General features: G+C 46.5%; 62 protein-coding genes, 1 tRNA gene, 2 pseudogenes and 1 riboswitch (1 of these 66 cut by a window edge). Of the genes and pseudogenes, 22 read left to right on the top strand and 43 right to left on the bottom strand.

Going from position 1 to position 56,260, the window contains the following annotated elements; all coding sequences use genetic code 11:
- Together DWX00_RS15040 and DWX00_RS15035 are read right to left on the bottom strand one after the other, a co-directional pair.
- A protein-coding gene (locus DWX00_RS15040; RefSeq protein WP_243001914.1) for a GNAT family N-acetyltransferase crosses the window boundary here: on the bottom strand, positions 1-4 show its beginning. It extends 371 nt beyond the left edge of the window; only the first 4 of its 375 coding nucleotides appear in the window; its start codon is at positions 2-4; its stop codon lies off the left edge, out of view.
- A 165-nt stretch (positions 5-169) separates the two neighbouring features.
- A complete protein-coding gene (locus tag DWX00_RS15035; RefSeq protein WP_117761367.1) occupies positions 170-1,120 on the bottom strand; it encodes a 3'-5' exonuclease in 951 nt (316 codons plus the stop codon).
- A 283-nt stretch (positions 1,121-1,403) separates the two neighbouring features.
- On the opposite strand from DWX00_RS15035, the gene DWX00_RS15030 reads away from it, so the two are divergent.
- Positions 1,404-3,461, top strand: coding sequence for an ATP-binding protein (locus tag DWX00_RS15030; protein WP_117802706.1), 2,058 nt, complete (start codon positions 1,404-1,406; stop codon positions 3,459-3,461).
- Between the two features lie 211 nt (positions 3,462-3,672).
- On the opposite strand, the gene DWX00_RS15025 is transcribed toward DWX00_RS15030, so the two are convergent.
- The 18 genes from DWX00_RS15025 to DWX00_RS14950 form a co-directional block, all read right to left on the bottom strand.
- Positions 3,673-4,848 carry a glycoside hydrolase family 130 protein gene (locus DWX00_RS15025; RefSeq protein WP_118595641.1) on the bottom strand — a complete coding sequence of 392 codons (1,176 nt, stop codon included), beginning with the start codon at positions 4,846-4,848 and terminating at the stop codon, positions 3,673-3,675.
- Positions 4,838-6,016 carry an AGE family epimerase/isomerase gene (locus DWX00_RS15020; protein ID WP_055221154.1) on the bottom strand — a complete coding sequence of 393 codons (1,179 nt, stop codon included), beginning with the start codon at positions 6,014-6,016 and terminating at the stop codon, positions 4,838-4,840. The genes DWX00_RS15025 and DWX00_RS15020 overlap by 11 nt, the downstream gene beginning before the upstream one ends.
- A gap of 18 nt (positions 6,017-6,034) precedes the next feature.
- Positions 6,035-7,057 carry a glycoside hydrolase family 130 protein gene (locus tag DWX00_RS15015; protein ID WP_117510535.1) on the bottom strand — a complete coding sequence of 341 codons (1,023 nt, stop codon included), beginning with the start codon at positions 7,055-7,057 and terminating at the stop codon, positions 6,035-6,037.
- Between the two features lie 305 nt (positions 7,058-7,362).
- Positions 7,363-8,364 (bottom strand): substrate-binding domain-containing protein, encoded by a 1,002-nt coding sequence (locus tag DWX00_RS15010; RefSeq protein WP_055266843.1) that lies wholly within the window; start codon positions 8,362-8,364, stop codon positions 7,363-7,365.
- Between the two features lie 12 nt (positions 8,365-8,376).
- Positions 8,377-10,566: an alpha-galactosidase gene (locus tag DWX00_RS15005; protein ID WP_117761369.1), complete on the bottom strand. Its 2,190-nt coding sequence runs from the start codon at positions 10,564-10,566 to the stop codon at positions 8,377-8,379.
- A gap of 107 nt (positions 10,567-10,673) precedes the next feature.
- Positions 10,674-12,392, bottom strand: a complete 1,719-nt coding sequence (locus DWX00_RS15000) for a phospho-sugar mutase (RefSeq protein WP_055225852.1) — start codon at positions 12,390-12,392, stop codon at positions 10,674-10,676.
- Positions 12,393-12,559: 167 nt separating this feature from the next.
- Complete coding sequence (locus DWX00_RS14995) at positions 12,560-12,910, bottom strand: hypothetical protein (RefSeq protein ID WP_118595640.1); 351 nt, start codon at positions 12,908-12,910, stop codon at positions 12,560-12,562.
- Positions 12,907-14,166, bottom strand: coding sequence for an AfsR/SARP family transcriptional regulator (locus DWX00_RS14990; protein WP_055266837.1), 1,260 nt, complete (start codon positions 14,164-14,166; stop codon positions 12,907-12,909). Before DWX00_RS14990 ends, DWX00_RS14995 begins: the two co-directional genes overlap by 4 nt.
- A gap of 255 nt (positions 14,167-14,421) precedes the next feature.
- The gene (locus tag DWX00_RS14985) at positions 14,422-15,060 is read right to left on the bottom strand and encodes a metal-dependent hydrolase (RefSeq protein WP_022461817.1); all 639 of its coding nucleotides are present in this window, start codon (positions 15,058-15,060) and stop codon (positions 14,422-14,424) included.
- 260 nt (positions 15,061-15,320) lie between these two features.
- Positions 15,321-16,937: an amidohydrolase gene (locus tag DWX00_RS14980; protein WP_118595639.1), complete on the bottom strand. Its 1,617-nt coding sequence runs from the start codon at positions 16,935-16,937 to the stop codon at positions 15,321-15,323.
- A gap of 117 nt (positions 16,938-17,054) precedes the next feature.
- Positions 17,055-18,533, bottom strand: coding sequence for an alanine/glycine:cation symporter family protein (locus tag DWX00_RS14975; RefSeq protein ID WP_055221222.1), 1,479 nt, complete (start codon positions 18,531-18,533; stop codon positions 17,055-17,057).
- Positions 18,534-18,574: 41 nt separating this feature from the next.
- Entirely contained in the window at positions 18,575-18,718 is a 144-nt protein-coding gene (locus tag DWX00_RS19745) for a hypothetical protein (RefSeq protein WP_156327517.1), read from the bottom strand.
- Positions 18,718-18,892, bottom strand: a riboswitch (Lysine riboswitch). Its footprint overlaps the gene before it by 1 nt.
- A 104-nt stretch (positions 18,893-18,996) precedes the next feature.
- Complete coding sequence (locus DWX00_RS19740; RefSeq protein ID WP_156327518.1) at positions 18,997-19,143, bottom strand: hypothetical protein; 147 nt, start codon at positions 19,141-19,143, stop codon at positions 18,997-18,999.
- 43 nt (positions 19,144-19,186) lie between these two features.
- Positions 19,187-19,597 carry a peptide deformylase gene (locus tag DWX00_RS14970; protein ID WP_022461821.1) on the bottom strand — a complete coding sequence of 137 codons (411 nt, stop codon included), beginning with the start codon at positions 19,595-19,597 and terminating at the stop codon, positions 19,187-19,189.
- Positions 19,598-19,638: 41 nt separating this feature from the next.
- A complete protein-coding gene (locus DWX00_RS19910) occupies positions 19,639-20,055 on the bottom strand; it encodes a hypothetical protein (protein ID WP_070100856.1) in 417 nt (138 codons plus the stop codon).
- 72 nt (positions 20,056-20,127) lie between these two features.
- Positions 20,128-20,733 (bottom strand): class I SAM-dependent methyltransferase, encoded by a 606-nt coding sequence (locus DWX00_RS14960; protein ID WP_118595638.1) that lies wholly within the window; start codon positions 20,731-20,733, stop codon positions 20,128-20,130.
- Complete coding sequence (locus DWX00_RS14955; protein ID WP_118595637.1) at positions 20,720-21,271, bottom strand: hypothetical protein; 552 nt, start codon at positions 21,269-21,271, stop codon at positions 20,720-20,722. The genes DWX00_RS14960 and DWX00_RS14955 overlap by 14 nt, the downstream gene beginning before the upstream one ends.
- Complete coding sequence (locus DWX00_RS14950; RefSeq protein ID WP_055225861.1) at positions 21,268-21,837, bottom strand: GNAT family N-acetyltransferase; 570 nt, start codon at positions 21,835-21,837, stop codon at positions 21,268-21,270. Before DWX00_RS14950 ends, DWX00_RS14955 begins: the two co-directional genes overlap by 4 nt.
- Positions 21,838-22,032: 195 nt before the next feature.
- Between DWX00_RS14950 and DWX00_RS14945 the strand changes: the two genes are divergently transcribed.
- A complete protein-coding gene (locus tag DWX00_RS14945; RefSeq protein WP_118595636.1) occupies positions 22,033-22,869 on the top strand; it encodes an AIM24 family protein in 837 nt (278 codons plus the stop codon).
- Positions 22,870-23,033: 164 nt separating this feature from the next.
- A complete protein-coding gene (locus DWX00_RS14940) occupies positions 23,034-24,359 on the top strand; it encodes an MATE family efflux transporter (protein WP_243038027.1) in 1,326 nt (441 codons plus the stop codon).
- 64 nt (positions 24,360-24,423) lie between these two features.
- Here the strand turns inward: DWX00_RS14940 and DWX00_RS14935 are convergent, their stop codons facing one another.
- The 4 genes from DWX00_RS14935 to DWX00_RS14920 all read right to left on the bottom strand — a co-directional run bounded on the left by DWX00_RS14935 (position 24,424) and on the right by DWX00_RS14920 (position 28,048).
- Positions 24,424-25,098: an FUSC family protein gene (locus DWX00_RS14935; RefSeq protein WP_118595634.1), complete on the bottom strand. Its 675-nt coding sequence runs from the start codon at positions 25,096-25,098 to the stop codon at positions 24,424-24,426.
- A 25-nt stretch (positions 25,099-25,123) separates the two neighbouring features.
- The gene (ttdB, locus tag DWX00_RS14930) at positions 25,124-25,756 is read right to left on the bottom strand and encodes a L(+)-tartrate dehydratase subunit beta (RefSeq protein ID WP_022461435.1); all 633 of its coding nucleotides are present in this window, start codon (positions 25,754-25,756) and stop codon (positions 25,124-25,126) included.
- A 15-nt stretch (positions 25,757-25,771) separates the two neighbouring features.
- The gene (gene ttdA / locus DWX00_RS14925) at positions 25,772-26,677 is read right to left on the bottom strand and encodes a L(+)-tartrate dehydratase subunit alpha (protein ID WP_022461434.1); all 906 of its coding nucleotides are present in this window, start codon (positions 26,675-26,677) and stop codon (positions 25,772-25,774) included.
- A 105-nt stretch (positions 26,678-26,782) separates the two neighbouring features.
- Positions 26,783-28,048, bottom strand: a complete 1,266-nt coding sequence (locus DWX00_RS14920) for an SLC13 family permease (RefSeq protein WP_118595659.1) — start codon at positions 28,046-28,048, stop codon at positions 26,783-26,785.
- A gap of 283 nt (positions 28,049-28,331) precedes the next feature.
- Between DWX00_RS14920 and DWX00_RS14915 the strand changes: the two genes are divergently transcribed.
- Positions 28,332-29,246: a LysR family transcriptional regulator gene (locus DWX00_RS14915; RefSeq protein ID WP_117761374.1), complete on the top strand. Its 915-nt coding sequence runs from the start codon at positions 28,332-28,334 to the stop codon at positions 29,244-29,246.
- Between the two features lie 31 nt (positions 29,247-29,277).
- On the opposite strand, the gene DWX00_RS14910 is transcribed toward DWX00_RS14915, so the two are convergent.
- The 5 genes from DWX00_RS14910 to DWX00_RS14890 all read right to left on the bottom strand — a co-directional run bounded on the left by DWX00_RS14910 (position 29,278) and on the right by DWX00_RS14890 (position 32,359).
- Complete coding sequence (locus DWX00_RS14910) at positions 29,278-29,826, bottom strand: histidine phosphatase family protein (protein WP_022461431.1); 549 nt, start codon at positions 29,824-29,826, stop codon at positions 29,278-29,280.
- Between the two features lie 154 nt (positions 29,827-29,980).
- Positions 29,981-30,961 carry a DUF3878 family protein gene (locus tag DWX00_RS14905; protein ID WP_117761375.1) on the bottom strand — a complete coding sequence of 327 codons (981 nt, stop codon included), beginning with the start codon at positions 30,959-30,961 and terminating at the stop codon, positions 29,981-29,983.
- A gap of 183 nt (positions 30,962-31,144) precedes the next feature.
- Positions 31,145-31,399: a response regulator gene (locus tag DWX00_RS14900; RefSeq protein WP_243038028.1), complete on the bottom strand. Its 255-nt coding sequence runs from the start codon at positions 31,397-31,399 to the stop codon at positions 31,145-31,147.
- A 20-nt stretch (positions 31,400-31,419) separates the two neighbouring features.
- Positions 31,420-31,860 (bottom strand): hypothetical protein, encoded by a 441-nt coding sequence (locus DWX00_RS14895; RefSeq protein ID WP_147398267.1) that lies wholly within the window; start codon positions 31,858-31,860, stop codon positions 31,420-31,422.
- Positions 31,814-32,359: a transporter substrate-binding domain-containing protein gene (locus tag DWX00_RS14890; RefSeq protein WP_226906356.1), complete on the bottom strand. Its 546-nt coding sequence runs from the start codon at positions 32,357-32,359 to the stop codon at positions 31,814-31,816. Before DWX00_RS14890 ends, DWX00_RS14895 begins: the two co-directional genes overlap by 47 nt.
- Positions 32,360-32,784: 425 nt before the next feature.
- Here DWX00_RS14890 and DWX00_RS14885 point away from each other — a divergent pair.
- From DWX00_RS14885 to DWX00_RS14810, 15 genes and pseudogenes are all read left to right on the top strand, one after another.
- A tRNA-Arg gene (locus DWX00_RS14885) sits at positions 32,785-32,858 on the top strand.
- 326 nt (positions 32,859-33,184) lie between these two features.
- Positions 33,185-34,150, top strand: a complete 966-nt coding sequence (locus DWX00_RS14875) for a ParB/RepB/Spo0J family partition protein (protein ID WP_117762203.1) — start codon at positions 33,185-33,187, stop codon at positions 34,148-34,150.
- Positions 34,151-34,164: 14 nt separating this feature from the next.
- Positions 34,165-34,950: a ParA family protein gene (locus tag DWX00_RS14870; RefSeq protein ID WP_055160152.1), complete on the top strand. Its 786-nt coding sequence runs from the start codon at positions 34,165-34,167 to the stop codon at positions 34,948-34,950.
- The gene (locus DWX00_RS14865; RefSeq protein ID WP_015514764.1) at positions 34,940-35,851 is read left to right on the top strand and encodes a ParB/RepB/Spo0J family partition protein; all 912 of its coding nucleotides are present in this window, start codon (positions 34,940-34,942) and stop codon (positions 35,849-35,851) included. Before DWX00_RS14870 ends, DWX00_RS14865 begins: the two co-directional genes overlap by 11 nt.
- Before the next feature lie 78 nt (positions 35,852-35,929).
- The gene (locus tag DWX00_RS14860; RefSeq protein WP_117762204.1) at positions 35,930-36,928 is read left to right on the top strand and encodes a DUF6017 domain-containing protein; all 999 of its coding nucleotides are present in this window, start codon (positions 35,930-35,932) and stop codon (positions 36,926-36,928) included.
- Between the two features lie 9 nt (positions 36,929-36,937).
- Positions 36,938-37,234: a hypothetical protein gene (locus tag DWX00_RS14855; protein WP_008708038.1), complete on the top strand. Its 297-nt coding sequence runs from the start codon at positions 36,938-36,940 to the stop codon at positions 37,232-37,234.
- 7 nt (positions 37,235-37,241) lie between these two features.
- The gene (locus tag DWX00_RS14850; protein WP_117762205.1) at positions 37,242-37,646 is read left to right on the top strand and encodes a hypothetical protein; all 405 of its coding nucleotides are present in this window, start codon (positions 37,242-37,244) and stop codon (positions 37,644-37,646) included.
- Between the two features lie 30 nt (positions 37,647-37,676).
- Positions 37,677-38,006, top strand: coding sequence for a DUF6070 family protein (locus DWX00_RS14845; RefSeq protein WP_106492073.1), 330 nt, complete (start codon positions 37,677-37,679; stop codon positions 38,004-38,006).
- Positions 37,996-39,456 carry a YcxB family protein gene (locus tag DWX00_RS14840; RefSeq protein WP_055182928.1) on the top strand — a complete coding sequence of 487 codons (1,461 nt, stop codon included), beginning with the start codon at positions 37,996-37,998 and terminating at the stop codon, positions 39,454-39,456. Before DWX00_RS14845 ends, DWX00_RS14840 begins: the two co-directional genes overlap by 11 nt.
- Before the next feature lie 196 nt (positions 39,457-39,652).
- Positions 39,653-39,760: pseudogene (locus DWX00_RS14835) on the top strand (TnpV protein); the annotation flags it as partial.
- Positions 39,761-39,936: 176 nt separating this feature from the next.
- Positions 39,937-40,611, top strand: coding sequence for a response regulator transcription factor (locus DWX00_RS14830; protein WP_025580965.1), 675 nt, complete (start codon positions 39,937-39,939; stop codon positions 40,609-40,611).
- Entirely contained in the window at positions 40,599-41,780 is a 1,182-nt protein-coding gene (locus DWX00_RS14825; protein WP_025580964.1) for a HAMP domain-containing sensor histidine kinase, read from the top strand. Before DWX00_RS14830 ends, DWX00_RS14825 begins: the two co-directional genes overlap by 13 nt.
- Positions 41,781-41,863: 83 nt before the next feature.
- Positions 41,864-42,928, top strand: a complete 1,065-nt coding sequence (locus DWX00_RS14820; protein WP_015521695.1) for an ABC transporter permease — start codon at positions 41,864-41,866, stop codon at positions 42,926-42,928.
- Entirely contained in the window at positions 42,929-43,588 is a 660-nt protein-coding gene (locus DWX00_RS14815) for a hypothetical protein (protein WP_015521696.1), read from the top strand.
- Positions 43,589-43,592: 4 nt separating this feature from the next.
- The gene (locus DWX00_RS14810; RefSeq protein ID WP_015521697.1) at positions 43,593-44,468 is read left to right on the top strand and encodes an ABC transporter ATP-binding protein; all 876 of its coding nucleotides are present in this window, start codon (positions 43,593-43,595) and stop codon (positions 44,466-44,468) included.
- Positions 44,469-44,541: 73 nt separating this feature from the next.
- Here the strand turns inward: DWX00_RS14810 and DWX00_RS20740 are convergent.
- Positions 44,542-44,598 (bottom strand): annotated as a pseudogene (locus tag DWX00_RS20740) (hypothetical protein); the annotation flags it as partial.
- Entirely contained in the window at positions 44,595-44,834 is a 240-nt protein-coding gene (locus DWX00_RS20735; protein ID WP_333491578.1) for a penicillin-binding transpeptidase domain-containing protein, read from the bottom strand. The gene DWX00_RS20735 and the pseudogene DWX00_RS20740, both read right to left, overlap by 4 nt.
- 99 nt (positions 44,835-44,933) lie before the next feature.
- Between DWX00_RS20735 and DWX00_RS20220 the strand changes: the two genes are divergently transcribed.
- Positions 44,934-45,023: a DUF6219 family protein gene (locus tag DWX00_RS20220; RefSeq protein ID WP_243038026.1), complete on the top strand. Its 90-nt coding sequence runs from the start codon at positions 44,934-44,936 to the stop codon at positions 45,021-45,023.
- 55 nt (positions 45,024-45,078) lie between these two features.
- On the opposite strand, the gene DWX00_RS14800 is transcribed toward DWX00_RS20220, so the two are convergent.
- From DWX00_RS14800 to DWX00_RS14740, 12 genes are all read right to left on the bottom strand, one after another.
- Positions 45,079-46,686, bottom strand: a complete 1,608-nt coding sequence (locus DWX00_RS14800) for a recombinase family protein (RefSeq protein WP_097800099.1) — start codon at positions 46,684-46,686, stop codon at positions 45,079-45,081.
- A 134-nt stretch (positions 46,687-46,820) separates the two neighbouring features.
- Positions 46,821-47,012 carry a transposon-encoded TnpW family protein gene (locus DWX00_RS14795; protein WP_005946147.1) on the bottom strand — a complete coding sequence of 64 codons (192 nt, stop codon included), beginning with the start codon at positions 47,010-47,012 and terminating at the stop codon, positions 46,821-46,823.
- A 12-nt stretch (positions 47,013-47,024) separates the two neighbouring features.
- The gene (locus tag DWX00_RS14790) at positions 47,025-47,864 is read right to left on the bottom strand and encodes an ATP-binding protein (protein WP_008402238.1); all 840 of its coding nucleotides are present in this window, start codon (positions 47,862-47,864) and stop codon (positions 47,025-47,027) included.
- A complete protein-coding gene (locus tag DWX00_RS14785) occupies positions 47,861-48,601 on the bottom strand; it encodes a phage replisome organizer N-terminal domain-containing protein (RefSeq protein WP_044945867.1) in 741 nt (246 codons plus the stop codon). Before DWX00_RS14785 ends, DWX00_RS14790 begins: the two co-directional genes overlap by 4 nt.
- Complete coding sequence (locus DWX00_RS14780) at positions 48,591-48,785, bottom strand: hypothetical protein (protein WP_006573562.1); 195 nt, start codon at positions 48,783-48,785, stop codon at positions 48,591-48,593. Before DWX00_RS14780 ends, DWX00_RS14785 begins: the two co-directional genes overlap by 11 nt.
- A 174-nt stretch (positions 48,786-48,959) precedes the next feature.
- Positions 48,960-50,579, bottom strand: a complete 1,620-nt coding sequence (locus DWX00_RS14775) for a relaxase/mobilization nuclease domain-containing protein (protein WP_044945864.1) — start codon at positions 50,577-50,579, stop codon at positions 48,960-48,962.
- Positions 50,551-50,949 (bottom strand): plasmid mobilization protein, encoded by a 399-nt coding sequence (locus DWX00_RS14770; RefSeq protein ID WP_040647222.1) that lies wholly within the window; start codon positions 50,947-50,949, stop codon positions 50,551-50,553. The genes DWX00_RS14775 and DWX00_RS14770 overlap by 29 nt, the downstream gene beginning before the upstream one ends.
- A 439-nt stretch (positions 50,950-51,388) precedes the next feature.
- The gene (locus DWX00_RS14760; protein ID WP_015527903.1) at positions 51,389-51,799 is read right to left on the bottom strand and encodes a hypothetical protein; all 411 of its coding nucleotides are present in this window, start codon (positions 51,797-51,799) and stop codon (positions 51,389-51,391) included.
- Positions 51,800-51,856: 57 nt separating this feature from the next.
- Complete coding sequence (locus DWX00_RS14755) at positions 51,857-52,054, bottom strand: helix-turn-helix domain-containing protein (protein WP_005921293.1); 198 nt, start codon at positions 52,052-52,054, stop codon at positions 51,857-51,859.
- Positions 52,032-52,490, bottom strand: a complete 459-nt coding sequence (locus DWX00_RS14750; RefSeq protein ID WP_023921375.1) for an RNA polymerase sigma factor — start codon at positions 52,488-52,490, stop codon at positions 52,032-52,034. The genes DWX00_RS14755 and DWX00_RS14750 overlap by 23 nt, the downstream gene beginning before the upstream one ends.
- 158 nt (positions 52,491-52,648) lie before the next feature.
- Positions 52,649-53,353: a zf-HC2 domain-containing protein gene (locus DWX00_RS14745; protein ID WP_015527904.1), complete on the bottom strand. Its 705-nt coding sequence runs from the start codon at positions 53,351-53,353 to the stop codon at positions 52,649-52,651.
- Positions 53,346-53,831: an RNA polymerase sigma factor gene (locus tag DWX00_RS14740; protein ID WP_008818014.1), complete on the bottom strand. Its 486-nt coding sequence runs from the start codon at positions 53,829-53,831 to the stop codon at positions 53,346-53,348. Before DWX00_RS14740 ends, DWX00_RS14745 begins: the two co-directional genes overlap by 8 nt.
- Positions 53,832-54,093: 262 nt before the next feature.
- On the opposite strand from DWX00_RS14740, the gene DWX00_RS20215 reads away from it, so the two are divergent.
- Together DWX00_RS20215 and DWX00_RS14730 are read left to right on the top strand one after the other, a co-directional pair.
- On the top strand, positions 54,094-54,276 hold the full coding sequence (locus tag DWX00_RS20215) for a DUF6219 family protein (RefSeq protein ID WP_118595631.1): 183 nt from the start codon (positions 54,094-54,096) through the stop codon (positions 54,274-54,276).
- A 210-nt stretch (positions 54,277-54,486) separates the two neighbouring features.
- On the top strand, positions 54,487-55,728 hold the full coding sequence (locus DWX00_RS14730) for an IS256 family transposase (RefSeq protein ID WP_118595630.1): 1,242 nt from the start codon (positions 54,487-54,489) through the stop codon (positions 55,726-55,728).
- The last annotated feature ends 532 nt before the right edge of the window (positions 55,729-56,260 follow it).

Genomic DNA, 56,260 nt, shown 5'->3' with positions numbered 1-56,260 from the left:
TCATCTCCGGCTCTGCCCCCATTTCTTTTCTATAACAGAAAACTACCGACAAACCTGCTTTTATCGATAGTTTCTTCAATTTTTATTATAACCGATCCCGCTCTGTTTTCCAATTAAAAAGGCAGAAGAAATGAAACCTTTTATCCCGTTTCCATTTCCTCTGCCTTTCTTACATTTCTTTCCTCTTCTGATTCCTCTTCTTCCGCAGGTTCTCTTTCTTCTGCCGGATTTCCCCCGCCTCCTGTTCGCTGCTGATTCGGATGGTTTTCACGACGAAGAGTTTTCCTTCATCCGAATGTTTCATGCGGGCTTTGCCTTTCAAATATCCGTGCTCCGGGCACCAGGCTACGCAGTAGTAGTTTTTCCCGCCGGCCGAAAACCAGCGTAAGCGTTTTCTTGCCGTTTTCCCGCAGATGCAGCAGTGCGTGCTGCAGACCTCGCGGTCGTGCATGGCTTCTTCTTTTGTGTCGAATTCGCGGGAGATGAATTTCGTGTAGCCATTATAGACGGCGTGGATCTCCTCTTTTTTCGATTTCGGGTTCTGATATACGTCGATCGAGTCGTACGCCAGCACAACATCCATATCGATGCGCGCAAAAATGTCGGCCGTATATTTTGCATCCGAAAGCGCCTGATGAAAATGCTCGTCCTTCGGGAGATGGAGGAAGTCGGCGGCGTACTCGAGCGCCCGGCGGCTCTTCATCGTTTCGTACTGGATCGCGAACAGTTTCTGTACATCGTAAAAATGAATCGGCCCGCGGATCAGCGACAGGAGGTTATAAAATTTCATGTTCCGCTGGAGCTCCGTCAGGTCTCCCGGTCCCCAGGTGCCGAACATGCACGCACCGCCGGAGAATGCAAAAAATTCCTGCACGGCCTGCGCAAATGGGATTCCGTTCTGCAGATCCTCTTCTGTCAGTCCGACGACCTCGCGCGTCCGGTGATGGAGATGCTGGTAGACCACCGGTTTTACAATCCGGTGAAACGTTCCCAGCACATTCCGCTCACCATCCATCTTCACCGCGCCGATCTCAATAATCTCAAATGGCAGCTTCGGGTTCTCTTTTCCTTTTCCATAGGGACACTGGTTCCATTCCAGGTCAAAAATCACATAGTCCATTGTATTGTCAATCCTTCATTCTGTGTCGTCTGTCCCTATTATAAATGATTTTGATATAATGAGCAACTATCTGGCAATTCCATTCTCCGCCCATTCTGGCAATTTTCTTCTTATGCATTACATTTCCCATTCATTTCATCCCGTTCTCTTTCAAACTTAACGCTTCTTTTATTGAAATCCCAGGGTAAATCCGATATAATATTTTTAACTCCGGCCTTCGTTTTTACTCAAAAAAATCACCTGAAAAAGCCGGAAATATTACGAATTTAGATGAGCATCCGATATGAAAACAAAATTAACGCAAAAACAGATTCGATTTCAGGCGCTTCTGCTGTTTTTTATTACATTTTTTCTTGTCGAGCTCTGCGCCGTTTTTCTGTATCAGAATCAGTTAAAGGAAGCAAAGCTGAAAGCTGACTATACCGCACAGACGACCATCGGCCGCGTGAAATCGCAGTTAAACCATTATCTTGCCGAATCCAATCTGATGAAACACATGATTGAAGCCGGTTATACCGTCAATGACGAAGAGTTTTCCGTCCTCTCCTCGCTGATGCAGGACGACCAGAATGTCATCAAAGCACATGAGCTTGCAAAGGACGGCATTGTCACACTGATTTATCCGATGAGCGGAAACGAAGCCGCACTCGGACTTAACATGCTCGAGCATCCTGCCCGGAAACAGGAGGCACGCCTTGCCAAAGAGAGCGGCGAATACACGATTGCAGGACCGTTTGAGCTGCAGCAGGGCGACATCGGAGCACTGCTCTTTGACCCGATTTATACCACCGATGCCAACGGTGACCAGACCTTCTGGGGCTTTTCGATTCTCGTTCTCGACTGGGAATCGTTTCTGAACGAAATTGAACTGGATACACTGGAAGAAGCCGGCTACACCTACGAACTCTGGAAAATTTCTCCGGCCACCGGCGAACACGTTTCCATCGCACACTCCGGCAATTCCCGGCGTTCCGATGCCATCGAAGTTCTCTGCACCGTGCCGAACGACACCTGGCATTTTGAAATTGTACCGAAAAACGGCTGGCTCAGTCCGCTGCAGGTTTTTGTTTCCTTTGCACTCGGACTCATCCTTTCCCTGCTTGCCTCTATTGGTTTTCTGCAGTTCCAGATGCGCCGCTATAAAGACGAGATTCACGCAGCAGAACTGGAAAAAGCCGTACAGGAAGCGCAGTCTGCCAACGAAGCAAAAACACGTTTTCTGTTCAACATGAGCCACGACATCCGAACTCCGATGAATGCCATCATCGGTTTCTCGGATCTGCTGGAAAAGCACATCGACGAGAAGGACCGCGCGGTCGACTACATTGCAAAAATCAAGTCCTCCAGCAGTTTTCTGCTCTCCCTGATCAACTACGTGCTTGAGATGGCGCGCATTGAGAGCGGTAAGGCCTCGCTGAAAATCGAGCTCGGCAGCTACAGCGAGCTGATCAATTCCCTGAATGCAGTGTTTGAGCCTTCGTTAAAAAGCAAAAAGCTTTCCTATCTCTGTTACAACACGGTGGAACACGATGCCATCCTCTGCGACCGGACAAAAATACGGGAGATTCTGCTGAATATCATCAGCAACTCCATCAAGTATACGCCGGAGGGCGGAAAAATTTCCGTAAAAATCGAAGAGACACCGGCACCAAGGAAGGGCTTTGCCTCCTACCGCATCACCGTGAAGGACAACGGTATCGGCATGAGCAAAGAGTATCTGCCGCATATTTTTGAAGAATTTACAAGAGAACATTCCTCCACCGAAAGCCACATCACCGGAACCGGCCTCGGCCTTCCGATCGTAAAATCCCTCGTGAATCTGATGGGCGGAACGATCGATGTGGAAAGCGAACTCGGTGCCGGAACAATAACTACGATCTGCCTCACGTTTGAACTTCCGACCGAAGAACAGCTTGCGGCTCACCAGCATAAAGACGAGATTCTCGAGCAGTCCCTGCAGACGCTTTCCGAAAAACGCGTGCTGCTTGCCGAGGATAATGACCTGAATGCAGAAATTGTACTCACCGTTCTGGAAGAAAACGGCATTCACGCCGAGCACGTAAAAGACGGCGCCCTCTGCTTAAAAGCAGTCCAGAACGCACCAGAAGATTATTACAATGTTATTCTGATGGATATTCAGATGCCGAACATGAACGGCTATCAGGCCGCAGAAGCGATCCGTGCACTCCCGGGAAAACGCGGGGAAATCCCGATTGTCGCCATGACGGCAAACGCGTTTGAAGAGGACCGCCGAAAAGCACTGGAATCCGGCATGAACGCCCATATCGCGAAACCCGTTGACGTTTCGGTTCTTCTCGAAACACTTTCCAGGTTTTCATAACCTTTACAGATCTGGAGTGCATATGAATACAGATAAAATGATGAAAGTAGCGGAGCATTCTTCCGCAGAAAAAACAAACTTCTGGCGCAGGATCTCCCGGACTTGTTAAATTCTGATCGCGCGGTATACCAAAAACAAATAATATACATGAAAAAAGGAGCGTTCCCGTAAAGAGAACAGCTCCTTTTTTCATGCGCCGCAGCGGACGCTTTTATTTCTCGTTTTTCAGCAGCTCCAGGTTTTTGGAGATCAGCTCGCATCTCTGTTTTACGCAGTCCGGGGATCTGTGCGGATCCTGCGGTGTGTTGAACAGATAGTCCTCGAGTTTGTCGATTGTGGTGGTTGCTACATGCATTCTTGTATCGCAGGATGCATAGTAGATGTAAACCTCTCCGTTCTCACGCGCAATCGCGCCGTTTGTAAATACAACGTTGGAAACGTCTCCGACTCTCTCTTTTCCAAGCGGAACCAGGAATACACCGGACGGCTCTGCAATGACTTTGGACGGATCGTTCAGATCGGTACCGAAGACATACAGAACGTAGCGAAGGCCTGCTGCTGTATTTCTTACACCGTGTGCAATGTTGATCCAGCATTTCTTACCTCGGATCGGCACTGCTCCAGCACCGTTTTTGGACTCGGTCAGGGTATGATAAATACGTTTGCTGATGATCTTCTCCTCGTCGATGACAGCGTGTGTGATATCATCGCAGAGTCCGAAGCCGATTCCTCCGCCGCTTCCGGTCTCAATGAAACCATCCATCGGACGGGTGTAGAAGGCATATTTTCCGTCTACGAACTCCGGATGCAGAACAACGTTTCTCTGCTGCGGAGAACGTAAGGTTTTCAGGTTGTCCAGACGCTTCCAGGTCTTCAGGTCTTTCGTTCTTACGATACCAGCCTCAGCAACAGCCGCGGACAGATCCGGATCGTTTTTGTCCTTGCTCTCAGAGCAGAACACTCCGTAAATCCAGCCGTCCTCGTGCTGGGTCAGACGCATGTCATAAACGTTGGTTTCCTCTGCGCAGGTATCCGGCAGCACAACCGGGTAATCCCAGAAATGGAATCCGTCGATACCAGTATCACTCTCTGCAACAGCAAAGAAAGATTTTCTGTCATTGCCCTCCACGCGGACAACGAGATAATACTTTCCATTCAGATAAATCGCGCCGGAGTTCATCACAGCGTTGATGCCGAGACGCTCCATAAAGTACGGATTCGTCTCCTCATCCAGATCATATCTCCAGTGAACCGGAGCGAACTCTCTTGTCAGCACCGGATACTCATAGCGGTCATAAATACCGTTGTAAAAATCTGCTTTTGTGTTCTTTCTTGCCACAAGGCGGTCTACCTTGGCTTTTTCCACATAATACTGTTTATTCAGCATCTTTTAACCTCCCAATTACTTCCATACACATACGTCCATTGTGATACGGGCATTTCCACGGTTCTACAATCGGCTCATGAATCGGGCTTCCGTCTGCATTCACGCACCAGAACCACTCAGACCCCTCTCGTTTGTCGATCACATATTCCTTGATGTAGCCCCAGATGTCTTTTGCCGCATCGAGATACTTTGTTTCCTCCGGTTTTTTCTGCCATGCATTTAAAAATCCAACGACTGCTTCTGCCTGTACCCACCAGACTCTTGTGGTATCATCCACACCGCGCTCGCACTCATTCATCAGCGAATGATTTTTGTATGCCGTGTTGTAGATATTTTCCGCAATCTCTCCGGTGATCGGCAGCAGTTTTTCCCGGTAAGCCGGATCGCCGAGCACTTCTGTACCCCGGTCGATCAGCCAGGAAGTCTCGATATCATGGCCATAAGAATACAGATCAATCAGCGTATTCCATGTCCGGTCGAAGAATACTTCCTGACGGCCTTTTTCTTTGTTATATACTTTATCCGCGAAGAGATCCATCATAAAGCGGAGACGGTCACCGGTAAACGGATCCTTTGTCACGCGGTACAGCTCGGTATATGCTTCGAAAACATGCAGCAGCGTATTCATGGTCTTCTCTGCCATGACGCCGTTCTCCGAGAGCTTTTCATTGCTCTCCGGCTTGAAATCGCGGGTAAATGCCTCGAGATAACCGTACTCGTCGGTGCAGTGTGTCTCGATGATCTGCTGCAGCGATTTTGCCAGCTCCAGCGCCTCGGTGTCGCCCGTCGCATCAAAATACGTAGACAGCGCATAAATTGCAAATGCCTGATTGTACGTATGCTTTGTCGTATCGAGCGGTTTTCCGTCGTAGGTGACAGACCAGAACACGCCACCGTACTCGCGGTCCACACACGCCTGTTTCATAAAGCGGTACGCATGCTCCGCATCGGCGCGCAGCTTCTCGTCCTTTAAGGTCAGGTACGCATTCGAGAAAAACCAGAGAATTCTGCTGTTTAAGATGCAGCCCTTCTCATACGTTTTCTGCACGTTCAGATCAAAGTCCTGATAGCCGTAAAATCCGCCGTATTCCTCATCTCTTAAGCCCTCCCAGAACGGAACGATCCGTCCAGTAAGCTCCTGCTTTACTTCCTTTGCCAAAGACTGCATCTTTTCTTTCCTTCTTTCTTATCTTCTTCCAATTTCGGTGTCAGACTCGCGTACGACACTGTTTTTCTTGATATAATCTACAATCAGATCTACGGTTGTGAATGCCAGTCCTACATACGTATCGGCTGCGCCGTAGTAGATCGCGATCTTTCCGGTCTCTGCATCGTGAATGGTTGCGCACGGGAAGGTTACGTTCGGAACGAAGCCTCTCTCCTCATACCACTCTTCCGGTGTCAGAAGGAAGTTCTGGCAGCGGTATTTTACGATGGACGGATTCTCTTTGTCGAGGATTGCGCCGCCGATGCTGTATACATAGCCATTGCAGGTGCCGCTTACACCGTGGTAGAACAGCAGCCATCCTTCGTTGGTCTCAATCGGAGCTGCGCCGCCGCCGATCTTTAAGGACTCCCACCACTCCGGGCTCTTGCTCATGACGTGGCGGTGTTTGCCCCAGTACAGCATATCCGGGCTCTCGGACAGGAAGATGTCACCGAACGGTGTGTGGCCGCTGTCGCTTGGACGGGACAGCATCACGAAGTTGCCGTTGATTTTTCTCGGGAAGAGAACGGCATTTCTGTTGAATGGAAGGAATGGATTCTCCACACGTACGAAGGTTTCAAAATCTTTTGTTTTTGCCATTCCGATGGCTGCACCGTAGAAGTCCTGGCACCAGATGATGTAGTAGGTATCTTCTACTTTTACAAGACGCGGGTCATATGCGTAAACCGGCATGAACGGTTTGCCTTCTTCGTCAACGAACTGGATTTTGTTCTCATCGAAATTCCAGTGGATCGCATCTTTGCTTCTTCCAAGGTAGATGTACGGGATTCCGTTTGTCTGCTCACCACGGAATACTCCGATGAACTCGTCGCCGTACGGCATAACGGCGCTGTTGAAGATTCTTGCTACTTCCTTCACCGGATTTCTTCCGATGATCGGATTCTCGCTGTATCTCCATACCGGTGCACCGGAAAACTCAGCCGGGCCTTCCTGCCATGGCATATTTTTGACAGCATCTCCAATAATTTTAACTTCGCTCATTTTTTGAAACCTCCATGAAAAATATTGTTTGTTTATGAGTTGTACTTTGTTTTTTTAAGTTTCTGTTAGTGGACAGAATCTTGTTTTTTCATTCTTTTTTCTCCGAACCGCCGTGTTTTATCACCCTCACGCCCAGTCCTTTAGCTTAATTTTAACATAGATGATTAATTTTTCAACTGGAAATTACTTAAAAAATAAGTTCCGTTAGATACTGTCAATTTTTAAGTGACTTTGTTGTGTAATATGTACAAAAACGGGGCATTTCAAAATGCCCCGTTTCTTAATTTATAATTCAGTTATAAAAATCAAAGCTTTACGCTCTCTTTCGGCACCAGCTGTCCGGAGACAATTTCCATATTTTTGCCGGATGCCGCGCCGCGGATCTGCTTCAGCGCTTTTTCGAGCGCTACTTTTACCATCGCCTTCGTATTGATCTCATACGAAGTGATCTTGAGATCCGGGAAACCCGGATACAGGTAATTATCGAAGCCGACAACGGAAACGTCCTCCGGCACGGAGATGCCGCGTTTTTCCAGCTCGAGCATCAGAAGGCCGGCGGTCAGGTCGCAGTTGCAGACGAACGCTTCCGGCATCTGTTCCGGGAGATGAATTTCGATCTGGCCCCGCTCATCACGGTCCTCCAGAATCCATTCCGCCGGTGTCACATCGCGGTGTTCCAGAACAGCCTTAGAAAAACCGCAGTACCGATCCATGATACTGCTGGAAAAATGAATCGAACCGACAAAAGCCAGCTTGGTAAGGCCATGCTCATACAGGTATTCCGTCATCAGATACATTCCGTGAAAGTTATCTGCGATCACGGCATCTTTTGCCAGCTCATTGTCGTAGAAATCCAGAAATACGATCGGAAGATCCACGTTTTTCTTCAGATAGTGGATGTAATCGCGGCTCGTGTCTCCCATAAGGATCAGTGCATCGACGGTCTGCTCCTTGGCGATGCACGGCACGATCATCTCATCTTCCATCTCCTGTTTCAGGATCTCCACGGTCACCATACAGCTCTTTTCCGTCGCCGCCAGTGCCATCTCCTGATACATTTTCCAGTAAAATGTCGTATACTCTGCCAGATACCGTTCCGGAATCACCACTCCGATGCAGCGCAGGCTTTTTCCCTGTGTATTTCTCGCTCCGCTTCCCGGCTGGCGGTACCCCATTTCCTTTGCAATTTCCAGAATCCGGGCGCGCATCTCATCGCTGACCCCTTTCTGTCCTGTAATCGCGTTATGCACGGTGACGGCGCTGACGCCCGCCACCTTTGCAATATCTGCCAATCTTACTTTTGCCATATCCGTTGCTCCTTAGTCTACTGCAACAAAGTGATACAGTCTGCTGACGAAATCACCCCAGAAATCTTTCATCCGGAAACCGGCATTCATCAGCATCTCGCCGCTGTAAACCTCATCGGTTCCCTCCAGACGATATTTTTTCGCCGGATCAAAGCCGCGCAGGCGAACCTTGCGGGACGGCATATTTGCCTGTGCCAGCACCTGTACGTAGGTCACAAGCACTTCGCTTTTATCCTCCGATGCTACTGCCCAGCAGTCGGATCTGTGGTTTTCACGGCTGGAAAGAATACGGTAATACTCTCCCTCGCGGATCAGTTCATGATATTTGTGATACATTGCGGTCTGCTCCGGAATCAGCTTTCTCTCTTCTTCCGGCAGTTTTGTGATATCAAGCTCATAGCCGAACGTTCCGGCCAGTGCCACATGGCCTCTCGTTGTAAACGGAGTTACACGGCCAACCGTGTGGTTCGGGCATACGCTGACGTGTGCACCCATTGAGCAGAGCGGGTAAATGAGGGCTGTTCCCTCCTGGATTTCCAGACGCTCAATCGCATCGGTGTCGTCGGAGCACCAGATCTGCGGACTGTAGTAAAGCATTCCAGGATCGAAACGTGCACCGCCGCCGGAGCAGTTCTCCAGAAGCAGATCCGGGAACTCCTGTATCAGACGCTCCTGCATCGCATACATACCGAGCACGTAGCGGTGGAACAGCTCCTGCTGGGAATCTTTGTCCAGGTAGGTGCTTCCCAGGTCGCTTAACTGACGGTTCATATCCCATTTCACGTATTTGATGTTTGCACTGCGCAGGATTTTTGCCACACATTCATACGCATAATCCTGCACTTCCGGGCGGGAGAGATCCAGCACGTACTGGCAGCGGATCTCAGTCGCTTCTCTTCCCGGAATCTGAATCGCCCATTCCGGGTGCTCTCTGTAGAGATCAGAGTCCGGGGAGATCATCTCCGGCTCGAACCAGATACCGAATTCAAGACCGATTTCATTCACTTTGTCAACCAGATTTTTCAGGCCGCCTTTGATCTTCTCTTCGTTGACAACCCAGTCACCGAGGGAAGAATCGTCTTTATTTCGTTTTCCGAACCAGCCGTCATCCATAACAAGCATCTCGATGCCGTCTTTTTTTGCCTCTCTTGCGATATCGAGGAGTTTATCGGTATCAAAATCAAAGTAAGTTGCTTCCCAGTTGTTAATCAGAATCGGGCGTTTTTTGTGGTTGTACGGGCTGCGGATCATATGTCTGCGATAAAATGCATGGTAGGAACGCGTCATTTTGCCAAGTCCCTCGGCAGAGTAGACCATAACAACCTCCGGCGCCTGGAATTCATCGCCGGCTTTTAAATTCCAGCAGAACTCCTCCTGGTTGATACCCATGACCATACGAACGGTATCAAACTGGCATCTTTCCACCTGTCCGATAAAGTTGCCGGAATATACGAAGTGCATTGCGTAAACCTCGCCGCGCTCCTGATCCGTTCCCGGTGTCACCAGGGCCACAAACGGGTGCTCCTGATGGCTGGACTCTCCTTTTCCGGAGGAAACGAGCTGTTTTCCGTAACGGAGCGCACCCTGCTGGATGTGGCGTTCTCTTCCCCAGGATCCATGAAGAGAAAGCATCTCAAAGTCTTCGTTGTCCATATCGAGGCAGGCACTGTAGATTTTCTCTACCTTCAGCGCTTCACTGCCTTCATTTTTCACGCGGACACTTCGGGTGATAACGTTTTCTTTTGTAAAAACAGAGTAGGAAAGGACAACAACAAGATCAAGAACAGGATCTTTGCAGGTGATTTCCAGAGTTTCTACTTCGTCCTCGGTTCCAAAAGAAGCTGGAAGACCGGTCAGCGGGCGTTTTCCTTTGAAAATTTCATAGGAATCAAAGAAAATCTCACATCCCATACGGCCCTGTGCATTTCTTATATTCAGACAGCTCTCACGGTAATCGCCGACTCCTCCGGTCGGGTATTCCATTGGAAAACGGTCGAGGAACGAAGATTTCTCTCTCTTATTGACGGACGGGGTGAACGGCGGCTCATCCATGCGGAGCGGATACAGATCCGGCTCTCCGTGCAGAAGGGGTCCATAGTAAACATGTCCGACGTAGCCTTCCGGGCTCAGGCCGATCACATACGTCGTATTCTCTGTATTTAACTGAAAAAGCTTTTTCTCATCATAATATAAAATCGCCATTTTCTTCTCCTTATTTCAGGTAAGCTTGATCCGCCGGGCCGATTTTTGTACAAAAAGACCTCACCCGCCGGGCTGAGGCCTTTTTTTGTTTCTATATCACACAGCGTTTAAGCAGTTACCATTGCATTTTTTAATTTTTCCAGTTTCTCGGCTGCATCTTCAAGGGATGTGCCTTTTACGCCGAAATAGAATTTGATCTTCGGCTCAGTACCGGATGGGCGCACACAGCACCATGCGTTGTTTTCCAGCTCATAGTAAAGAACGTTGGAGGACGGAAGTCCGGTCGCGCTCTTCTCTCCGCTTACGAGATCCTGGCGTACATCTGCTTTGTAATCGCGTACGGCAAGAACCTGGAAACCGCCCAGCTCTTTTGGCGGGTTCTCACGGAAGTTGGTCATCATGGTCTGGATCTCTTTTGCACCGTCGATACCTTTTAAGGTCATCGTTGCAAGACCCTCTTTGTAGTAGCCGTACTCCTCGTACATATCCACCATGGCATCCCACAGTGTTTTGCCCTGCTGTTTGTAGTATGCAGCAACCTCGCAGAGCATCATAACTGCCACGCAGGCATCTTTATCTCTTGCATATGTTCCGGCCAGGCAGCCATAGCTCTCTTCCAGACCAAATACATAATTGTGTGCACCGCTCTGCTCAAAAAATTTGATCTGCTCGCCGATGTATTTGAATCCGGTCAGAACCTCGATCAGTGCCACGTTATAAGCTTTTGCGATTGCTTTTGCCATATCGGTCGTAACAATCGTCTCAACGAGTGCCGGGTTCTCCGGCATGGTTCCGTTCTTGGTGCGCTCACGCAGAATATACTCTGCGATCAGCATACCGGACATGTTTCCGGTGAAGCTTACGTACTCGCCGGTCTTGCTGTCTTTTGCATAAACGCCGAGACGATCTGCATCAGGGTCGGTTGCAAGGATGATGTCAGCGTCTACTTCTTTTGCCAGTTTCAGCGCCAGTGTCCATGCTTTCTCGTCTTCCGGGTTCGGGTAAGCCACCGTCGGGAAGTTTCCGTCCGGCACTTTCTGCTCTTTTACAACGTAAACCTGATTAAAGCCAAGCTCGCGCAGAACGCGGCGTACCGGCACATTTCCGGTTCCGTGAAGCGGTGTGTAGACGATCTTCATATCTTTTGCCGCATCTTTGATGATTTCCGGATGAATGCTCTGCTCTTTTAATTTTGCAACGTAACGGTCATCAAAATCGGTTCCGATGACCTGGAACAGGCCTTCTGCTCTTGCATCATCTTCTTCCATCGTTTTAACGGCAGAAAACTCGGTTACTTTTGCTACCTCTGCGAGAATGTTTTTGTCGTGCGGCGGTGTAATCTGTGCGCCGTCCTCCCAGTATACTTTGTATCCGTTGTACTCTCTCGGGTTGTGGCTTGCGGTAATGACGATACCGGAAATACAGCCGAATTCACGGACAGCAAAAGAAAGCTCCGGTGTCGGACGCAGGGACTCGAACAGATACGTTTTGATTCCGTTTGCATTCAGGCAGAGTGCTGCTTCGCGTGCGAATTCCGGAGACATTCTTCTGGAATCGTGTGCGATGGCTACGCCTTTTTCCTGTCCGTTCTGGGAAATAATGTAGTTGGCAAGGCCCTGGGTTGCCTGGCGTACGGTGTAGATGTTCATGCGGTTGGTACCCGCTCCGATGACACCGCGGAGTCCGCCGGTACCGAACTCAAGCTGACGGTAGAAACGGTCTTCGATTTCTGCCTCATTTCCTTCGAGTGCTTTCAGCTCTTCTCTGGATGCCTCATCAAAATATGGATCATTGCACCATTTTTCATATACTTCTCTGTAACTCATGTTTGTTATCCTCCCTGTCTGTTGTACTTTATTTAACTTAAGACAGCAGACTTTTTCTGGATTTAAGCTCGTTTCATCACAGCTTAAAGTTACCATTTGTTTAGTCTGCTGTCAACTTAAAAATTAATTTATTTTTTCTAATTCTCTTGGTTCCTGATAAAGCTCTTTTAGATCACTGAGAACCTGTACTTTTCCTTTGCGGTCTGCGGTGCTCCAGGCTTTTCGTCAGTTCCATGACAGCCTTCATATAGCAGGCATGATCCTCTCTCAACCGGCCATACCTTCCGCAGCGTTCCGCGCAGACGGTACATCATATTTTTCAGTGCTCCGTACGGATTTTCACTCTCCTCATCCGTCCAGGGTGCTTCGGTTAACTGTTCCAGTGTTACGATATGGTTTTTGTTGCAGATCATATAAACCAGCAGCTTTGTGATCATCGGGGAATGAATCGCTTCCTCGTTGAGGCAGCGTGTTTCATCGTACATGCGGAATCTTCCAAGCAGCTGTACGCGAATCATAAAACATCGTCTCCTTCTAAGAACTCAAGCTCTTTTTCGGTCTGAATTGCCGGCAGTGCACTGTATTTCAGATTCTTTGCCCAGCCTTTTTTCTCCTCGGAGAAGCGCTCGCTGATTCTCTTGTAGACGAGTTCGCATCCTCTCTGGCTGCCGCCCTGCAGCAGAATCACATACTGGGACGGGCTGTATTTTGCAAAGAAATCGGAATGACGCAGGCTGCGTTTCATTACCTCAAGCAGCTTTTCGGACATACGGTCAAGGCGCGGACCGCCTTTTGCCGGGTAACCTTTTCCGTCTGTAATGGTGCACAGCATCAGCCACGGCATCTGTCCGTTCAGCTCGGACATACGGTAAACAAGTCGGTAGCAGTCACGGAATCCGGCGAGGGAACAGAAGAATGCTCCGCCCTTTTCTCCCGGGCTCTCCTGAAGATCTGCCTGTACCTCTTCGATCACGCGGTGTCTGCTGCCCATGCGGCTTCCCAGATAGCGGTACTGCTCCACCAGTTTCTCGCTCGGTGTAACGCCAAGCTCTTCAAAGTAATGTTTCGAGGTCTGCTCGTACAGTTTCATGGCCTCTTTGTATCTCTCCAGGCCGATCAGCGCCTGCATCTGGACTGCCTGCCACTCGTCGAACGGATACAGTTCGGAAGCAACAGAAGTCAGTTTCTGCAGCTCATCGAACTCCTCGTTTTTCAGAAGATACTCACTTACTTCTTTCAGTGCATCGGAATATACTTTTTTCAGCTGCGCGCGCTCCGCCTGTACCCACTCTTCCTCGCCGAAATCTGCAAGGAACTCTCCGGTGTACAGCTCCAGTGCTTCGATCATCTGATCCATGCGCGCTTTCTCGTCTGTCTCTTTTCCTGCTTCCAGGATCTTATTTTTGATATCAATCGCATCTACCTCGACCGGCATCGGGCTGGTCCAGTGGTAAACGCCTTTCTGTGTATAAATGTACTCAAACTGCGGAAGTCCTGCCTCGACAAGGCTTCTTTTCAGGCGATGTACGCCGACACGCAGGCTGTTTGCCGCGTCCGCCACATCTTCTCTTCCGTATGTGCTCTCCAACAGTCTTCCTCTGGAAATTCCATTGTCCTTGTTATAGAGGAAAATCTGCAGAAGTCTCATCGATTTTGTTGCCATTGTTTTCCGGAAGGAAATCGGCTGGTCGCCGTACTCCAGGAAAAAACTTCCCATCATGTGTACTTTTAAAAGCGGTAACTGTTCTGTTTGGTTTTTCATTTCTTCGTTCATACTAACTCCTGTATTGCCTGTTGTGCTCTAATCTCTGTTGTCGGTTGCGCTGCGCTCCGCAATCGGCTGCGGTAACGGGCCGGCGGTTCCCTGTTCGTTCATTTCAAAAACAATTACGGACGCCGGATTTCTGTTTTCTATTTTACATCATTTTAATCAAAAATCCTACTATAAAATGTATAAAATATTAACTTTAACACCGAAAAATTCCTGCTTTTTCTTCCTTTGTCTTGTTATCTTTTTGTCAATCCCATCTCATCCGTAAATTGCCCGCATGATTTTAGCCATCAGCCGCCCTGCAGGCGCCGAGATCACCAGTATTACAGCAAGAGATACCATGCCGCACCCGAGCAGTGCGCGGTTCACAAGTCCCCGTGCTGAGCAGAGTCCGAGGCAGAATCCCTTCTTCCAGGGCCAGAACAGCTTTTCCGGTTTCCGGTTGAAAAAATCGAGCACCAGATGGGACAGAAAGCCCACGGCAAAATAAGCGGACACATCCGGGTAGATGATGTCCACGCACGCCGTCAGCAATGCCAGCGCCGCAAATGAATGCATGAAGGAGCGGTGCGGCTGCTGTTTCCCATAGGCGCAGATCAGCAAAAATGCTGCCGTTCCGGCGAGGAGACGCAGCACGCTGCTGTCGCTTGTGAGGCGGCGGTAAATTCCAAGATTCAGTTTATACTCCGCAAGAATTGTGAGCACCGCAACTGCAACTGTTGCCGTAATAATCTTATCGGCATCGCGGTGCGCCTGTGAAGTGCCGACATCAATGTCACTGATCAAACCGCCGATCGCGGCAGCCCCGGCACCGGCCACAAGCGCGGGAACCGTCTGCGGCTGTAAAACAGCAAGTGCCGCTGCTGTTCCAATAAAAAAATGTGTTCTTCCAAGCATTTGTCTGTTTTTTCCTTTCGTAAAATTTCCTTTATCATAGCACATTCCCGCCCTTTTATGCAACCATTTGTTCGATTCTTTTACGACCGTATGGTCCTATCAGGATCAAAAAAGAACCTCCTGCGACCGTTTATCGCCGCAGGAGGTTCTCCTCTGTTTCTGCCTTTATTCCATACTATTTCCAGGTTATCTTATTTCACGTTTTTCCCTTCATTGTATGAATTTTCATTTGACATTTATCACTCATTTGAGTTATATCTTTATGCTTCATATACCAGTTCACCAGCAAGATACGTCCGGCACACCGGAATGTCTTTGATCATGCTCTCATCCACCTCAAACGGATTCTGACCCAGTACGACGAAGTCTGCCATCATGCCTTCTGCGATCTGGCCTTTCACGTTCTCCTCGAAACTTGCCTCGGCGCTGCGGATTGTGTAACTGTAGAGTGCTTCCTGTACGGTGAATTTCTGATCCGGCAGGTACGGGCCGACGTGGTCGCGCAGCGTTGTTCTTGTGACAGCACACTGCATGCAGGCGAGGGCATCCGGCAGCTCTACCGGGCAGTCAGTTCCGTTGCTGACGGAGACGCCGTTATTCATCAGCGTCTTCCAGCTGTAGCTTGTGCTCGCAAGCTCTTTGCCGACGCGCTCCTCTACGATATGGTTATCGTAATCGAGGAAGATGCTCTGTGCGTAAACGTGAAGATGCATTTTCGCGATTTTTTCAAGCTGATCGGCTCTTGTGATCTGGCAGTGCACGATGCCATGGCGGTGATCTTCTCTCGGGTTTTCAGCAAGGGCTTTTTCATAGGCACTTAACACGCGGTCGAGGCACGCATCACCGATCGTGTGAACTGCAGCCTGCATGCCGTGTGCATTGGCGTAGCCGATCATCTCATCCATGGTTTCCTGGGTGAATACCGGGATTCCGCAGGTGGACGGGTCGTCTGCGTATGGGCGACTGAGGAATGCTGTTCTCGCACCGAGTGCGCCGTCGCCGAGCATTTTCAGCGGTCCGATTTTAAAGCGGTCTGTGCCGATGCCGGTCACATTTCCAGCCTCAACGAAACCTTTTAAGGATTCCAGATCGGTAAAGTTGCTCTGCTCGTAAACGCGGACGGTCAGCTCGCCGGACTCCTCGAGTTCTTTGTATGCTTCGTTGACGGTCTGCCATGGAACGGCGCGGTAAACGCAGTAATCATCACTCTGGCTGCTGGTGACGCCGTAGCTGTTCAGGGCTTTGCAGGCGCTGCGGATCATATCTTTGATTTCCTCTTTGCTCGGCACCGGAATGCTGTCGTAAACCGGTTCCATTGCATTGTCGAAGAATCTTCCGTCCGGCTCACCGTTTTCCATACCGATCTCTCCGCCCTCCGGCTGCGGGGTATCTGCGGTGACGCCGAGGAGTTCCAGCGCTTTGCTGTTGACTACGAGGCAGTGGCCGCACGCTCTCGTCGCGCAGATCGGAACTTCGGTTGATACGCGGTCAAGATCGTAGCGGTTCGGCATGCGGTCCACGTCCGTGAAGTAATCCTGATTCCAGCCGCGGCCCATCAGCCATGCGCCGTCTTTTCGCGGATGCTCTTTCTGGAAGGTGTCGAGGCAGGCGAGCATATCTTCCAGGCTTTCGGTATGTGCGGCAAGCTGCGCTTTCAGCAGGGAGCTTCCGTAATTTAAAAGGTGCATATGACTGTCGTTAAAACCGCTGCAGACGAATTTTCCGCCAAGGTCTACAACTTTGTCGCCGGCTGCTGCAAGGGCATCTGCCTCTGCGCTGCTTCCGGCGAAAACAAATTTGCCGTCTTCTACTGCAAACGCTTCGACAAGCGGCAGTTTTCCGGTGTAGACAGCTCCGTTTTTGTAAATTGTTTTCATATCATTATCCTCCTACTGTCATCTAAATTTGATTCTATTCTTTTCTTCCCATTTGCGCAATATACAAATTCAGACACGCCATTCTCTTGCGTGTCTGGATTCGCTTTTGAATATTTTTTATTTCGTTTTCTCTTCGTAGAACAGGCAGGCGTTCTTGTCTACCGTGCCCTGGCCGAAGTTTCTTGCTTTGTAGTCTTTCAGCAGTTTGAAATACTGGTTCGAGAGAATCAGGATCACTGCTACGTTGACGAAGGTCGGGATCGCAGATGTGATATCAACGACAGTCCAGATAAAGCCCTGGTTGTTGGTCTTTACCAGATAGATCGTCCACAGTACGCCCGGCAGAGCGCGGACTGCATAGAAGACTTTCATGACGATATCTTTCATCTTGCCTTCTTTTTTATACAGATGCTCCAGAATTGCCAGATAGTAGGTGAACCATCCGCCGGAAGTCGTTACAGTGAAGATGACCATGATGACTGCCAGAAGGATGCTTCCAAATTTGCCGAATCCGCTTGCAAATGCACTTAAAGCAAGTGTTCCGCCGTTCGTTCCGTCGGTCCAGTTTCCGCTTAAGATAACGGAAAGTGCGGTGATTGTACAGATAACCATGGTATCAAAGAATACCTCGAAAGATCCCCACAGACCCTGCTCTACCGGATGCGGTGTTTTTGCGGAAGCATGGATCATTGGAGAAGTACCCCATCCAGCCTCATTGGAGTATACGGAACGCGCCATACCCACACGGATAATCTCGCTGACTGCGCAGCCGGCAAAACCGCCGATCGCTGCTGTTCCGGTAAATGCGTTTGTTACGATGGCTGTAAATACGCCAGGAACGCGGTTGATGTTGATGATGATCATGCCAAGTCCCATCAAGATATAAAGAACGCTCATAAATGGAACGAGCTTGCTGAACAGACTTGCGATTTTCTTCGTACCGCCGCTTGTAACGACATAGGTCAGAATGCAGAGCAGAACGCCCATCACGATAACGCCTTCTACTTTGAAGCTTCCAAGATTGATATTCTCAATACCGAACGCACCGGCTACGACCTGAGATGCGGTCAGGTTGGAAGAGGTTACGAAGAAGGTGGAGAAAATACCGATGCCGAAGATGAGCGCCGGGATCAGCCACAGCTTGCCCCAGTGGCGCTCCTCGCCAAGTCCGCACTCCATGTAGTAAGTCGGACCGCCGTAGTACTCACCTTTTTCGTTGGTGTGACGGTAGTAGCAGCCGAGGGTAACCTCAACCTGTTTCAGGATCATGCCGAGCAGGGAAGAAAGCCACATCCACATGATGGCTCCCGGGCCGCCTGCTGCGACTGCGGTTGCAACACCGGCGATGTTTCCGAATCCTACGGTACCGCCGATGGCAGTTGAAATTGCTTCAAATGAGGAAAGCATACCCTTTCCTTCGCTTGCTTCTTTTTCTTTCTGGAACAGTTTTCCGCCGGTTCTCTTCATAATCCAGCCAAAGTGACGGAACTGGAAAAATCCAGAACGAACGGTAAAGTACAGACCGGTCAGAATCATCAGCGCGATCAGCGGCACGCCCCAAAGGACACCGTCCAGCCAGTTAAGAAATGCTATCATGTCAAAATCCTCCCTTTTTTCTTTTCCGGCAACAGTTTTCTTCAGACGTATCCTGTAACACCTGTTTCGTCTTTCGTTCTCCAACCAAACAGATTTCCACCCTCGGAACCTTTTGTCACGGTTCCAACTGCAGTACAATAAAAAGAGCAGCGGTCTTCACCACTGCTCCATAAATCTACGTTCATGAAGCAATAGCTCCTCCACCAGTACGGTGAGAGTGCACAGCCTGTTCGACTGTACCCCAACGCAGACAGTTTTTCGGGAACTGCCCCGTTTCGGCGAATGCTCCTTTCCCTGCCCGTCCCAGACCCCGTTGTCTCAGGACAGCTACTCTTAGCCTTCGCGCCTCTATTGCCGAATATGTATATTGACAGGTATTATCATATGTTTCTTTTCGCCACTTGTCAATCGTTTTTTCGACATTATTTTACAAAAATTTTATATTTTCGAAATTTGTCCCGATTTATTTGAGATTCTCCCAGTCGATTTTTTCGTCCCGGTAAAAATACTCGCGGTCGTGTTCGCCGATTGTGACGCCTGGAACGATGGTGACTTCTGGCTCTTTGGCCAGATCTTCCACATTCGGGTTGTAAATGATTCCTTTTACCATTCATTCTCTGTCTGTCATACTGTCCTCCTGTCTGCTGTAGGATCTAAATAAGTATCCCTTCCAGATGATCCATCTCATGCTGGCAGATCTGGGCTGGCCAGCCGGTGAATTTTTGGCGTTGTTTTTTCCAGTTCCAGTCGTAGTATTCGATTTCGATGTTCTGGTACCGCTTTGTTTTCCGCACGCCTGGCAGGGAGAGGCAACCTTCTTCTGTTTCGTAAGGGCCGCTTTTGCGGACGATCACCGGGTTGAACATGATGATGTCGCGGAATCCGGCGTTTACGATGATGATGCGTTTTTTCACGCCGATCATATTTGCCGCCATGCCGACGCATGCCTCGCGGTTTGCTGCCAGTGTGTCCTGCAGATCTCTTCCCACCTGCAGATCTTCCTCTGTCGCCGGGATGGATTTCTGTCCGAGGAAGAGAACGTCTCTCATAATTGGTTTTACCATTTGTGTTTCCTTTCTCTTTCGGCCTTAAAGGCCGAAATCGTTTAATTTTCTATTTGAATCCGCATATCGCACGATGTGCATCCGATTACGGTTTTTCCGCCTTTCTGCTCCAATCGTTCTACTGTTCCGCTGCAGAACGGACAGATCCAGTCAATCTGTTTTCCGGCTTTGACGGCCTGCATCATGTTGACGAATTTTGTCGTATCTACATTTTTCGAATTGCAATTCTGCGTCCAGTCACCGGAGAGTACTTTTCTCAATTCGCCGTTTTCATTCAGAATAACGGTGTCGCCCTCCTCGATGTTCCAGTCATACAGCATCTGATCCTCCTGGCGGATGCGCGATTCTGTTCCGTTTTCATCTTTCAAAACAACAACTGCCATGACAGGCTCGTCGGCACCGCGCTCCTCACAGCCGAAATCAAGGTCTTCCTCAATTCGCATTACCTGATATTTCATAAAAACGCCCTTTCTTCAAATATAATTCATGCTTTTTTGTATTCCACACGGTTTTTGCTGTTACAAAACTTTTTATTCCTGAATCGTAAAAATCACAACCCGCTCCCGGCTGTCCCCGCCCGGAAACAGATCCATACAGTCGATCTCATCGAGAAATTCCAGTTCCGGCACCGTCATCAGATACGAGATATAAGCATCCGACGGGTAATAGAAAAACAGCTGGATCTCCCGCGGATTTTCGTAGTACGATTCCAGCAGTCTTTCCATCGCTTTTCTTAAGATTTCAAGCGAAAACGGGTTAAAAAAATACACCCGGTCCACTTCCACAGGAACAGGAAAATTTTCGGCGCTCTCCAGCACAAACTCCGTCCGCGCACCAGAGGCCGCCGCCTTTTTGTTTTCCATTGCCTTCGCATAAATCCGGTCATCATACTCCACACCGATGGACTGGCACCGGGTCTGCGCCGATAAGAAGAAATCTACGCGGCCCTTTCCGCATCCGTAATCGAGCAGCGTATTTCCCTTTCGGATCATCCCCGTGTTTGCCATCCGCTCCAGCACGCAGTACGGGGTCGGCTCATACGGATACCGGTACAGATCCGACCGGCTGTCATCCCGCCCCATTGTGTGGATCTGCAGCAGCTTGTCCCAGCGGTTTTCGTTTTTATCCTCTCTCATCGCCCGTCTCCCGATACTGTTCGAATAATTCCAGATACTCCTGTTCCACCGCAGCAAACGGCCGCACCGTGTAGTCCAGCGTGATGTGAAGTTTCGGCGCATCTCCCGCCTGCAGTTCCTCCAGCAGATTTGTCAGATCGTACCACAGCAGATCATTGTCGATCTGTTTCATCATCCGCTGCTCCTCCGCCGTCAGATCACTGCCAAGATATTTCTCATAAATCACCGAAAGCAGATGGTCCTCGATCTCGCGGTACCGCGGCATTTCCTGTTTTAATGGCCGCGGCACGTCCGACATGTAACACTCGCTCGCGTCATGCAGAAGGCACGCCAGCACCAGCCGCCGGGAATAACCGCGCGCGGCCGCCTCTTTCGCACAGCAGATGCAGTGCTCTCCCACTGACCAGAACGTCGTCACATGGCCGTTTCCGCGGCAGATCATCGGCAGCGCATGCGCAAAATCTTCCACACAGAGCAGCCCCGGATCAGGATGTACGGGATCGAAGTGTTTTCTTGTATACGTCGTTATCGTACTCATTCTTTAACCTCGCTGTACGGCTTTACTGCCGGCTGTCCCGCGTGCGGCTCGCCGATGATTTTTTCCATCCAGACCATATCGTACCAGCGGTCGAATTTGTAGCCGCAGTTGTGGAAGGTTCCCACGAGTTCGAATCCGAGATGCGCATGGAACTCGGCGCTGTTTTTCGTCAGATATTCATCCTCGACCTGCGGATAGCCGATGCAGGCGTAGAGGTTCAGAATGCCCATTTTTTTCAGACGATCGGCCAGTTCTTCATACAATCTCCGTCCCAGTCCGCCTTTCCGCGCATCGTGGTCGAGATAAATCGTCAGCTCGCTCGACCAATCGTATGCGGCGCGGCCAACGAACGGATGGGCATATGCGTAACCCTCGATTTTTCCATCTCTTTCGATCACGAGATACGGGTATTTCTTCATGATATCCCGCATACGGTTTTCGAATTCTTCCAGCGACGGCACATCCCACTCGAAAGAAATCACGGTGTGCTCTACGTAATACGCATAAATCTCCAGAATCCGTGCAGCATCCTCTATTTTTGCATCTCTGACAGTAATTGTACTCATAATAAACTCCTCCTCTGACCGTACTGCTTGCGTTTTCTGAACTTTATCTTATCACTCCGCTGAAAAATGGACAACATGATTTCCAGATTTCCTTTTTTTCTAAATTTTTCTGTGCTCTTTGCTTTCTTTCCTGTATAATAAAAGAAACAAGACGGATCACTATTTTTCTTCTTAATGAAAGAAAGGAACGTGCCTATGAAAATTTTAAATCTCGAAAACGAAAACCGGAAATTCACCAAATCCATCGAAAATTTCCACGTCATGGAATATCTCCAGGATTCCAGCGTCTCGCCGATGACTGCCATGGAGGAGTATTACATGAGCAAAATGAATGTGCGCCGCCGCCAGGTTGTCATTGAACTGGACAAGGAGCACTCCGCGATTATCCAGTCCGGTGCGATGCAGTGGATGGGCGGCCATGTACAGGCGACCGCCGGAATCAAAGGGATCGGCGACCTGTTCGGAAAGGCCATCAAAGGCGCCATGACAAAGGAATCTGCCGTAAAACCGGAGTACGTTGGCGACGGATATCTCGTGCTGGAACCGACCTACAAATACATCATTCTTGTGGATGTCGAGAAATGGGGCTCCTCCGGAATGACGATTGAGGACGGCATATTCCTCGCCTGCGACGGCAGAGTCAAAAACAAACTGACCGCCCGCAAGAGTATTTCCTCCGCTGTCCTCGGCGGTGAAGGCTTCTTCAATCTGAGCCTCGTCGGCAGAGGCGCCGTTGCCCTCGAAAGCAACGTACCTGAGGGCGAGCTGATCGAAGTCGAACTCGAAAACGACGAACTGAAAATCGATGGAAACCTCGCCGTCTGCTGGTCCTCCAACCTTGATTTCACCGTAGAGCGCTCCACCAAAACCCTCGTCGGCTCCGCCGTCAGCGGCGAAGGCCTCGTCAACGTCTACCGCGGAACCGGCCGCGTCCTCATGAGCCCGGTCGCCCCGACAGATTCCCTGCTGACTGCAACCAACACGACCCAGGCGAACCCCGCTGTGAAGAACAACCTTCCGCCGGAAAATTAAATTCGAATCCTCTCCGCCCCTATGCCTAATACGCATAGAAAAAAGTCAAATTAAACCTCGTTTTTGATTGACACTTTCTTCAAAGCATGTTAGCGTAAAATACGCACTTATCTTTACATTCTTAAGAAAAACCATACGATAAAATACATGTTCTGGAGAAAATGATGAATAGAATAAACTGGACTGAACTGAAACCGCAGATTCAGCAGGTCGGGCGATTAAGTCTGCCTGCGATTCTTACACAGATTACTACGATTGCGATGCAATACATTGATTCCGCGATGGTCGGCGCGCTTGGGGCGAATGCTTCGGCGGCGATCGGGCTGGTTTCGTCGACGACGTGGCTCCTCAGCGGTGCGATTTATGCGGTTTCAGCCGGTTTTTCTGTTCAGGTAGCGCATCAGATCGGGGGAAATCATGACAAGAAGGCAAGGGATGTTGTGCGGCATGGCATCGCGTCCGCGCTTGTTGTGTCGGCTGTTTTGTGCCTGATCGGGCTTCTGATCAGTCATCCGCTGCCGGGGTGGCTCGGCGGTGCGCAGGAGATCCGGCGGAATGCCACGCTCTATTTTATGATGTTTGCCATCATGCTTCCGTTTTCCCAGCTCAACTCGCTGATGTCGTCCTTCCTGCAGTGCAGCGGTGATATGGTGACGCCCAGTATTTTAAATGCCGTCATGTGCGTGCTCGATATCATTTTCAATGCTCTTTTGATTCCGGTTTTCGGTGTCATGGGTGCCGGTATGGGAACGATGCTGGCCTGCGCCGTCATCAGCCTCACGGGTGCCTGGTTCTGTTGTGTCCGCAATCCGCGGCTGCGTCTCCGCCGGAAGGAAAAAACGGTTTTTGATACGAAAATTCTGAAAACTGCATTCAAAATCGGTGTGCCGGTTGCCGTACAGGAAATCGCGATGAACAGCGCCATGGTTGCTGCCACCATGCTGATTGCCCCGCTCGGCTCCATTGCGATTGCGGCCAATTCGTTCGCCGTCACCGCCGAAGGCCTCTGCTACATGCCAGGCTACGGCATCGGTTCCGCCGCGACAACGCTCGTCGGCAGAAGCTACGGCGCCGGAAATTACAAGCTGGCGAAACGCTACGGAAATATCTGCATTGCCATGGGCGCAGTCCTGATGGCCATCACCGGAGGTCTGATGATGATCTTCTGTCCGTTCGTCTTTAGCATTCTGACTCCTGACCCGCAGGTTCGCTCGTTTGCCGCCGAGGTACTCCGCATCGAACTGCTCGCCGAGCCGTTTTTCGGCGCTTCCATCGTTGCCGCCGGAGCCCTCCGCGGAACAGGCGATACGTTTGTGCCAAGCCTTCTGAACCTTGGCAGCATCTGGGTCATCCGCCTCGGTCTCGCGGTGCTTCTCATCACCCCGCTCGGCCTGCGCGGCATGTGGATCGCCATGGCTATCGAGCTCTGCATCCGCGGATTGCTGCTGCTCTACCGCCAGCATACATCGAAATATTATAAAATATCATAAACGCCATACAAAAAAGAGGTGATCTGCCGGCACAGAGCAGATCATCTCTTTTTTTGCATCCTGCTTATTTTTTGTTTTTCATTCCAAAGTTTTTCTGTTCATCCTCGCGGAACAGACGGTTTTTATCCTTATAAGACTGAAACGCATGTTTTGTCGCCTTCCACATGGTCCGGAACGAGAGCCCCTGTTCTTTATCATATTTCGATGGCAGTAAAAGATAGCAGAGAAGGGAAATCAGTACGCCGATGCCGGTATCCAGAATCCGGGCAAGCGTATAGAAAACAACTCGTTCCTCACCAACTGTGTAAAGTACCACAAAGTAGACCACGATTCCCGGCTGGATCGCAGAGTCCGCCTGCAGTGCCAGATTGCACCACAATACCAGGCAGAGCCCCGCCGCCAGCCACAGAAAAGCCGGAATTCCAAACGGCTGTTTCTGATACAGCATGTAGAATGGAATGACCAGGATTCCTCCCACAAACGTTCCGATCAGGCGATTGATTCCATTGTGGAATCCCTCTTCAAACCGGCTCCCAACCCCGTACACTGCGCCGATCAGCGCAAAGCAGGGGTTGCGGCCGCCGGGAATCAGATATTCATAAATCGGGGAAGTCAGCAGAACAACCACCGCTGTCCGCCACATGCGTTCCGTCAGACGGGGTGATTTGAAATCCTTCAGCGGCGTGAGCTGCCACTTATTTTTCACCTCCGCCCGGTCCAGCATTTCCTGTGGTCCCATAGGCTGCTCCTGTCAAAAACTCTTATTATTTGATAAACTTCACTTCCGGATAAATTGCCTGTTTTGCAGCCTCTTTGCGCTCGTTGAAAACAACTTTGTTCTCTTCAAACAGGTTGCGTCCTTCTGCATCAATAGAAACGATCAGCGGACCGAACTCTTTTACTTTATTGCACCATAACGTCTCCGGCATTCCCAGTTCATCCCAGTGATGCTCTGCAATTCTTTCCACCTCAGTCGCGGCAACAACCGCGCAGCCTGCCGGGAAGACACAGTGAATGGCACCGAATTCTTTACATGCACGCTCGGTATTCGGACCCATGCCGCCTTTTCCGACAATGACACGTACGCCGGTCAGTTTTGTAAATTCATACTCGAATTTCTCCATACGCATGGAAGTAGTCGGTCCGACAGAAACCATCTCGTAATCATCTTCTGTTCCCTCAATTTTCCGTACGATCGGGCCGGCATGGAAAATTGCCTTGTCTTTGATATTATATGGAAGCTCTCTTCCGTACTCAACGAGTCTGCGGTGTGCAACGTCACGGCAGGTCATGAGATCGCCGTCCAGCCAAACAATATCTCCGATGTGGATATCTTTCAGGTCTTCTGCGCTTACCGGTGTAATCAGAACTTTTTTATCTCCTCTAATTTCGATCATAATTCGTACCTCCGTTTATGCATTAAATTTCCAGGTGGAATGTGTATCACAAGTTACTGTCAGATCAGGATTTACCACGATATGGCCGCGGCGGTGGGACCAGCATCCCACATTTACGGCAACGCCGATCGTGGATGGATGGCGGGCGGTATTTTCAATGTTTACACCCATAACGGAATATTTTCCGCCCATTCCCTGCGGTCCAAGGCCGATGGCATTGATGCCGTCTTCCAGCAGACGCTCCATTTTTGCTGCATTTGCATTTTCATTGTGGGAACCGATCGGGCGCATCAGCGCTTTCTTTGAATTTAATGCTGCGGTTTCGATGGATGTTCCAACTCCAACGCCGACAAGAAGCGGAGGACACGCATTTAAGCCGTAGCTTGTCATCTGATCCAGTACGAAATCGGTGATTCCTTCATATCCTGCACCTGGCATCAGAACCATCGCTTTTCCAGGAAGCGTACATCCGCCGCCTGCCATGTAAGCGTAGATTTCGCATTTGTCACTGTTCGGAACGATATCCCACCATACGGTCGGGGTTCCTTTTCCTACGTTTTTCTTGGTATTGTACTCATCAAAAGTCTCTACCGAGTTGTGGCGGAGCGGTGCTGCAAAGGTAGCCTGTACAACAGCCTCTTTCAGCAGGCCTTCCAGTTCATTGATGTACGGAAAATTCGTTCCGCATTTCAGCCAGAACTGAAGCACGCCGGTGTCCTGGCAGCTCGGACGGTTTAATTCCACCGCCAGTTTCTGGTTTTTGGTCATCGTCTCATACAGTGCTTTCGGAAGCGCTGCTGTTTCCTGGGAGCCCAGCTCCTCCAGCTTTGCAACTACATCGTCCGGCAGCTTTTTGCCGATGTGGGCAACAAAATCAGCTACCATGTCTGTTAAAACTTTTACTCCATTTTCGTTTGTCATAATATACCTCCTATGAATGATTTTCATGAGTGAACTTTGTGGTGCGGGGCAGGAATTTTCTGCCCCTTGTGGTGTGTGATACCTGTTTATGCGAAGGAATGCTTATCATGGATAAAAAGGAAACAGGATGGGCAGCAGTATCATGCAGATTGCAAAGGATACGAGGATCAGAGGCAGGCCGGATTTTACATAATCCTTGAATTTATAGCCTCCGAGTCCGACTACCATCGTGTTTGCAGGCATACCAATTGGTGTTGCATACGCGCAGGAACCGGCGATAACAGTTGCAATCACAACGGACCGCGGGTCTGCTCCAAGGCTGTTTGCAAGAGAAACAGCGATCGGAATCATAAGTGCCGTAGTGGCTGTATTTGACATAAAGTTGGTCAGTACACAGGTTACCAGGAAAATTACCAGGAGAAGCAGAATCGGATTTGGATTGGATCCGAGCAGACCGACGATTTTATCGGCGATCATACTTCCTGCCCCTGTGACATCCAGTGCTTTTGCCAGGGAAAGAGAGCCTCCAAAGAGGAGAACTACTTTTAAGTCAATGGAATTCAACGCTTCTTTTTCTGTCAGAACCCCGGTCAGCACCAAAAAGAGTGCGCCAAGACAGGCGGAAAGCTGAATGCTGATTCCAATTAATTCTTCGAAAATCATAGCGAAAATTACAACGATCAGAACAACAAGTGAAATGATCTGTTTCCATTTCGGAACATTGCTGAAATCTTTCTGCTCTTCCAGGTTCTGGGCTGCTTCGTTCTGATTCTGCGTAAGAAGTTTATATCCAAAACAGACGAAGTAGAGGATTCCTATCAGCAGCATCGGAATTCCGATTGGCGCGTACATGAAAAAGCTGGTTTTGATTCCCATCTCCTGCAGTGCATTGACGCCCATCAAATTTCCCGGCGCTCCGATGATAGAGAGGTTTCCGCCGAGGGCTGCCGCGAATACAAGCGGCATCAGCAGGTGGCTTCTGGAATAACCGGACTCATCTGCGATTCCACAGACAACCGGGATCAGTACGGCAGCGGTTCCGGTGTTGGATAAGAATCCGGACATCACGCCGGCAATTACCATAATGGCGATGATCAGTGTTTTTTCGGTTTTGGCAAAGCGGGTTACAAGTCCTCCGATTTTGTTTGCCATTCCCGTCTCGAAAAGTGCCTGGCCGACAACAAACATGCCGACGCAGAGGATAACGTTGCTGTTTACGTATTGAGAGAAAGTCGTTGATACATCCAGAATTCCGGTGAGAGTCAATCCAAGCGCACAGATAGAAGCTGTCAGACCCAGCGGAATTTTCTCCAGAATGAAGCTGACAATCGCAAATGCCAGAAACAGCAATGTGATTGTGGTTTGAGACATTCCCAAATCTCCTTTCGTTTTTTCAGTTTTCTTTTTCTTGAAAAGCATCGGCCGAACACGTTTCTTTTGTTACTTGTATTATACGGCGTGTACTGGTTAAAAAACAAATTGGTGGAATACATGACCCCATAAAAAATTTTTATATTCGCAAAACAGGGGCTCTTTTTTTGTGCATTTTTACCTGGTTTTGCGGGAAACCGAAAAAAAATATAGAAACATTTACGTCTCTATGGTATCTTAATGGTAATATAACGTTGTCTCAACGAACATTTGGAGGGGAAAAATGACTTTAAATCAGCTTCGTTACTTCTGTATGGCAAGCCGGTGCCACAGTATTACAAAAGCGGCCGAAGAATTGTACGTGACGCAGCCGACCGTATCGGTTGCTATCCGTGATCTTGAAATTGAATTCGGCGTCAGTCTCTTTTCCAGAAAGGGAAATCAGTTAATTCTGACGCGTGAAGGGGAGGAATTTTATCAGAAAGCAAATTATATTCTCCAGTACTGCAATGAGCTGCAGGCGGATTATTCCAATCTCTCCCGTGTGCGCCCGCCGATCCGCATTGGTATTCCGCCGATGCTGAGCACCGTCTTTTTTCCCGAGCTTCTTCTCGCTTTTTCAGAAGAGCATCCCGAAATTGCGGTATCTCTTGAGGAGTATGGTTCGGTCCGTGCCTGTAATCTGGTGCAGGATGACACACTGGATCTGGCGCTTGTCAATATGGAACAGTATAATATTGATAAATTTCACCATGCCGTTCTTGCGGATGACCAGGTCGTATTTTGTGTAGCAAAAAACCACCCCCTGGCAGGCAGAGAAGTGGTTTCCATTCAGGATATGGCAAAACAGCCCTTAATTTTCTTTAATGCTGACTCGGTGCAGAATCAGCTCCTGAAGCTGCGGTTCGAACTTGAGGGGTATACACCGAATATCATCATGCGGAGCAGCCAGATTTACACGACACTGCAGTTTTTAAAGACGGGCCGCTATGCCTGTTTTCTGTATTCCAGCATGACTGATAAATTTCCGGAAATCATCGGCATTCCGATGCAGACACCAATTCGAGTGAAAATCGGCATGATATGGAAGAAAAGCAGATACATCAGCAGCGATATGCAGACGCTGATCTCTTTTACAAAAAAGTATTATCAGATGCATTCGTTGATTCCATCGGACAAAAAAACGAACGGGGATTGAATATATCCCCGCCGTTTTCTGTAATCTTTTTTTATTTCTCTGGAAAATCGTATCGTACAATCTCACAGTTTTTCACACCAAATGCCGCATATTCTTCATTCGTCATATCGTGAAAATACGACTGCACGACACGCGCAATGCCGTTGTGTGCGACGAGAATATACGTTTTTTCATCGGATTCTTCCCGAATTTCATCCAGCAGATTATAGATTCTCTGCGCCAGCCGCAGAGTCGATTCGCCGCCCTCGTGGCTCATTGCGAAGCATTCCTTCGCCTTTTTGAAGTCCGCTCCATCGCGTGCTGTGGACTCCCATTTTCCAAAATTCTGCTCCGTCAGCCGCGGCTCCGGCCGCGCCGGGATGCCGGTCATCTCGGAAATATGTTTCGCGGTGTCTGCCGCACGAACCAGCGGGGAATACAGAATCTCATCCGCCTGAATCCCCTCTTTCAGGATTTTCTCCCCGGTCTCAACCGCCTGCTGATGCCCAAATTCCGTCAATGCAATATCCGTCGCCCCACAGATCTTATTCTCCACATTCCAGATCGTCTGCCCGTGACGCACAAAATAAAAATGTCCCATGAAATGATTCCTCCTGCTTATCCTCGTCAAATGTTTCTTTCTTTTCAGAATATCACAAGCCCGCATCTGCCGCAATGAACTGTTTTTAAAAACTCCATTTCCACCAGATGAATCTTATTTTATTCACTTTTTGTACCTTTTCTTTAATTCATTTTCAATTTTTAAACGTCTCAACCTCCACAACCCGGTCTTTCCCTTTCGTTCCCCAGATCATCAGATGGGCCTTATATTCCACCGAATCCCGTGCATAAAAGAATGGCTCCTCGCGCAGCAATGATGCGCGTTTTCCTTCGGCTTCCAGTATCTTTTTCCGTTTCATTGCCTGCTCCTGGATTTTTCGGATCTGGGTTCCTTCTTCGCCAGTGAAGCGTCGTTTCGGGTAATTCTGTGCTTCGCGGGCCAGTTTTTTTTCCAGTAAATCCACGACTTTCGCGTGGCGGCTCGTATGCAGCAGTTTTGCGATCTGTTTTGCGAGGAGTTTTCCCTGCCATTTTTCATAAAGTGCAAGATACCTCAGCAGCACTTTATCGCCTGCCTCCGATGCCAGTTTTTTCATCTCCGTAATTGCCTCTTCCGTCGCTTCCCACCACGGGCATGACGGTACGAGATACTGATCCGGCACGGCCGGGTAGCAGCAGAAATTGAGCGGCGGGAAATTGGCCAGCGATGCCAGACGCATTTCTTCCTCGGTGCAGAACGCCTCGCCGAGGTATTCCAGCTTGTCCCGCAGGATCGCAATACGGAACTCAATCTGCCGCAGATACTCGTATCCGTCCACCCAGAAATGACCCGTTTTTCCGTAATCAAACAGATGCACTTCCAATGAAAGGCGGCTGAAAAACAGCGTGCACACCGTCTCTCCCTGCCGCACGATCAGAACGTACTGCTCCCCGTCTTTTTCCAGTGCAGCATCTATTTCTCCCTCGTATTCCTTCTGATACGTTCCCGTCAGCTCCGCGTCATGAAAAACGAGAAAGCTCTCTGCCGCATCGTTCATCAGATAGACAAGCCAGATCTCCTTTTCTCCTCCCCCGTACCGCTCACCCGGAAGCAGCAGCTCGAACTGCCCCTGCGAAAGAAGCACATCCAGCCTTTCCAGTTCCTCGGTCCATGTGATATTTTCTGCAATTTCCATTCCGTGATTCTCCCCTGTTTTCTTTTACTTCCTATGATACACTATAAAAAGGCTCCACTGCAATCCAAAGCAGTAGAGCCCCTTCTCCAAATTTTTCTGTTATTAATCCGTCCCGTTATCCGGCGCATGCCGTCCGCACTTTCTCGTCCAGCGTCGTCTGAATTTCTTTTAAGTTCACCGGTTTCAGAATATGCCCGCGTCCGCGCACCGCTTGCGATCCGTTGCAAAGGTATTTGCTGTCATCGCAAAAATCGGAACATCATTGTCCTCACGCACACTGTTTCGAATTTTTTTCGTCGCCTCGATGCCCTCCATCACCGGCATCTGCATATCCATGAAGATCGCAAAATAGCTTCCCGGATCCGACGCTTCAAACTGATCCACGGCCTCGGAACCATTCTCCGCCCAGTCCACGACAAGGCCGAGGCTTCCGAGCAGCTCCGTCGCAACCTCTGCATTCAGTGCATTATCCTCCGCAAGCAGAACAGCAGCACACCTGCAATCAGTGCCACCAGATACAGCGGGTGGTCAAACAGATACGCCATGATGGTCGGTGTCCCCACATCTTCCACATAGCTCTGCACAATTTCCGCTCTGCTCTTTCGTGATACGTTGTAAAGCGTTTTTTCCCACAGACCGTAGAAACTCCGGTCAACCTCTGAGAGTACGCCCATCCGCAGGGACATCGATGCACCTGGCACAACTTCCACGCGGAGGCGGTTCTGCGTATCATCTCTTGCCAGCTTCTGCGCTGTGTAGGTCATCAGCAGTGCACCGTCCACATTCTCATTGACCAGTCTCTGCACACATTCGTCCGTATCTTTCACCGACACAATTTCTGCATTCGGCCATTCATTGTTCAGGATTTCTTTGACCGTCACACCATCGTCGATTACCACTATTCTCTGCAGTTTTCCCGACGCACCGCGCCGCCGCAATTCCTTTTGCCTCCCCGTTTTCATACCACGAGTATTGATTTCCGTCCGGATTCATCACGCCGCGGATCACGGCGCCGCTCTCTTTCAGCTGGGAAAGAAGCGCTTTTTCCTCTGCCGTGTAATCAGTATTCACTTCCACGGAACCGTAATATTTATTGTACAGATCAGACCGCCAGTTCGGTGTCTCCACGTTCATGCTCGTAAATGCGGTGATCGCCGGATGGCGGGAAAATGCAAACTCCTCCTCGCGCTCCGGTATCTTTTTGGCAGCCGTATAAATGTCTGCTTCTCCATTTTGCAGCATCTCCTCACATTCCTTCGCCGTCTTATCGTATCCGACGTAGGAAAACGTACACTGCATATATTTGGCAATGCCCTGCATCATCTCATATCCATATCCGCTCCACAGTCCGTTTTCGTCCTGCATGTGATAGCTGTCGAAGGCTGCTGCTGGACCTATGAAAAAGCCTATAAGAGAATTTATCAGGTACTCACAATGGAAAATTCCTGAAGTAAACTGCGGAATCGCAAGTATGTGTTTCGTCTTGAAAAAGCAGCAAAAATATAGTATAATATTTTTGTTGCTGACCCGGCTGAAACATTTATAATTCTTGTTTCTGTAGCTCAGTAGGATATAGCGTCCGCCTCCTAAGAGAAAGCCGAGGCATTCCCCAAAGGGAAAAAATGAAAAACAACTTTCAGTTCGAATCTATTCTGAAAAATGCTAATGGTGACAACAAAGCATTCCCCAAATTGGGGAACGTTCTAATGTTACCAAATCAAAAAAATCTGTAGATTGACAACTCGAAAAAGAGTTGATAATCTTATATATGGCCGAAGGGAAAAATCCTAGAAACCCAGTAAAATCAAGGGTTTGCGGCATGTGTCGTCATAGCTCAGCTGGATAGAGCACTCGCCTCCTAAGCGAGGGGTCGGAGGTTCAAATCCTCTTGGCGACGGGCTTCAAAGCGTTCGAAAATGTTAGCTGGATTAGCTGACAACGAACGCTTTTGTTATTTTCTAATCACGTTCGTGACACAAAATTCCATTCAAAATGATCAATTTCCAGCTAACGCAATCCGATTTTTGTTAGCTGACAGCTAATCAAAATTACCGGTTTGCAAACATGGGTTTTAAGAAGTCCAGCTAACATTTGGGTTCCGCTCCGTTGTCACCCCTTATTCGGGGATGTAAATCAGAGAAAAGGCGGGAAAAGAAACAATCTCTCCCAAACCTGCAAACATGAATTAGCTGAAACAGTATTTAATTCTATTAGCTACAGCTAATGGTCAAACAGCAATGTCTGTTTGGAACTTTACTATCTATAAAAGTTCCAGGCAGGCATTTTTTATTTTCTGAATCCTGGAGGAAAGGAGTCAAGATGACTGAGCCAAACAGACAATCAGGAGAAAACGAAGAAAGAATCATAGAAATTGAGATTGAGCGTCTTCGTCCGTTCAAAGAGCACCCGTTTCAAGTAAAAGATGATAAGGAAATGTTTCTTCTGCAGGAAAGCATTGAGAAGTATGGAATTTTAAATCCGCTAATCGTCAGACCAGTACCGGATGGATACTATGAGATCATATCCGGTCACAGAAGAAAACATGCTGCGGAGAAACTGGGATACCGTAAAGTACCAGTAATCATCCGGGTATTAAGTGAAGATGATTCCATTTTAAGCATGGTAGATTCTAATCTTCACAGAGAACGGATCAGCTACAGTGAAAAAGCTTTTGCTTACAAACTGAAGAATGACGTATTAAAAAGAAAAAGTGGTCGAAAAAAGAGCCAAGTTGACCACAAAACACCAAGAAAGCGGGCAATAGAAATCATCAGTGAAGATTGTGGTGATAGCCCAAAACAAGTGCAGCGTTATATCTCACTGACAAAACTGATACCGGAAATGCTGCAGAAACTGGATGATGAGATCATTTCTTTTTGTCCGGCTGTAGAGATAGCTGCATTAAGTGAAAAAGAGCAAAAGGAACTGCTTGTAGCAATGGAGTATGCACAGGCAATCCCATCACTCTCACAGGCCCAGAGGATCCGGCAAATGAGTAAAGAAAAGCAGTTGTCACTGGAAAAGATGGAAGAAATCATGTGTGAGGTTAAAAAGGGTGAAATCACAAGAGTGGCTTTCACAAACGAACAGCTACATAAGTATTTTCCGAATTCCTATACACCGGCAATGATGAAGCGGGAAATACTGGCACTGTTGAAATTATGGAAAAAAGAATCATGGGAAAGTTAAAGGAGGAAGAAATCATGTGTAAAGTTATATCCGTAGTAAACCAGAAAGGCGGCGTTGGAAAGACCACCACAACCGTAAATGTAGGCATTGGACTGGCAAGAGAAGGTAAGAAAGTGTTGCTGATTGACGCGGATCCACAGGGAAGTTTAACAGCAAGTCTTGGATATGAGGAACCGGATGATCTTCGCATCACACTGGCAACGATCATGATGGATGTCATCAACGAAGAAGAAATCTCTCTGGAAGATGGTATCTTACATCACCAGGAAAATGTAGATCTACTTCCGGCAAATATTGAGCTTTCTGCCCTGGAAGTAACGATGGGAAATGTTATGAGCAGAGAAATGATCATGAAGGAATATATCGATGCGATAAGATGCCGATACGATTATATCCTGATCGACTGTATGCCAAGCCTTGGTATGATGACAATCAATGCACTGGTCTCCTCTGATTCTGTGCTGATACCTGTACAGGCCGCATATCTGCCTGTTAAAGGACTTCAGCAGCTGATCAAGACCATTCTTACAGTAAAGAAAAGACTGAACCGGAAACTGGCGATTGAGGGCATTCTCCTGACTATGGTAGATTTCAGAACCAATTACGCAAGAGACATTGCATCGAGAGTACATACAACCTACGGAAGCCAGATTGAAGTATTTGAAAATGTGATCCCGATGTCTGTAAAAGCAGCTGAGACCAGTGCAGAGGGAAAAAGTATTTACATGCACTGTCCGAAAGGAAAAGTTGCCGAGGCATATATGAAATTGACACAGGAGGTTTTGAGTAATGAAAAATAGAAGTGGCGAAAAGATTAAACTGGCAAGTATTGATGAACTGCTTGGTGTGGTAAATGAAGAGTCAGCAATGGAGATAGAAATTAGTAAGATCCATCCGTTTAAGAATCATCCGTTCAAGGTGCTGGATGATGAAAAGATGCAGGATCTGGTTGAAAGTGTAAAGATCAATGGAGTACTGACTCCGGTACTGCTTCGCATGGATGAAAATGAAGAATATGAAATGGTATCCGGTCACAGAAGAATGCATGCAGCACAGCTTGCAGGACTTACGACTATTCCGGCAATCGTAAGAGAATTATCGGATGATGATGCCATTGTGGCGATGGTGGACGCTAACATTCAGCGAGAGGAACTGTTGCCGAGTGAGAAAGCTTTTGCTTATAAGATGAAATTAGCAGCTATGAAAAGACAAGCAGGAAGACCAAAAAGTAATTCTGGCCAAAATGACCAGAATTTAATAGGAACTGTATCTAGGGATGTATTAGCAGAGCAAGTTGGAGAAAGTTCTAAACAGATTCAGCGTTACATTCGCCTGACAGAATTGATTCCTGAACTTCTTGATCTGGTAGATAACAAAAAGCTTCAATTCACGGTTGCTGTAGATATCTCTTACATCGATAAGGAAGTACAGGGATGGATTTACGAATATATCTGCGACACAGGATTTATCAAACCAAAACAGATTGCAGCACTCAGAAATCAGCTGAATGATGGACCAATCAATCAGATCCAGATGTTATCAATTTTCAATAACTGTGTGATGGCAAAGAAAGTATCCCGGTCTCTTACTTTCTCAGAAAAGAAACTGACAAAGTACTTTCCGGATGATTATACAGCCAAAGATATGGAGCAGGTGATTGAATCATTATTAGAAAAATGGATGCAGGAACAGTCCTGTTAAGGATAGAAAATGCTAAGAAAACAAAGTCAAAGAAGTTTAAAAAGAGGACTTCTTAGCAGAAAATGAAAGGAGGAAACTATGGAGAAAAAAATGACATTTAATTATTTTTACGGTACCGAAGCTGATCAGTTCAGCTTCTACCGCATACCAAAAGCATTATTTACAGACAGTTATTTTAAAGATTTATCGAGCGATGCTAAAATTTTATATGGACTGATGTTGGATCGAATGTCTCTTTCCATCAAGAATCAGTGGTTTGACGACAAAAACAGAGCATATATCTACTTTTCCATCGAAGATATCATGGAATTACTGAACTGTGGCAGAAATAAAGCCATTAAATCCATGAGAGAACTGGATGACGAAACAGGGATTGGTCTGATTGAGAAACGCAGACAGGGATTTGGAAAGGTGAACGTTATCTACGTGAAAACCTTTATGCCTGAGAAAACAGATGAGAAAAAATTTGGAGAGGAATTAAAGAAGTTTAAAAAACAAACTTCTGTGGAAAATGAGGAATCTACAGAAGTTTACAATTCAAACTTCATGAAGTCCCAAAATCAAACTTCTAGAAGTCCCGAAAACAAACTTCAAGAAGTTTACATTTCAAACCCTAATAATACTAATCTTAGTGATACTGAAATGAATGATAATAAATCTAATCATATCATATCTGTGGATGAGAAAAGATTTGATAGCGATAATCACTCTGAGGATTATCAGGCTTATGAAAACCTTGTCAAAGAGACCATTGATTATGAATCACTGGAAGTAACCCATCATGACGATATGCGACAGGTAGATGAAATCGTGAACCTGATCGTAGAGACTGTGATGTGTAAAAACGACAAGATATTGATTGCCAGCAACTGGTATCCGGCATCACTGGTGAAGAAAAAATTTCTGATGTTGACCTATTCACATATCGAGTATGTCTTACACTGTATGAGTGGTAACACCACAAAGGTGAAGAATATCAAGAAATATTTGTTAGCAGCCCTGTTTAATGCACCGTCAACGATGAACGGGTATTATCAGGCAGAGGTGAACCATGATATGCCAGGACTGGTAAGATAGGAGGTGCACATGTTTATTTTAAAATTTGCTGGGAAGATATTATTACTGCCAGTATGGCTGATCCTTTTTGTGATCGGCCTGGCAGTAAAGATGACAGTACAGACTTATGCGGTTGTCAGAGGGATCCTTGGGTTTATATTCACTTTGTTGATTATAGCAACTGCATACTGTTACCATGACTGGGTACAGGTTGCATTTCTGTTTTCGCTGAGTGTAATTCTGTATCTGATCCTGTTTGCAGGAGTGTTCGTAGATACTGTACTGGACATGACAAGAGAACGTATTATTGATTTTATTATATCGTGAGGAGGATATGAAAATGAGCGAAAACAATGATTATATTCAGTTACCACCACTTAAAAAAGACACACCGTCCGATGTGGTAGCATTTATGTGGGAGTACATGAAAGTACCGGAGGATTCAAGAGAAAAAGTTAAGAATCTGCTTAAAGATGCAAATGAAAATGGCGTAAAATTAAGTCATCAGGCACCAACACTGTATGATGTTGTCCCAAAAGAAGAAATTACTGAATTTGAAGAGCTTATACGCAAAACCATAGCTGACATTGTATCAGAAGCCAGTAGCATTGCCTGTTGGGTGTATGTGCAGAAATATGTGAAACAGAAAACTCTTGACGAAATGCTACAAGAATTGCCAGGAGCAGGCCAGTTTATCATTGTCATGGATACCTGGTTCGAAAGACTGATGGCGGAATAATGGATGCTATGATAGAATAAAGAAAACGATTTGAAGTGCAAATCGGAATTTGATGAAGAAGCAAAAATGTATGCATGGGCACCGTTGGGATGTGGTAATTATGCCCCTAACTTTTTTGGGACTTCTGTGCCGGAGGTGGTGGAAGTAAGAGAAAATCCAGATGGTACGGTTACATTAACGGTAAATGCAGTATGCGACATGGTTATCTGTGATGATGCTCTTATTACGCATGATTTAACAGTGAAATTCAAAGAAGATGGGAGTTTTCAATATTTAGGGAATGAAATCCGGAAAGAGGATAGAAACAATGTCCCGGAATATCAGTATCGTGTGAAGGGAGAAATCAAGAATGGTAGTTGAAGAATTTCATGATCAGAAAATTATATATCACTTAAATATAGACGAAGAAGTAAACAATATTTTAATGCATCTTAGTTCGTTAAAAACTATAAAGACTAATAGAGTAATCAAAGGTACAACTTTGGTGGGTGCTTTTTATATCTTTTCTTTAGCATTTTATTCATACTTGTTTCATATATTATTTGCATGGATATTTTTATTGTTAAGTATTGGATTTGCTGCAATAGGTTTAAGTGTAGAAAAATTACAAAAAGTATTTATGAGAGCAATCATAAATAAAGAAAAACAGAAAATGAATAATGAGCGAAAATATGTGTTTTCAAAAGAAGGTGTGGATATAGTCACACAGGCTGGAGCTACACATAATTATTGGAGTTCATTTGTTAATAAGGGAGAGATTGAAAATCATATTTATTTGGTTCGTAAAGACAATAAAGTTATATTGATCAATAAAAATGTTCTATCTGAAAATGAATTACTGTTGCTTAGAAGTTTTATTCAAGATATAGAAACAGAACAGTTAGAAACGGAAAATAAAATGTCTTTTAAAATGAAGGCATTGGTGGTTGTTACGATGATTACTATTATTGTTTCATTGATATATACTGGCATTAAAATCGGATATCCTTTATCAAATGGAGAGATTTTTCGTTTATGGTTTATAAGAACAGTTCCTATCATACAATTTTTAATTCTACAATGTTTGAATATTATATGGACGTGTGTTTTGTCTAGGACAATAAAGAAGAACAAAAAGAAATCTTTATTGAAAAGAATTTTTTTATGGGCAGTCGGAATAATTGTAGTGCTAACAATGGCATTGGGGATATTTGTGACCATGTTAAATGAAGATTCAGAACATTATAATAGTAATGGAACCGTGATAGTTAAAACTCCTGTGTGGTTAGATAAACCATCGTATAGACTGTATAAAGAAGAAAATATTCTGGTTCTTCGGTTCTTAAGAAATGCAGATGGAATAGATGATATAAATGCTTCAACTACACAGCAGGAATATATAGATAAATATATAGCTAAAAAGTATGGGTATTTAGAGAAAAAATCAGAACATCAAGATGACGATAAAAATGAATCACGTCAAAACGATATGACAATCGAAAGTCAACAAGATTCAAAAAAAATCAAGAAAATAGACGAAGGCTATCAAAAAATATATCAAACCTATATAAAGGAAACTGATGCAGAATATAGAAAAGACTATAATGCAAAGGGGTATAGCTATATTGTTACCTACGAAGATGAAACGCAGATTAGATATCTAATGTATGATCGTGATAATCAAGAAGGAACAAAGACTCAATATGTGTATTATAAAAATATAAAAAGTACAGATGGATCATGGAGTATGATGGATGCTGAAATTTTAGATATGTACCAGTATGATTACGAATCAAAAGAGGTAAAGGATTTACAAAAGACTTCCTGGTAAATTTAAAAAGAGATCCATTGAATATGAATAGTTACTACATCTCTGGAAAGCCTTGATAAGGTTTTTCAGAGATTTTTCTTTTTATTGGCTACATCTGCCAGTTGGCTACTATCTGGGACTGTTGTTCCGTTGATAAGATTTTCAAGTTGTTGTGCGACTTCGGCTTGTTTGTTTGGATACAGATGACTATAAGTATTTAAGGTTTGAAAGAATTGTAGAGCAGATGAAACAGGCACAGGGGATCACGGAACAGTTAAAGGCAGAAAATCAGATGGAATGGGTAGCGAGAATGAACAATATATAATCGTGTGCAAGGGAGATTGTGGATACAGAGATGGTTTATCAATAATGGAAATAAAATGAAGGAGAAAAGGCGGCAGTTTAGAAAGGCTGTTGCCTTTTAGGAATTGTTGTTTATTTGTTGTTTTTTATAAGCTATACTATAAGGAAAAGATAACATTAGAGCCAGAGGTGAAATTTATGAACTATAAAATTTTAATGGTTGATGATGATAGAGAATTGCTAAAAATGCTGAATCAATACTTTACATTGAAGAATTATACGGTAATGATTGCAGAAAATGGCATAGAAGCAATGGAAAAGATAAGTGCAAATCCCGATATTATTTTATTGGACGTAAATATGCCGGGAATGGACGGAATTGAAGTGTGCAGAAGAATCAGAGATATGGTTTCCTGTCCGATTATTTTTTTGACTGCAAAAGTAGAAGAACAGGATCGAGTAATGGGATTGTTGTCTGGTGGTGATGATTATGTTTTAAAACCATTTAGTTTGAAAGAATTAGATGCTAGAATTATTGCCCATTTGAAACGTGAAGAACGTTTACATAGGAAAAAAGAACAAAGGTTTTATGGAGAATTAGTGATTGACTATGCCAGTAAATGTGTACATATTAAAGGGAATGCTTTAGAGCTTACGAAATTAGAGTATGAGATCATAGAATTTTTGTCTATGAACCCTGAAATGGTATTTGATAAAGAACGAATCTATGAGAAGATTGGCGGATATGATGCAGAAGGGGACAGCCGGGTGGTTACGGAGTTGATTCGCAGAATCCGCAAGAAAATGAAAATGTATTCGGAACACGAATATATTGCAACGGTATGGGGGAGGGGATATAAATGGGCAAAATAAAAAATCTTTCGTTAAGGAAAACCATTGTTTTGTATATGATAATTAGTTTAATAATTAGTTTTTATCTTTCAGCACTAATTATGCGAATAGCAAGCACAGTACAAAACAACATTTGGTGGAATTATGTAGACCAAGAAGAATATTTTGAAATGGCTGAAGGGGATGGTAGAAGGTATTTGCCAGATGTTCCGAGACCACATTCTTATGAAATGAAAGAATTTGATTATCATGTATCGGAAATATGTGATTTTCTTCAGACATTTACAGTGCTTATCGTATCTGTTGCAGGGAGTATTATAGCGGTATTTCTTTTTTATAAGCATAAACTGAAATGCCCTATCGAAGAATTAGAACTGGCTTCCCGACAAGTTGGTCGAAATAATTTAGATTTCCATATCACTTATGAAAATGAAGATGAGATGGGCGGATTGTGCAAAGAGTTTGAACGAATGAGAGGACAGCTGGCAGAGAATAATCAACAGTTATGGAAAATGCTTGAGGAAGAAAAGGCTTTGCGGGCTGCCATTGCACATGATATACGTTCTCCGCTCTCTGTGCTGGAGGGGTATCAGGAAATGCTTTCAGAATATCTTCCGAAGAAAGAGATAAACATGGAGCAAGCCTTAGAAATGGTAAATGAAAGCAAAAAACAGATTGAACGTATGGATATCTTTGTGGAAACTATGCGAAAGATGAGCAGTTTAGATACAAGGGAGTTAGTAGCAGAAGAAATTACCAGTAAACAGGTAGAAATAGACGTACGGGCAGAGATGAACGTGTTTAGGAAAAAATTTGGAAAGCTATATGAATTAGAATGTTCGGAAACAGAAGAAAAATTTTCAGGAGATAAGGAAGTGATTTTAGAGGTTATAGAAAACCTTTTGTCAAATGCCTTTCGTTACGCCAAGACAAAAGTGGAAATGGAAGTGTTTCTTACCTGTTCTGAATTACAGATCAGAATAAAGGATGATGGAGTGGGATTTACAATAGATAAGCAAAAGGCAACAGAGCTTTTTTATCAGCAAAATGTGAAAGACAGTTTGAAACATTCAGGAATGGGCATGTATATCAGCAGATTGTATTGTGAAAAGCATGGTGGTCAGTTACTGATAGAAAATGAAAAACAGAGTGGAGCTGTAATAACAGCAGTATTTCATCGGATTGCATGAGCGGTCCGATTTTTTTATGCTGTTGTCTTTTTGTTGTGATTTATATTTTATGATGTCTATAACGAAGGAAAGGAGGAATACGTATGATTGCTATTTTTAAAAGAGAGATTATGAATTATCTAAAGCGACCGTTATTTTGGGTAGGTGTTCTGCTTGTGATTTATGGTGTGTTTAATGCGACAAGTCCATATTTAACCACACATTATCTTACAACGGGGGAGAAAATCATCAATGATCAGTCCAACACTTCGGTTGAAGGAGAAGTGTATGAGGGCTATATTCCAGCCACGCCTGAAAAGCACAGAGAGGTATGGCATGAAAAGGTAAAAATAAAATTAACGGATGTGTTTGGATTGACGGATTCAGAAGCACAGAATGTCATTGAAAAGCTGGAAAGCATGAATTTAAAAGAGGCCTATGCGTATTTGGAGCAGGAATATGACTGGTACGGGGCAAGGTATTTATACGAGGACAGTACGTATTATAAGGGAACGGCAGAAGAAATCAACGCATATCTAGATAAAAAATTGGAAGATAAGACATTTTCTTTTTATTACGCAAGAAAATTTGCTGATTTTGCGGGTCTGTATATGGTGTTTTTTGCAATTATTATGTTGGCGGTTTTATTTTTACAAGATACAAAAAAGCATACTTATGAATTGTTGCATACAAAGCCTGTGACTGCCGGGAAGTATGTAATGGGAAAAGTGAGTGCAGGATTTACAATTTGTTTGCTTGTGCTAACTATTTTGAATATACTGTTTTGGGTATTGTGCCGCATCTATACAAAGGATAGTGGATTTGAAGTGCGACTATGGGATTTTGTGGCTTCTACGGTACTTTATATATTGCCTAATATGCTGATGATTGTGAGTATATATACATTGATTTCACTCATATTTAAAAATCCACTTCCGGGTGTACCACTTTTGATTCTTTATATGGTGTATTCCAATTTGGGCGGAACTAATGCAGAGGGAGTTTACGGATATTGGGGCAAACCTTTGGCAATCATGGTACGATTTCCGGGGCAGCTTTTTGATACGACACCGCCCCCGATGGCGCTCTTAAATCAAAGTTTTCTTATTATTGTATCGGTAGTAATTATACTGATTTCGATACAGATTTGGAAGCGGAGGCGAATATAAATGAAGAAGGAAATGAAGATTGTTCTGCCATTTTATAAAATTGCTTATGCAGTATCCTTTGTTGTAATTTTAAGTGTGATTCGTGCAGTTGTTTTCACGTATGAAATAGGACTATCCATAGAGCCGCCTTTTGCGATATTGACTGCTGTTTTTTGTGCAGATACTTATGTGCAGGAAATTACAAGCAACCGTTCCGAAGTTCAGAGACTGTATCAGATAAAAAAGAGAATCTATTCTATTATACAGAGACTGATGATACAGGGAACTTTTTTGCTGCTGCTCGCTGTTCTTGGATATGGATTGTTTTTTGCGTTTCAGAAACCAATTACACATCCAGTAACAGAAAGTGAAATACTTCAGTTTATTACCTGTTTTGGGGCGATTGTAGTAACTATTTTCTTTTGGGGAATATTGGCTAATACATTGTCTATGCTTTTTCGCAATATGTGGATGGGAATTGGAAGCAGTCTTTTGATATGGGTAGCAACAAATTCCACAGGTGGAGATAAACTTTTTGGAGCATGGAATCTGTTTTCTTATTCTTTTAGAGATATAGAAAATACTGCCGATATTACATGGCTGTATGGGAAAGGCTTGTGTATTTGTATCGGACTGATTTTGTTACTGGCATTGCCGAAGATCGTAAGAAAGAGAGGGTAAATTTATGAGTATTCATATTGAGGATTTAACGGTAAGATTTAAGAATAGTGTCACAGCAATCGACCATGCAGATTTAGATATACCGAATGGGATATTTGGACTATTGGGAGAAAATGGAGCGGGAAAGACAACTTTGATGAGAGTTTTGACCACTGTGCTTAAACCTACAAACGGAATGGTTACATTAGACGGAATTTTGTATAGCGAAGGAAACTATGAAAAAATCCAAAGAAAGATAGGGTATTTACCACAGGAAATTGAACTGTATCCTAATTTGACGGTTCAGGAGTGTTTGGAGTATATGGGAGATCTGGCAGGTGTTCCGAAAGCAGAATGTAGAAAGCGGATAGATTATTATTTGAAAAAGACCAGTCTTATAGAACATCGTAAGAAGAAAATGAAGCAGTTATCAGGCGGTATGAAGCGACGGGTAGGATTGGTGCAGGCGCTTTTAAATGAACCGGAATTTTTAATTGTGGATGAGCCAACTACCGGTTTAGATCCGGAGGAACGTATTCGCATCCGCAATTTGTTAGTAGATTTTTCTGAAAACAGAACGGTTTTGTTTTCAACTCATGTGGTAGAAGACTTAGCTGCCACCTGCAATCAGCTTGCAATTATGCATAAAGGTCGATTTCTGTATGCGGGTTCTATGAAGAATTTGACAGAAGAAGCACAGGGGAAAATCTGGATTTGCAAAGTACCTGATGAGAGAAAAGCAAGAGAAGTGGAACAGAAGTATCGTATTACATCTAAACAGTATGTTGAGGGGGGATTGCAGTTAAGAGTGATTTCTGAAATACAGCCAGAATTGGAGTGTATGTCAATTCCTGCAACGTTGGAAGATGCTTATATTTATGTGACGAATCAATACGAGTAGATAAAGCACCATCTGATGCTTTACTACCAGTTGCACGTTGTTCGCTTTGAATATTTGTGGAGAAAAAGTATGTATTATTTTGGCTTTCTATAAAACCTATAAACCAGCCATTTATATCCTGCCCGTTCACTCGTCCGGTTCCGGTTTTTCCATAAATTCTCCATTTTCAGAGGCGGTAAGATGGATGGAATTTTTGACGGCATGAATATTAGCAGGAGTAAAGTTGAAGTTGTTTCGATATAAATTTTTCAAAAGTTCAACTTGTTCTACTGGTGAAATCTTTAAGGATGACTGCATCCAGTAGGAAGAGAAATCTCCGGATATATTTTTATTGCCATATCCTATTTGCTGAAGGTATGAATTTATAGTGGAAGATCCGAGCTGCTTGTCGATTGATTCAAAATACCAGTTTGTATATATCTTTTAAAAGGTATATGATTAAGAAAAACGGCAGGAGGTATCTGAATGAAATCACATAAATATTGGTCTATCGGTGCACTGATTACAATGCTTGGAACTTTGCTTATGTGTGATAAAGAAGTAATAGAAGTGTAAAAAATTTTGCCTTTCCTATCCGGTACTTGTCTTTGGTATCGGATAGGGCAGGCGGTCATTCGGGCAAGTCCACCTTGCCGACGAAAGAATAGTAAATCTCAATATCCTGTCTGCGTGTGCCATTTTCATCGTAGCTGCACTCATGCACAACGATTTTCTCTACAAACTCACGTAAGAGGGTGTGGGTCAGTTCTTCAAAGTTCATGTGCTTGCGGACAATGTTCATAAACTTTTCTGCGTTTACGGTAGCTTCCTGTGCTTTGGAAAGCTCCGCCTGTATTCTGGCAACACGCTCTTTCAATTCCTGCTGTTCGGCTTCATAGTCTGCCGAAAGCTCCGTGAAACGCTCGTCAGAAATGCGACCGCTTACGCTGTCCTCATACAGCCGCTTGAAAATAGCGGAAAGTTCACCGATACGCTTTTCGGCAGCTTCCAGTTCCTTTTTCTTGGCGGCGTTCCGGCGTTTGCCGCCGTCCTCGTTCTGCTCGATCAGCAGCTTCATAAACCGGGCTTCATACTTTGCCGCATAGCTCGTCACTTTCCGTAGATTGGAGAGAACGCCCGCAGTCAAAAGGTCGGTGCGGATAAAATGTGCGGTGCAGTCATGGGTGCGCTTTTTGTAGTTCCCGCAGATATAGCAGTCCTGTTTCCGCTTATCGGTCTGGTAACGCTGCTGATACATGACGCTGCCGCAGTCCGCGCAAAAGAGCATACCAGAGAACAAGCCCACTTCATCATAGCGGTTCGGACGCTTGCGCTGTTTGCGTAATTCCTGCACACGCTCCCATGTCTGGGTGTCGATGATAGGCTCATGGTGGTTCTCGAAAATTGCCTGTTTCTCAATGGGATTTTCTATGCTGTGCTTGGTCTTGTAGGACGGTTTCTCCGTCTTGAAGTTCACCAAACAGCCCATGTACTCCCGGTTTTCAAGGATATGCACCACGGTATTTGTCGCCCATTTGCACTCATAGCCGGGGTGATAGCGGCGTGTGCTGCCCGTCCTGCGGTATTCCAGCGTTCCCGGCGTTGGGATTTCCTGCTCGGTCAGCATACGGGCTATCTTGGTCGGACCGTTCCCGGCAAGGCACAGACGGTATATCTGCTTGACCACGGGTGCGGCTTCCTCGTCAATGATGAAGTTTTCGTCCTCGTCCATGAGGTAGCCGTACACGGGTTTGCTCGTAACAGGCTTGCCGCTCATGCCTTTTGACCGTTTTACAGCTTTGATTTTCTTACTCGTATCTCTCACCAGCCATTCGTTGAAAATGTTCCGCAGAGGGGCAAAATCATTGTCGCCCTGTGCGCTGTCTACTCCATCGTTGATGGCGATAAAGCGGACTCCTTTTTGTGGGAAAATCATCTCGGTATACATTCCCACCTGCAGGTAGTTTCGCCCTAACCGTGACATATCCTTTACGATAACGGTAGCCACTTTCCCGGCTTCAATGTCCGCAAGCATGGATTGAAAGCCCGGTCTTTGGAAGTTCGCACCAGAATAGCCATCGTCCGTGTACCAGCGCAGATTGGAAAAGCCGTTCTGCTTTGCGTAGGTTTCAAGGATACGCTTCTGGTTGGAAATGGAATTACTTTCGCCTTGCAGCTCGTCCTCATGGGATAGTCTTGGATAAAGGGCAGTGATTTTCTGGGTGGTCTGTCTTAACATAAAATCCTCCGTTTCCGACAGCCAGCCCCACTATTCCGTATTTCGATTATACCACATGGGGCGGCTGTCTGTATAGCGGCTTCTGCTTCTTTACCGCCCGGTAAAATGACGATTTTTCTGTGCGGCTTGTAGCGTTAGGGCGAAAGCTGGGCTTTGTGTCCTGCGGCGGCTTCCGCCTCCAGCACTTTCATCATCTTATCGGCTGCTGTGTCGGTGGTATCTTTTTTGAAAAAGCCGGAAACGACAAGGACGGTGTTGCCCATGCGGATCTCTGTCACGCAGTCCGGGCGGCGTTCCGGGGTGGTGTTCTGCTTGTTCTCTGCCATAGGCAACTCCTTTCATTTCATCAATTCTTTTAGTCTGTTCAGCTTGGCTTGCGCCGTTTCACGGCGGAAGTTCTCTCCCGTAAAGAGGATAGGGGCGCACATTTCCAAAAGGCGGTCATAAATCCGGGCATGGGCGGTGTCCAGCGGATTTTGCAGGCTGTCCAATGTCAGATTGGTGGTAACGATTAAGGGCTTGCGGCTGCGGTAGCGGCTGTCAATCACATTGTAGACCTGTTCTAAACCGTACTCTGTGCCGCGCTCCATTCCAAAATCATCAATGATAAGCAGAGGAAAACGGCAAAGACGCTCGATATACTCGTTGCGCCCCTCAAAGCTGGCGGTCAGGTCATTCAAAATCGCAGAGAAGTTCGTCATGCGGACAGCGACTTCCTGCTCCATGAGGGCATTAGCGATACACCCGGCAAAATAGCTTTTTCCTGTGCCGACCTTGCCCCATAGCAGATAGCCGATATTTTCCTCGCGCATGATTTCCCAATGCTCCACATAGAAGTGTGCAATCTCCATTTGCGGGCATTTCCCGTTGTCGTTGGCGAAAGTCCATTCCTGCATGGTAGGATTGGTAAATCCCCGGCGTTTCAAGTCCTCCACGGTGTCAAGGTGCTTTCTGCGCTGTTCGGCGGCTTCACGCTCCAAACGCTGGGCTTTCTGGCAGTCACATTCTGCCGGGTGGCGGTCACGCCCAAACAGGGCGGCTTGCTTTTCCGGGAAGTAGGCTTCTTTCGGAGTGTGACACTTGCCGCAGTAAAGCAGTCCGTCCTCGCCCGTGTAGTCCTCCGGCTGTGGGGTAACAGCCGCCATATTCAAAACTCGTTCTGTAAACAGATTACTCATAAGCTCTCGCCCTCCTTGCAGGCGTATTCGGGTATGCCCTGTTTCGGGGCAGCCTTTGCGGTATCGTCTGCCGCCCATCTGCGGATAGTGGCGGCGTGGTTTTTATATTTCTTGCCCGTGGACGCGATATAGCCGGAAAGCCGCTCAATGTAGTACGCCCATTTTTCGGGCAGCTCCGCTTGCAGTTCGGAAAGCTCCGTATCAGTCAGAAATACATTCTCATATCTGCCATAGCTGCGGGCGATGGCTTGTCCCTTTAACTCTCCCTCTTTTTCTAACTCTATATCTATCTCTTTCTTTATCTCTATCTCTGGTGGACGAATGTCGGACAAATGTCCGCCATTTGTCCGCGGCGGCAAAAGTGCCTTATTTTCAAGCCTTGCGGCGCGTTTCCGTTCCGCTTCGGTAGAGGATTGACCGATCATCAGCTCGATGTCGGTCATATAAAGCAGCCCGCAGTCAAGCTGCTCCACAAGCCCTAACTGCTGGAAGATGGCTAATGCCCGTTCCACCGTCCCGATTTGGTGACGGGTCAGCGTGGCTATCATCTGGGCGGTATAGGGGATATGCTCGTCAAGCTGCAATCTGCCGCCATTTTTCAGCGATTTTAAGTACAGCTTCAAGAGGATATTGGAATACAAAATCCCGTCTTTCATGTCCTCCAACAGCACAATGGAATCGCTGTCGAAGAAGTTTTCTTTCAGTTTGAGGTAGTAATATTTGCGGTTATCTGCCATTGGCGGTGTCCTCCCTGTGTTTCCATCTCTTAGAGAAATACCGGGGGCAGAGGACGATAATCGCCCGGAAGCTCTGCTTGCAGCCGTGTGTGCAGCCCCGGCAAAGGTCATTGTAGGTAATACGGTTTCGGTGGTTGAGGAAAAAGCTCCATTCCAACCGCCGCTTTTTGCTCATGCGTGGCATTTCTCGCTCCTTTCTGCCGTTTCCGCTGGTATAAGCGGATAGGTCGGTAAAAATGTAGTTTCTCGGTGTCATTTTCGGGGATTTCCTGCGCTGTGCACCCCGTTTCAAAGGTGGGCAGTATTGCGGATAGGGTGCAGGGCATATCCCCGTTTTGGTATCGTTTCGGGGCGGTTTTTAACGCTCATGTTCGTGCTTTTTCTCTCTGTCTTTCTCGCCTTGCAGGATTTGAGAAAGATTGCTTTTCACGGTATGCAGCTCCTTGACACGGGCTCTTTTCTCCCGGTATTCGTTGTAATGGGCGTTCTTTTCGGCGGTAAGCCGCTCGATTTCCGCTTGCAGGGCTTTATGGCTTGGCAGCTTGGAAACGCCATGCGCCCGAAAATAACGGGTGGCTGCGTCCGCTATGATAAAATCGCTTTCGTGCCGTTCCCGGTAGGCGCTGCGGGCTTTTTCCGTTTTCTGCGCTTTCAGACCGTCACGGGCAGGCTTGGTCTTGGCATAGGCAAGCACCTGTGTCTGAAGCTCCTTTTTCTCCCGGATAGCAGCGTCCAGGGCTTTCAGCTTGGCGGTGCTGTCCTGTAAATCCGCATTGGCGGATACAAGGGCTGCGTCCAGCTCCTCCGGCGAATAGCCGTACTGCCCGTAGGCGGCAACGGTAGCCGCCATTTGTTTCAGATTGTGGACTGCCGCCCAGCAATCATAGCCCGCGCCCTTTCCCTCCGCTCGCTTCGCTGCCCGGTCAACCATGCGCTGAATACCGTCCTTTTCCGGGGTGGTTTGGACAGCTTTTTTGCCCTGCAAACGCTCCCTTATGTTGCGGGGGTATTCGGGTACGGTTGCGGTCTGCTCGGCGGCTCTGTGGGCGTTCTGTTCCAAAAGGGCAAGAACGGCAGCGCGGTCAAAATCATCTCCCAGCTTGCGGGCGGTAATGGGCTTTGTCCTGTCCGGCGTGAGGTAGGATAGCCGCCCTCGGCTCTCCTTGACAGTCACGCCCTGTTGCAAGAGAACGGCGGCGAACTCGCCATAGCTTGCGGCAGAGGACAGCGCGGTGCGTATGGTCTGCCGCAATTTTTCCTTGTCTGTTTCAAACTTCGTGGGCTTGGCTGGCTGCTCCTCGGCTGGCAAGGCAGCAGCTTCCTTGTCCAGCTTTGCCTGCCCTTTCCGCTGCGCCCAATACTCACGCTCGGTAATGCGGTTTTTGCTGCCATGCAAAAGGTCGATTTGATAGAGATTTTCCCGGTGGCACAGCTCCATGACTTCGGCTTTGAAGTATTCCATCGCCGCGTCTGTGCAGCGGTGTTTGCACCCGGTGCGGGTGTCTGCCGGTCTGTCCATGTAAGGCAGGAACGGAACTTCCTCTATCCGCAGAGAATTGATAACGATATGCACATGGATATTGCCGCTGTGGTTGTGTCCGTCCGGGTGGGTGCAGACAATGGCTTGGTGTCCGGGAAACTGCTTCCGGCAAAATTCCTCGCCCAACGCCTGCGCCCGGTCTACGGTCAAACCGTTGTCCACCGCGTCCCGTGGGTCAAAGCTGATAATGTAGTGGTGGCTTTTTACATCTTCCCGCTTCTGGTTCTTCCCATAGCGGAGATTGGAGCGCATACAGGCAACGGCAAAATCCTCGTCGCCGCAGTTCAGCGTGGCTATTCGATAGTCCTCCCTGAGCATGAGCCGCCCGTTTTCATCAAGGGTGGGCTTCATGGTAAACTCGTCATGTTCAAAGGTGAGGTACTGCTCGGCTGCGCCATAATCCGCATTTTTAGAGCTGATATGTTTGAATGTTGCCAACAGCGTCACCTACCTTTCGCAGGACTTCAAACTTCAAGGCAGCAAGGTCAGAAATGGCGGCGCGGACTTCAACGGACAGGGCGTTGTATGGTGTGCCGTACTCGTTGAGGGCGCGGGCAATCTGATTGAGGTTGCCACCGATTTTTCCGTATTCGGCGGTCAGCCTGCCAACGGCGGACAACAGTTCATCATTGACCGGGGAAACGGTAACGATGGGGCGAATGGTCGCCCGTGTAATGGCTTGCCGGATAAATTCGGCTTGGCTCATGTCATAGTGTTTCAGCCGCTCGGTAAAGTCGGCGTATTCTTCCTCGGTCATGCGGGTTTTGACCACATGGCAGCGGTGGGGTGTGTTGTATTTTTTCTTCAAGCGTTGACCTCCTTTCTCGCCCGACAGGGCGCATGAGCAGGGTTTGGGGAAGGCACTCCCCAACAAGATTTACCAAAGGGGCAAAACCGCAGATATGCGGATTTTGGCACCGTGGTAGAATCTTGCTCTAAAAAACTACCGCTTTCCTCGGCGGCTCTGGTTTGCGGATATACTGGCTTGCTCCACCAATATAGCGATTGCGGCGGCGTGTTCTGCCCGCTGTTCACCACTACAACGGTGAAAAGGGGGCGTTTTGGCAAACGCAGCGAAAATTTTTTTATTTTCCCTGTCTGCTCCCTACAACAATCCGGCGGTGTGGTTTGCCAAAGATTTTTGAAAATGGGCGCAAAAAAAGCAGTAAACCTTTTCAAGATTTACTGCTTATCTGCCGCTGTGATGGGCGGCGGTATTAAATTGTCAGCCGTTTTTCAAATGGAATTTATCTGCAATCGCTTTCTTTCCGCTTTCCAATTCCTTTTCTGTAATCTTCCATAATCCTAACGCAATGATCTGCTATCTTTTGCATTCCGAGTTCTTCAAAAAAGGCAATTTGTATTTTCATCAGTTCTTCACAAACAGTCAACTTCTGCTCATCCATATTGCTAATAGCAAGCCATGGGAACGCTTTATATTTCTTAGTGTCCCCAATGAGAAAATTGTACCCTATCAACTCATTTTCACGGAAAACGAAATAGAATTGTGGGCCTGAACCTGGAACTGACTTTTCCATAATTTGCTGCATTGTTCTCACGCCGCCGTATGCCGGAAAAAAACCTATTCGCTCAAGAGCATTTAATATGTCAATCCTTTTATCTGTGGGTATGTCTCTATAATTGATAATCTGTTCCATTTGCTCTACCCTCATTGAAGTTTAATTTGTCAGGCTCTAATTATACAACTTTTCTGTTTAGCGGTCAAAGCGGAACTTCAACAGGCTTTCTATCAGTTGCCTGACGATATGCTCCTGCATATCCGTGTTAATCTGTCCGTCCATTTTCGCACAAGAGCGGACATATCCCGCATAATGGGATAGGACGGCGGCAACAGCTTCCGGGTCGCCCTCGCTTGCCTTAACGATTGTCTCATAGGGAAGTAGCTGGCTCATAGGACAAACCCTCCAACTCTGCCCGTAGCCGCCGTAAAATCATCTGAATACGCCGCCCGGTTGTGTTGCCAGCCCGTCCATATCTCCGTCCAATCTCCCTATGCGTCAATCGTTGGAAGTAGTACAAGAAAATGATTTCCTGTTCCATCTGTGATAGTGCGGACAGGGCTGCGGCAAGCTCTGGACTTTCCAAAAGCACCATCTGACCACAGACGAAAAGCGGATAGCTGGTCATGCCGGATTGCTCCGCAAAGTATTTATCTGTGGTACTGAATGGATAGTGTTTTTCTTCTATCAGATATTCAAGCGAGATTTCCCGCTTGCGGCGGCTCCGTATGCTCCGGGCTGCGTCTATGGCAGCGTGGCGAATAACAGTCTTGCAAAAGGCATCGTGTGTATGCCGGATATGTTCTTGATACTTTTCGTGTTCGGTCATGGAAAATCCCCCTTTCTGAATAATGGCAGAGGGCGGCAGCATCTTGTGCTGTCGCCCTCTTGATTACCGAACAGCAAAGACGGGCGGGGCTGTCAACGGCGGCGCATTTGCGCCGTTCATCTTGACCGTTGACAGGCTCGGCTGGGTTTGCTATCTGCTCACGGCAATTCACTCTCATTGATAGGAATTGCCTCAAGTTCCGTATTCAAATTGTTCCAATAAGAGCCGATATCCGCACTTGTGAAATACTTAAAACCGCCTGCTGCTGACTTCAATTCGCCGTTTTTAACCCCATAGCAGGCGTAAATCAAATCGTAGCTTGTTCCATCTGAGAGGTTAAATCTAAAGCTGGTCACATCTGCTCCGGCAGTTTCCTCAGTCGTTTTGTCTTTTAGGGATAAGCCCTTGAACTTATCATACAGGGTCTTTATATCATTTTCAGCAACAACTACTTTCTTTTCTGCTGATGCAGGCACTCCGTCATAGTGGTACATTTCAACGTTTTCGACATCTTCAACCTCAAATGGGAAGTCGATTTTGACAGGCTCATAAGCAATGTTTATAGGTAACAGAAAGAGAGCTGTAAAAATTGCAATGATACAAAGAGCGATGGAAACGAGAACAGCAATCGTTATCTTTTTTCTGCCTCTCTGCTTTTCTTTTGCCTCATGGCGCATAATAACGCTTTCGCTTTCTTCGTGAAGAACATCTTCGCTCGTGTGAGAAAGCAATTTCTGATAAATTGCGTTACAGTCAGCACAGGCGTTCAAATGCTCTTTTACCATCTCTGCGCTTGCTTCGCTGCAAGCATCGTCAACATACAGCGGAAGAATATCTCGAACAATATCGCATTGTTTACTCATGCTTTTCATCCATCCTTTCTTGAATTTTTAGCTTTGCACGATGATAAGTAACTCTCGCCCATGATTCTGTTTTTCCAAAAATTGCAGCGATTTGTGAAAAAGATAGTTCCCCGAATACGCGAAGCTGAAAGACTTCTTTGTATGGTTCTTCCAAACGGTGAAGAACGAGGTGTATGCGGAACGCCATGTCAGAATCTGCAACTGAGTTCTCAACATTTTCATTTGATGGCAAGTCATTGATTTCACTCACATCAGCTACTCGCTGACGGCTTCGCATTTCATCATGGTAAAGATTTTTTGCTATGGAGCAGAGCCATGTCAATTCATCTGACTTACCTTTGAATTGTGATGTTGTAGAAACAGCCTTATAGAATGTGTTCTGCGTGATTTCCTCTGCTATCTCACGATTTTTGGCAAGAGAAATAGTATACGAGTATACCTGTAAATAGTAGGCTTTATAGAGTTTTTCATAGTCCATACTTGTCATCACCTCCTTCAGCTTCATAGGTTAGACGGAGAAATCGGAATTTCGTTACAAAGAAGTTTGAAATTTTTATACCTTTACGCTACTCTTGCTTTGTGCGGACTATTGGTAGACGCGCATTAACGGCAAGTAAAGAGATTGCTGTGTCAGCTTGATATGTTCAAATGCTAATTAAGTATAGCATACAGCTATGAATTTTTCTATTGCGTTCCCCTGACTTCGGAATAGTGGCAGGGCTGGCTATCCTTGTTTTGCTTTGTGCTTCTCTACCGTACATGAGCATTTTTATACAGGTTATAAGGGATCAAAAGAAGGCCATAAGTACTTTGCAGCAAGTTCTTTGCTTTGCATGATTATGGCTATTTATACAGGACACAAGATGATTTCTGGTAAAAGTAGGAAGAAAAAAGAAGTTTCAGTAGAGAGTGTTGAAGATTAAAAAACAAAATATTTTAATAAATAACGCCGGTGCGGGATTTGATATCCAGTACTGGCGTTATTTATTCTACAGGGGCTTGGGGGTGTAGCCACCAAATATACTATTCGTTTTCTGCTTCGGCAAGTTTGAGAGTATGAAACTTTTTCTGTAAAATAATGTTTATAAGGTTCTTCTATGATACAATAAATATCATTAGGAGGGCCTTTTATTATGGCAAGACAAAAGAAACCTGTACATCGTGTACAAATGACAGAAGGAAAACGAAACATCATCCATCAGCTCCTGGAAGAGTACGATATCCAGTCTGCAGAAGACATTCAGGATGCGCTCAAGGATCTTTTAGGCGGCACCATTAAGGAAATGATGGAAGCTGAAATGGATGATCATCTTGGTTACGAAAAATCCGAACGCTCAGATAATGATGATTATCGCAATGGTTATAAGCGGAAACAGGTCAACAGCCGGTATGGCTCGATGGAAATCGAAGTGCCACAGGATCGCAAATCAACGTTTGAACCACAGGTTGTGAAAAAACGCCAGAAAGATATTTCCGATATTGATCAGAAGATCATTTCCATGTATGCCAAAGGAATGACTACCAGGCAGATTTCCGAAACCATCGAAGATATTTATGGCTTTGAGACCTCGGAGAGTTTTATTTCCGATGTAACCGATAAGATCCTGCCACAGATCGAAGACTGGCAGAACCGGCCGTTGGACGAAGTCTATCCCATTCTCTACATTGACGCAATTCACTATTCCGTAAGAGATAATGGTGTGATCCGAAAGCTTGCAGCTTACGTGATTCTTGGAATCAACACGGAAGGAAAGAAAGAGGTTCTGACCATCAGCGTTGGCGACAACGAAAGCGCAAAATACTGGCTTTCCGTTATGAACGAACTGAAAAACCGGGGTGTCAAAGATGTATTAATCATCTGTGCAGATGGTTTAACCGGCATCAAAGAAGCAATCGCTGCTGCTTTTCCAAAAACCGAGTATCAGCGCTGTATCGTACACCAGGTAAGAAACACACTGAAATATGTCCCTGACAAGGACAGAAAAGCATTTGCAGCGGATCTGAAGACCATTTATCAGGCCGCAGATGAAAAGAAAGCGCTGGCAGCCTTAGATCGTGTAACTGAAAAATGGTCTCCCAAATATCCGAATTCCATGAAACGCTGGAAGGATAACTGGGATGCCATCTCTCCAATTTTCAAGTTTTCAACGACGGTCAGAACGGTGATTTATACCACCAATGCGATTGAATCCCTGAATTCCACCTACCGGAAGCTGAATCGGCAGAGAAGCGTATTCCCAAGCGATACGGCCCTTTTAAAAGCGCTGTACCTGGCCACTTTTGAGGCTACGAAAAAATGGACCAGTACGATTCGAAACTGGGCGCAGGTATATGGCGAACTGAGTATTATGTACGAAGGTCGTCTTCCAGAATAACGAGTAAACCGACGATCAAGACAGGCGGAAAACCGCCTGCTCTTGACATGCCATTCAACAACTGTTATATATAAAACAAGGGTGAAAAGCTCAAACTGTAAGCTCACCACCCTTGCATATCATAGTAGAATCTTATTTACAGACTTTTTCTCACAGTCTCGGATTAGCTGACAACGAACGCTTTTGTTATTTTCTAATCACGTTCGTGACACAAAATTCCATTCAAAATGATCAATTTCCAGCTAACGCAATCCGATTTTTGTTAGCTGACAGCTAATCAAAATTACCGGTTTGCAAACATGGGTTTTAGAAAGTCCAGCTAACATTTGGGTTCCACTCTGTTGTCATCCCTTATTTGGGGATGTAAATCAGAGAAAAGACGGAAAAAGAAACAATCTCTCCCAAACCTGCAAACATAAATTAGCTGAAACAGTAGTGAACCTCACATGACTAAAGCCACGTGCTTCCGGCCGCTTTAGGCGGCAGACCAAATATCGGCGGATACGCCTGTTACTTAGATTTTGCACAGATA

Origin of the sequence: Blautia sp. AF17-9LB (assembly GCF_003479185.1) — a bacterium.
Lineage (GTDB): Bacteria > Bacillota > Clostridia > Lachnospirales > Lachnospiraceae > Fusicatenibacter > Fusicatenibacter saccharivorans.
This window is presented reverse-complemented; position numbering and strand designations above follow the sequence as displayed.

Excerpts from the sequence above, each read along its gene's own strand:
- DWX00_RS14795 (WP_005946147.1), bottom strand. The coding sequence starts at position 47,012 with ATGGCAGAGAACAAGCAGAACACCACCCCGGAACGCCGCCCGGACTGC.
- DWX00_RS14970 (WP_022461821.1), bottom strand. The coding sequence starts at position 19,597 with ATGGTAAAACCAATTATGAGAGACGTTCTCTTCCTCGGACAGAAATCC.
- DWX00_RS14790 (WP_008402238.1), bottom strand. The coding sequence starts at position 47,864 with ATGAGTAATCTGTTTACAGAACGAGTTTTGAATATGGCGGCTGTTACC.
- DWX00_RS19910 (WP_070100856.1), bottom strand. The coding sequence starts at position 20,055 with ATGAAATATCAGGTAATGCGAATTGAGGAAGACCTTGATTTCGGCTGT.
- DWX00_RS14985 (WP_022461817.1), bottom strand. The coding sequence starts at position 15,060 with ATGCTTGGAAGAACACATTTTTTTATTGGAACAGCAGCGGCACTTGCT.
- DWX00_RS14740 (WP_008818014.1), bottom strand. The coding sequence starts at position 53,831 with ATGGACTATGAAAAACTCTATAAAGCCTACTATTTACAGGTATACTCG.
- DWX00_RS14780 (WP_006573562.1), bottom strand. The coding sequence starts at position 48,785 with ATGCCACGCATGAGCAAAAAGCGGCGGTTGGAATGGAGCTTTTTCCTC.
- DWX00_RS14850 (WP_117762205.1), top strand. The coding sequence starts at position 37,242 with ATGAAAATGAGCGAAAACAATGATTATATTCAGTTACCACCACTTAAA.
- DWX00_RS14755 (WP_005921293.1), bottom strand. The coding sequence starts at position 52,054 with ATGAGCCAGCTACTTCCCTATGAGACAATCGTTAAGGCAAGCGAGGGC.
- DWX00_RS14830 (WP_025580965.1), top strand. The coding sequence starts at position 39,937 with ATGAACTATAAAATTTTAATGGTTGATGATGATAGAGAATTGCTAAAA.
- DWX00_RS14955 (WP_118595637.1), bottom strand. The coding sequence starts at position 21,271 with ATGAGTACGATAACGACGTATACAAGAAAACACTTCGATCCCGTACAT.
- DWX00_RS14950 (WP_055225861.1), bottom strand. The coding sequence starts at position 21,837 with ATGAGTACAATTACTGTCAGAGATGCAAAAATAGAGGATGCTGCACGG.
- DWX00_RS14975 (WP_055221222.1), bottom strand. The coding sequence starts at position 18,533 with ATGATAGCATTTCTTAACTGGCTGGACGGTGTCCTTTGGGGCGTGCCG.
- DWX00_RS14815 (WP_015521696.1), top strand. The coding sequence starts at position 42,929 with ATGAAGAAGGAAATGAAGATTGTTCTGCCATTTTATAAAATTGCTTAT.
- DWX00_RS14785 (WP_044945867.1), bottom strand. The coding sequence starts at position 48,601 with ATGGCAGATAACCGCAAATATTACTACCTCAAACTGAAAGAAAACTTC.
- DWX00_RS14855 (WP_008708038.1), top strand. The coding sequence starts at position 36,938 with ATGTTTATTTTAAAATTTGCTGGGAAGATATTATTACTGCCAGTATGG.
- DWX00_RS14945 (WP_118595636.1), top strand. The coding sequence starts at position 22,033 with ATGAAAATTTTAAATCTCGAAAACGAAAACCGGAAATTCACCAAATCC.
- DWX00_RS14820 (WP_015521695.1), top strand. The coding sequence starts at position 41,864 with ATGATTGCTATTTTTAAAAGAGAGATTATGAATTATCTAAAGCGACCG.
- DWX00_RS20220 (WP_243038026.1), top strand. The coding sequence starts at position 44,934 with ATGAAATCACATAAATATTGGTCTATCGGTGCACTGATTACAATGCTT.
- ttdA (WP_022461434.1), bottom strand. The coding sequence starts at position 26,677 with ATGACAAACGAAAATGGAGTAAAAGTTTTAACAGACATGGTAGCTGAT.
- DWX00_RS19740 (WP_156327518.1), bottom strand. The coding sequence starts at position 19,143 with ATGGTAAAAGGAATCATTTACAACCCGAATGTGGAAGATCTGGCCAAA.
- DWX00_RS15010 (WP_055266843.1), bottom strand. The coding sequence starts at position 8,364 with ATGGCAAAAGTAAGATTGGCAGATATTGCAAAGGTGGCGGGCGTCAGC.
- DWX00_RS14960 (WP_118595638.1), bottom strand. The coding sequence starts at position 20,733 with ATGAGAGAGGATAAAAACGAAAACCGCTGGGACAAGCTGCTGCAGATC.
- DWX00_RS14915 (WP_117761374.1), top strand. The coding sequence starts at position 28,332 with ATGACTTTAAATCAGCTTCGTTACTTCTGTATGGCAAGCCGGTGCCAC.
- DWX00_RS14980 (WP_118595639.1), bottom strand. The coding sequence starts at position 16,937 with ATGAAAACAATTTACAAAAACGGAGCTGTCTACACCGGAAAACTGCCG.
- DWX00_RS14940 (WP_243038027.1), top strand. The coding sequence starts at position 23,034 with ATGAATAGAATAAACTGGACTGAACTGAAACCGCAGATTCAGCAGGTC.
- DWX00_RS15035 (WP_117761367.1), bottom strand. The coding sequence starts at position 1,120 with ATGGACTATGTGATTTTTGACCTGGAATGGAACCAGTGTCCCTATGGA.
- DWX00_RS15030 (WP_117802706.1), top strand. The coding sequence starts at position 1,404 with ATGAAAACAAAATTAACGCAAAAACAGATTCGATTTCAGGCGCTTCTG.
- ttdB (WP_022461435.1), bottom strand. The coding sequence starts at position 25,756 with ATGATCGAAATTAGAGGAGATAAAAAAGTTCTGATTACACCGGTAAGC.
- DWX00_RS14875 (WP_117762203.1), top strand. The coding sequence starts at position 33,185 with ATGGTCAAACAGCAATGTCTGTTTGGAACTTTACTATCTATAAAAGTT.
- DWX00_RS14730 (WP_118595630.1), top strand. The coding sequence starts at position 54,487 with ATGGCAAGACAAAAGAAACCTGTACATCGTGTACAAATGACAGAAGGA.
- DWX00_RS15005 (WP_117761369.1), bottom strand. The coding sequence starts at position 10,566 with ATGGCGATTTTATATTATGATGAGAAAAAGCTTTTTCAGTTAAATACA.
- DWX00_RS14920 (WP_118595659.1), bottom strand. The coding sequence starts at position 28,048 with ATGTCTCAAACCACAATCACATTGCTGTTTCTGGCATTTGCGATTGTC.
- DWX00_RS14910 (WP_022461431.1), bottom strand. The coding sequence starts at position 29,826 with ATGGGACATTTTTATTTTGTGCGTCACGGGCAGACGATCTGGAATGTG.
- DWX00_RS14750 (WP_023921375.1), bottom strand. The coding sequence starts at position 52,490 with ATGACCGAACACGAAAAGTATCAAGAACATATCCGGCATACACACGAT.
- DWX00_RS14810 (WP_015521697.1), top strand. The coding sequence starts at position 43,593 with ATGAGTATTCATATTGAGGATTTAACGGTAAGATTTAAGAATAGTGTC.
- DWX00_RS14870 (WP_055160152.1), top strand. The coding sequence starts at position 34,165 with ATGTGTAAAGTTATATCCGTAGTAAACCAGAAAGGCGGCGTTGGAAAG.
- DWX00_RS14860 (WP_117762204.1), top strand. The coding sequence starts at position 35,930 with ATGGAGAAAAAAATGACATTTAATTATTTTTACGGTACCGAAGCTGAT.
- DWX00_RS15015 (WP_117510535.1), bottom strand. The coding sequence starts at position 7,057 with ATGAGCGAAGTTAAAATTATTGGAGATGCTGTCAAAAATATGCCATGG.
- DWX00_RS14745 (WP_015527904.1), bottom strand. The coding sequence starts at position 53,353 with ATGAGTAAACAATGCGATATTGTTCGAGATATTCTTCCGCTGTATGTT.
- DWX00_RS14760 (WP_015527903.1), bottom strand. The coding sequence starts at position 51,799 with ATGGAACAGATTATCAATTATAGAGACATACCCACAGATAAAAGGATT.
- DWX00_RS14905 (WP_117761375.1), bottom strand. The coding sequence starts at position 30,961 with ATGGAAATTGCAGAAAATATCACATGGACCGAGGAACTGGAAAGGCTG.
- DWX00_RS14800 (WP_097800099.1), bottom strand. The coding sequence starts at position 46,686 with ATGTTAAGACAGACCACCCAGAAAATCACTGCCCTTTATCCAAGACTA.
- DWX00_RS14840 (WP_055182928.1), top strand. The coding sequence starts at position 37,996 with ATGGTAGTTGAAGAATTTCATGATCAGAAAATTATATATCACTTAAAT.
- DWX00_RS15020 (WP_055221154.1), bottom strand. The coding sequence starts at position 6,016 with ATGCAGTCTTTGGCAAAGGAAGTAAAGCAGGAGCTTACTGGACGGATC.
- DWX00_RS14935 (WP_118595634.1), bottom strand. The coding sequence starts at position 25,098 with ATGGGACCACAGGAAATGCTGGACCGGGCGGAGGTGAAAAATAAGTGG.
- DWX00_RS19745 (WP_156327517.1), bottom strand. The coding sequence starts at position 18,718 with ATGAACGTAGATTTATGGAGCAGTGGTGAAGACCGCTGCTCTTTTTAT.
- DWX00_RS14995 (WP_118595640.1), bottom strand. The coding sequence starts at position 12,910 with ATGATTCGCGTACAGCTGCTTGGAAGATTCCGCATGTACGATGAAACA.
- DWX00_RS15000 (WP_055225852.1), bottom strand. The coding sequence starts at position 12,392 with ATGAGTTACAGAGAAGTATATGAAAAATGGTGCAATGATCCATATTTT.
- DWX00_RS14825 (WP_025580964.1), top strand. The coding sequence starts at position 40,599 with ATGGGCAAAATAAAAAATCTTTCGTTAAGGAAAACCATTGTTTTGTAT.
- DWX00_RS14990 (WP_055266837.1), bottom strand. The coding sequence starts at position 14,166 with ATGAACGAAGAAATGAAAAACCAAACAGAACAGTTACCGCTTTTAAAA.
- DWX00_RS14865 (WP_015514764.1), top strand. The coding sequence starts at position 34,940 with ATGAAAAATAGAAGTGGCGAAAAGATTAAACTGGCAAGTATTGATGAA.
- DWX00_RS15025 (WP_118595641.1), bottom strand. The coding sequence starts at position 4,848 with ATGCTGAATAAACAGTATTATGTGGAAAAAGCCAAGGTAGACCGCCTT.